We start from the raw sequence: 57,671 nt of genomic DNA, 5'->3' as shown, positions 1-57,671 counted from the left end.
TCATTTACTAACAAGGAAGGCAGGCTTTTATGTTAAAAAAGGAAATCCATTGAATATAAAGCATTGGGAGGATTTAAGAAGAAAAGATATTAAAATCGTGAACCGGGAAAAAGGGTCAGGTGCACGAGTTTTACTAGATGAAAGTTTGAGAAAGTATCGCATACCTATATCTGAAATTAATGGTTATAACAATGAGGTAACCAATCATGTAAGCGTCGCAAGCGCTGTCGCTAAAGGGGATGCCGATGTCGGAGTAGGAATTGAAAAAGCTGCAGACTTAGTAAAAGATGTTGATTTCATTCCGCTAGTTAACGAAAGGTATGATTTGGTGATTTTAAAGAACGATGAGAATAGAGAATTAATTAGTCAAGTCCTGCAAATTTTAAGATCTGATAACTTTAAAAACGATTTAAAAGCACTAGGTGGTTATGATTTATCCCAAACTGGACAGGTGGTTTATGAAAACTGAAACAAAGCTAGCTAGTAGAGTGAAATTGATTAAAAAGCCAGAGGTTTTTCTTAAAAATAGAGAAAAACCTCTGGCTTTTGTTTTTCAACTTCACAAAAGATCTCTTTCGTATGTAAAAAGACTAAGAAATATAAGACACCTAAAATAAAGTAGCTATGCTTTCCTATTGCTTTTTTGATCATTAGTAGCTCACCCAACCTGATCAAGGGATATGCAGGGTGGGGCATAAGCGAAAAAATAATCTTTTATTGAAAAGGCGGTATGATCTGGAGAACGCCAGCTGAAAAAAGCGCCACATAGAGCGCTTTTTTCATTGTGCTGGATCTATCCAAATAACGGCGAGATACTTCATAGTTCTATATAATTATATCTTATATAAATTAATTATAAATAATAGTAATTATATACTGTACAAACTAGTTATAAATAATTATAATAAGTTTGTAATAATTCATATAATTTATAAAATTCAAAAGAAAGGAAGGGGCAGAAAGCATGAAGCATTCTATCCGCATCATCATGAGTGTGTTTTTGTGTGCTTCACTCCTCTTTATTTTCGGTTGTACGAAACAAGAAGAAAAACAGGAATCGAAGGAGGCAGAGGCAAAACAGACAGTAACATTAACCATCTCAGCAGCCGCAAGTTTACAAGATGCCCTAACGGAAATTCAGAAAAAGTATGAAAAAGAACACGAAAATATAAAACTATCATTTAACTTTGGAAGTTCTGGTGCATTACAACAGCAAATCGAGCAAGGGGCGCCAGTAGACCTATTTTTCTCGGCTGCTGAAAATAAATTTCGTCCTCTCGTAGACAAAGGATTGATTAACAAGGAAGAGAGTAAGAACTTGTTAGGAAATGAACTCGTTCTAATTGTTCCAAAAGACAAAGCAGACACAGTAAAAGGATTTCAGTCTTTGGCAGACAACAGCGTAAAGCAATTTGCGATAGGGAATCCTGAAACTACTCCGGCAGGTCAGTACGGGAAACAAACCCTGACCAATCTAAATCTTTGGACAAAAGTAAAAGGGAAAATCGTGTACACAAAGGATGTGCGTCAAGTATTATCGTATGTAGAAGCAAATACCGTGGATGCAGGAATTGTATTCAAAACCGATGCACAAATATCTGATAAGGTAAAAATGGTCGACACAGCAGCCGCTAATATGCATGATCCTATTATTTATCCGGTTGGTATCATTAAGGATACGAAGCATAAAACAGAGGCTAAAGATTTCTATCAATACCTACAGACGAAAGATTCCCTCCAAGTCTTTGAGAAATATGGATTTAAGATTTTGAAATAAGTGATATAACACAAGAACTTTGGAACCCTTACGCCAACTTGTAGTAGATTCGTAAAAAACACTTATATATCTCAGTGCAAATGCTATTTCTGATCCGTGTTGATGGATGGTTGTGTTCTGAAGGAAAACTCAGAAGTGTTGGCTAAATGTTTTTTGAAAAAAGAGAAGGACTTGCGCCAGCCTTCTCTTTTTTGTGTGCTTATCCCTCAAAATAACCTTATATGTGGCTCTTTGCCAAAAGATGCACTTGGCTTTCTGCAAAATATGCTAATTCCTTGGATTACGAATAACAAGTGGCAACCATATGACATCAAATCAATAGTTTGACAAGTACATTAGTGATGAACCACAATTGAAGATACCCATATGTAGAAAGTACGTCTGGTAATTTAGAAATTCCTCTGCCGCTTGTTCAAGCAACAAAGGCTTTGTTCATTATAAGCCGTTTGTTAATTGCTCTAATCTCTCAGCCGACGTAGCAACATTGTTGGTGGCATCATTAATATCCGCAATAACATCGACGTATCGTTTCATCTTTTCGTTAATTTGATTGTTTTGGGTGCGAATTTGCTGGAGCGACTGTGATAATGTTTCAAAAAACTGATAGATTCTCTCCATATCGGTTGTCCCACGATCAATAAATGTATGGACTGAATTCATCGATTCAGAAGTAGCTTCTACTTTTTTATTCAATTCATTTAAAATGTTTGTTACATCAGCGAGAGATTCTTTTGTTTGGAAGGCAAGTTTTCGCACTTCATTAGCAACAACGGCAAACCCTTTTCCGTGTTCTCCCGCACGCGCCGCTTCAATCGAAGCGTTTAACGAAAGCATGTTTGTTTGATCGGCGATCTTTGTCACGATGCTGTTGATTCTTTCGATATCACGGGCTGACTGTTGTAAGCTTTGAATTTCTATTTGGATATTTTTCATCATTGCTTGAATATGGTGAATGTCAGAAAGTTGTTTTTGCAATTTGTCCTGCCCCTCGGCAGAATGATGTTCGCTTTTTTTCGAAATGGAAACAGCTTCTTCAGTAGATCGCAAAATATTCATCGCTTCCGTTGTCAATTCAGAAACCGAAGCATGGACCTCTTCGGATATGTCAGAAAGTTGTTGCGCTGTCTCTTGTAATTGCAATTTGAGATCATTTTTTACTTGATACATCTGCATTCGGACTTCTTCATGCGCTTGCCAGTATTGTTCTAAAACAAGCTGTTGTTCAAAGCTTAATATTTTTGTGACCGATTTTACTGATTCAATTAATAACAAAGGATCGTCTATATGTGAAGCGATTGCTTCCAAAATCGACAACTGAAGCTGCTGAAACGCGCACATATACCATTTTGGCAACAGTTCAATCTTTAAATGTGTGACCGCAATGCGCGTACGCTTTTCGATAAACGCTTCATCAATGCGTCCGTCAAACATTTCAATCACATGAATAGTAAGGGTCTTTTTTAGACGTTCAACGGAACTATGCCGATGAATAATTTCAAATAAAGATGGTTCTTTTTCTAACGTCTCGTAAAAGCGCCCGACAATCCAATCGATTTTTTCTTCCACCCATGGTTTTAACTGTGCTAATATGGCTAAATCGCGATGCGTGAGCTCGATCATTTCCAATTGCCTGTTAATCGATGCGTCTTTCACGCGAACAGGTGTGGGCTCGGTTTGAAGCGCGGTGGCAACCTTATGAGGTGGCTTGGTTTCTTTTTTAATCCAGAAAGAAAGATTCATTAGAAGCCTCTCCTTTTTCTTCTAAATTTCGACAACTTTATTTTAACGAATATTGTAAAAAAGTAGAAGTAGAATAAAAAATTAATTCTATTACAATAACATTTTAACTTTCATCATCTGTGGTGAAGCCCGTTCATAGTTGGCTAAGGGTGCAGAAAAGTTGAAGAAGCAAGGAATCCGTTATCGTTTGAAAATGCTTGAAAATGAAAGGAGACAGCTAATGGACCAAAAACGTATGGAACAGCTAGAACAACGGATTGTTGTTCTCGAAAAAGAAATGAATGTATTAAAGAGGCAAGTTGAAAGTATATTGCAAGGGGGACAAGAAGCGCAAAAAGCACCTCAAGCGCAAGAGCGAAAAGAAATCATAGCTCCTGTGAAGAAAGGAAAAATAGTAGTCTCTCCGCCAGCACAGCAGAAAGGGTCCGATCCGATAGATTGGGAGCATGTCATCGGAAGAGTGTGGCTTCCTAGAATATTTATCTTCGTTCTCTTGCTTGGATTGGTATGGGGATTTACGATTGCTGCTGCAATGGGAATATTAACGGAACCAGTCAGAATTTTGATGGGGTTTGCCGGTTCTGGTTTACTTGTGTGGTTAGGAGAAAAGCAAATCAAAAAACAAAGAGAAAATTTAGGGAAAGTTTTATTATCAGGCGCGATTTCTCTTTTGATTCTTACCACTTCTCAAACGTGCCGTGAATTTTCGCACAGGTGAAACGATCAACTATTCATTTGATGATGTCATAAAGGCAGATTATCTATTTTGGCCTAAAACCTCCTATTTCAAGTGGGAACCCGATTTACTTATCTTATTGACTCGGCAGAATCAACCTCCGATTTCTATCGTCGTAGAGGCTAAATATCGAAGCGGGAAAAGTAATATCAACCGGGAACAAGATTTACAAGAGTTACAAATACTTGATGGCGACCAGCTGGCAGAACAATATTATGAATTGATGAAGGGGAATTTTAATATTGATTATCCATACAAAAAACTGTTAATGAAATGAGAAATCACTTGTATATGAAAGTGGTTTTTTATTTGTTTGATGTTGAAATTATACGTTAACGGAAATGTTTCATCAAAAGTCCGTAGGGAACTCCAGATATAATCGGATAAACTCCGGACCTAATGATAATAACTCCAGACCTAACGCCGCTAGCTCCGGACCTAGCGAAAACGAACAAACAAAGATCGTGAAAAAGTGTTATTGGATATTTCTGAATTGGCAAGGAAAAAAGGAGACTAAATCGTTCCAAATTAAATCTTTGTGCAATTAAGCCGTTAACGCTCAAAGAACGATGCTAACTGCTGTGAGTAAATAGAAATGTAGAAATGGGAAACGGGGATTCCAAAAGGAACCCTGTTTCCCTTTGTTTCTTAAAGGTTTTGTTTAAGCATTGAATAAACTTCTTATTATTGGCCTTCTTTAACGAATTGTTCAATGCGTTTTTTTATGGAGTCGCGAACTTCACGGAACTTCGCCATAATTTCTTCTTCGGTTCCCGTGGCTTTTGCCGGATCGTCAAAGCCCCAATGCCATCTTTCCGCTTTGTCATTACGTACCACCGGGCAGTTGTCGTTGGCGTGACCGCACAAAGTAATAATGTAATCAGCTTTGCTTAAAATTTCTGGGTCAATCACGTCAGAAGTATGGTGACTAATATCTACCCCTGCTTCTTTCATTACTTGAACAGCACGGGGATTTAAACCGTGGGCTTCAAGACCAGCACTTTTGACTTCATATTGATCTCCGCCTAAAGCTTTTAGAAAACCTTCCGCCATTTGAGAGCGGCAGGAGTTACCTGTACATAAGAAGTAAACGAGTTTTTTGTCCATTTTTGATCCCTCTTTCATGTGAGTGGTTTTTGAACTGAAATCTCAGCATCACTTTCCCTCCCAAAGCCGTTTTGTCATCATCCGCTCCCACCACTTCCACGGCAGCACATGTTTCAAGACAATTCCTAATTTCACGCCTTTGCCAACCGGATACCGCAATTTCGGATAGGGAGACTTCGCCACTTGCACAATCTGTCGGATCACTTCATCCGGAGCAGGTGCCGTGTCGGCAACCTGATTGACATATTTCAAAATCGCCTTCATCTCTTTCGCATAAGGAGAATTCGGATGGATCGTTACCGCTCCCAACCCTTTTGACCAGATATCTGTTTTATAGGACCCTGGCTCAATCAAAACTACATGAACGCCATACGGCAGCATCTCTAAACGCAAAGACTCGCTGAATCCTTCCACCGCAAACTTGGATGCCACATAAGGTCCCATAGAAGGGAAGCCGATCCGTCCGCTGATGCTGCTTATATTCACAATCTTGCCGCTTCTGCGTTCCCGCATCGACGGCAAAACAGCTTTCGTTACTGCCACCAAGCCGAAAAAATTAGTTTCAAATTGCCGCCCCCATTCTTCAACAGCAAGTTCCTCCGTGAAGCCGCCCGCTGCATAACCCGCATTGTTCACCAACAGATCAATTCGTCCGTAGCGGCGAATCACATCCTGAATCACCGTTTCCACGGCGGAAAAATCGGTCACATCCAATTGGACAATCTCAATTCGATCTGTTACACCCGCTTCTTTAGCTACCGCTTCCAGCCGTCCTTTGTTATTCAGGTTTCTCATTGAAGCCAGCACGCGATAGCCTTCGCCGGCAAGTACCACACTTGTCAGCAAACCAAAGCCGCTTGAAGCTCCTGTAACAAACGCAACCGGTTGTTTGTCAGAAGTCTGATCCACAAGATTCCCTCCAGCTATTAACTATTTCTAACTATTGGAATTGTATCATAAAAATAATGGAATAAATTTTGCGAAATTTGTTTCAAGAAGGATAATTGTATGCGAATGGTCGAACTGTATCTTCAGTAAGAGAAGCGATGCAAATAGAGAGGTGGTTCGGATGAACAGATCTTGGATTATATTGGTAGTCGTTTATATCCTTGGCTTTTCTTTTTCGGTATACCGCTACACACAACTTCCGCTGATAGTCGAGGATTCGGGAAAATTGCTGCCAACTTCGATTAAACAAATTCGCTCGGCTACTGATGAACGGTCTCTTCAAGAATGGATTCAAGCGGCTGCCAAACAAGGAGAAAAAATTTCTGTGGCTGGCATGCAGCACAGCCAGGGCGGACATACCTATTACCCCGGTGGGATCGTGATTGACATGAAATCGTACGATAAAATCTTAGCATATCACCCAGAAGCAAAAATGATACGCGTTCAAAGCGGAATTACTTGGGAAAAAATCCAACAACACATAAATCCTGATGGTTTGGCGATACGAGTCATGCAATCGCAAAATATTTTCACCGTTGGCGGTTCATTGAGTGTGAATGTCCACGGTCGAGATATTCGCTATGGCTCTTTGTTGGATTCTGTGGAATCATTCCGTTTGCTGCAGGCCGATGGTTCTATTATTGAAGTAAGCCGAACGCAACATCCGGAACTATTTAATCTTGTCATCGGCGGCTATGGGTTATTTGGGATTATTTTAGATGTTACACTGAAATTGACAGATGACGAGCTTTACCAAATGTATACCCATAAAATAGATTACAAAGATTATGCCTCTTATTTTAAAGAGAAAGTACGAGCCAATCCTGCCATTCGGATGCATATGGCTCGCATTTCCGCTGCTCCTGAGTCTTTCTTAAAAGAAATGTATGTGACCAATTATTTATTGTATGAAGACCAATCCCTTCGTGAAAAATATCAACCATTGAAAAAAGAAACGATCATTGCCTTGCCGAAATTTTTGTTAGGATTATCACGATACAGTGATTGGGGGAAGCAAATACTCTGGGATACACAGCTTGCTTATTTCCAAAGCAAAAATGGCGACCTCATTACTAGAAATAACGTGATGCGCTCCGAAAGCCAATTCATGGAGTATGAAAACCCGAACAGAACAGAAATCCTTCAAGAATATTTTGTTCCTGTTGATGAATTCGCTTCTTATATCGATGATTTACGGAAACTTCTGAAAAGAGAGGACTTGAATTTATTGAATATCACCATACGGTATGTGGAAGAAGACAAGCAAGCGGTTCTTTCGTATGCGAAAGAAGATATGTTTGCCTTAGTGCTCTTGATCAATCAGGGGCGAAGCGCAAAAGAAGTAGAAAAGACGCAAAAGGTCTTGAGGAAGATGATTGATGTTACTTTAGATCACCGAGGTTCTTATTATCTCCCTTATTATCCGTATCCAACGAAAGAACAACTGCATAGAGCCTATCCAAGAGCCAAAGAGTTTTTTGAAAAAAAAACGCCAATATGATCCCGACGAGGTTTTCGTCAATCTCTTCTATAAGGAGGGAATTCACATGAACATCTTGAAAGTTATATTTGGCAATTCCAAAGAAAAGCAAGGTTGCTGCGATATTCAAATTGTGGAAGTAAAAGAAAGCGAAGATATTGCAAACAAAGCCACTATGGAACGTGAATGTTGCCCATCTACATCCAATCGTGAGTGTTGCTAATGTGACATGGAAAAGGCATTAGGCGATTCCTAGTGCCTTTTCTGTATGAAAATAAGGAGTAAGGATTAAGAAATGAATGTAGTCGAGGTTCCCCAATGGATCACAATTGCAGGTAATTTTGGATTTCCGATTGCAATCACCGTCTACTTGTTTTTACGCTTTGAAAAGAAACTTGAAAGGTTAGAGACCGTCATTATTCAACTGGGCGAAATAATTAAAGAATCTAGAAAGGAATGAACATTATGACTATTTTCTTATATGAATTAGTTAAAGAATCTAAGAGTAATGAAAAAGCATTGGAAAAAATTATTAATTTGTTTGAGCTAAAATTAAGAAAGTCACTTAACCTTACTAAACATAGTGAACGCGAAGATTTAGCACAAGAACTAAAGTATAAATTAGTTAAGTATATCAAAGAGTACGATGTCGATTCCACGCCAGGATTTTGGGAATTAAAAGACCGAATAAAAGATAGAAAAAATGTATCTTAAAGGTTGCTTTTTCTTTGATGCTTTTCTTCATGTAACGAGCATTTTAGAAAAAAGGGGGGATTTGTAATGGAAATTGTCGTTTATTCAACAAAAAACTGCATATATTGCAAAAAACAAAAAGAATTCTTAATGGGACAAGGAATCGAATTTGAAGAAAGGGATATTCACGAAAATGAGGAATACTTTCGGGAATTCAAAGCTTTAGGTGGGTATGGTACCCCTTTTACTATTAAAAAAGAAAATGGTATTATCGTTTCTAAAATTACGGGATTTAATCGGGAAAAGTTACTAGCAGAATTAATTAATGATGTTAAGTCTAAAAAGGTAACACAGCAAACGGAAAGATTATAACAAATTTCAATAACAAAGTGAAACTCGTTTGGTGTAGGTGGTCAAATACTCATTTATTGGAAAAATTAGGTTATACAACTAACGAGAACGTCCGAAATGCAAGCAGAAAGGACTAAAAAACAATGGATTCACCCAATTCGAAATGAGTATCTAAATTCCCGTAAGATTTATGGCAGTTCCCCTTGTTGGGAACGTTATTTTTGCCGCTTTTTAAAATTAATCGTAACGCAAATTAAAACGTCAGAAACCTTGATTGAACTTGATTTGATCATATACACTTTCCACTTTTTTCGATCCTCGCTATTTTCTTGTCCTTCAACGAAAGTAACCACATGAGCGCTTAATAGACAGATATCCTTTCTTTGGAATGTTTTGGCCAAATCATACCCTCTTAATTAAGCATTTTAACTTGTTTGAAGATATAGAAAAAAGCGTACATTTTAAACATAATGTACGCTGCAGCTTGTCGACAAGCTTTTTTATTATAGTTGAGGAATAGTAAGGTGCATTGAGGTGAGAAATATGCTTCAACGATAAAATACCAACAAACGTCATGCGATGATGGCAGTTACTCTCGATGAGTTAGTACCACAAGATTATCTTGTTCGAAAAATCGATGCAGCAATTGATTTTTCGTTTATTTATGATTTAGTGAAAGATTTGTATTCGGAAGATAAAGGTCGTCCAAGTATTGATCCTGTCGTTCTGATTAAAATTCCATTGATTCAGTAATTATTTGAGATTCGTTCTATGCGACAAACCGTAAAAGAAATGGAAACCAATGTGACGTATCTTTAGAATTTTTTTACTTTTATGTTTACAAATACAACACACCGACATATAATACATAATGTATGGAAATTAACTGAAGAAATGGGAAATTATAATTCTAAAACATTCTTATATTGTGCGGGAGGGGATTTTTTTGAAAGCCGTTATGCCCAAATTATCTTTAACCGTAATTACCGCAGCATTACTCTTTTTCTTTATGTCATTTTTTATGGCAGTGTTTTTAGGCTTAATTATTCCAGCACCAATAATTAGAGTAATCATGATTTTAGGAATTATTGTATCTTTTGTGTTAGGTTTATTGAGCCCAAAGGGAAAATTGAAAAATGCTGCACTAACTGTTGTTATTATTATTGGTTCATTATATCTAATTGGTATTGAGCTTATGGGATTTCTTTTTCGGGGAAACGGATTTTAGTTATATCACAGCTATTAACTATCCAATATTTTAGGCATACTCCTCTCGTAAATGGAATGTGCAATTATAGTTCCGCTAATGTTATTACCCAATAGCATTATATTGTTCGTCCAGAAATTATCCTTATTAACTTAATAAAAACCAAAAGGAGTGGAAAAAATTTTTTCACTCCTTTTTTTATTTTGGTTGTAAAAAATGCTTTTTATTACACTTTATTTATTAGATTCGCGCGGATCAATAAAAAACGAAAGGGGAGTCTAATATGTCAGATTTAGTATTAAAAGGATTTAAAACATTTCATTCTTTTGATGACCTTCAACAATTATTTAACAACGAGAAAATTAAAGCTTTAAAACAAAATCCTAAGTTTAGCCAAGTTGAAAGTATGGATATTATAGATTCTTTCGTATTCCAGGGAAAACGGGAACGCAAAGAAAATTCATTTAAAAAAGGAAAAGGGATCGTTTTAACAAACAAAACTAAAGATGTTGTGGTTAGAGTGATTAGGGATGATACTAACCAAGATGTAAAAGTCTTCTCTCTAAGTCTAGAGACAAATAATGGTCAAACATATTTAAATGCATACGAAGTCAATGAAAACAACGAACTTTATCTAGCTCATTCTAGAGTATTTACACCTGAGGTTAAGGAAGAGTTTGAGACGAACTTTGTTCAGATGTTTGAGGAAGAGAGAAATATCGACAAAGACCAAATTGAAACCCAAGATTGGTTAACCGATGGGTGTTTACCAGGGGGGTATCTGTGGTGCGGTAAGGGATGTTCTAACTACCCTGACAAAGGTGGTGACGGAACATATATTAACGCAACAGATAAATGCTGCAAATCACACGATTACTGTTATCGATATGATTGGGACACGGTCGAAGGCTGTGATGAACAACTATGTGATTGCGTAAGTGGTCATACAACAGCCGCTTCCTACCTTATTCGATTGTATTTCTGCGTGATCTAACTTAACTTGAAAGGAGCATTCCTGTTAGAAGTTTTTTCGGGGACTTGAATAAAAAAAGCCCTCTTGGTATGATTCGGGGGTGTCAATCGGATGAATTGACCCCTAATTTGGATACCAAGGAGGACTATACATGAATTCTATCTCAAACAAGAAGATTAATCAAGTCACCGATCAAACGCTGGTTGTTGGGATGGATATTGCAAAGAAAAAACATTATGCCTGCTTTGTGGATGAGCGAGGGAGGGTGTTAAAAAAGCCGTTTCCCGTTCTGCAATCCAGAGAAGGGTTGGAATGGTTGTACCAGTGCATCGTGGAAGCGATGGAGGAATTTGGAAAAACCGAGGTGATCGTTGGCATCGAGCCAACGGGACATTATTGGCTGAATCTCGCCTATTTTCTTGATGAGAAAGGCATCCCTCTCGTCATGACAAACCCGATGCACGTGAAGCGATCCAAAGAGTTCCGCTGTTAATGAACGCTGCCGCTGAATGAATCCGACTTTCCGTGCCAGACGGGTCAGTTCTTCAGAGGAGAAGAGTTGACGAATCGTTTTTATCCATGCCTTCATCTTTTTTGCCATCAAAAAATAATCCTTTCCAACGATGATTTTCGTTAGAAAGGATACCATGTTTTTGGCGCTGAAAAAAGATCAAATTCTTAACTTGATGGCTATGGGGACTGGCCCTCGTTCTCTCACATCGCCGTATGTACCGTTTGGTATACGGCGGTTTCATTAAGTCTGATGTACAGATTCGTATCGTTGATAAAGACTGCTCAGTCTTTGGTTCTTCCATGGGATTTGCCGAGGGTTTTATAAAAGATAGAGCTAGAGGCCATTCGACAGTGTTTCTTTCGAGGGGTTCCCCATTCATATTCCTCTTGTTTAGGCACTTCTACATTCTGCAGTTTTAGGGGGCAATTTATCGGATTGACACCCCCGAATCATACCAAAAGAGGACTTTTTTTATTCAAGTCACCAAAAATGTTTCTAATCAGAACAGAAAACCACCAATAGCCTTTCTATATCGTTAAAACTTAAAAACTTATAACAATTCGTACCTGACTGAAAAAAGCTTATTGCCAAAACAATATCTAATAAACCAATCACTGCACATAGCGAACAACGGTAAGCATTCCACCCATATCTATAGAATGCATGTTCGTTGTATGATGTGGCTTATGACAGTGAAAAGCCCAATTTCCCGGGTTGTTTGCGAAAAATTCGATATTCCATGTTTCTCCCGGTGCGACATTAATCGTATTTCGTTTCAGTCTTGCTGTAACAGGAATTATATTGCCATCAACTGCGGTTGTAATAAAGTCATGTCCATGAAGATGCATAGGATGAGAATCCATGCTTAAATTACCAAGGCGAATGCGAACGCGTTCACCATATCGAACAAGTAGAGGGGTTGTATCAGGATAAGCTTTGCCGTTAATCGTGAAAAAATTAAACATCATGGCCATTGGGTCAATATTATATATACTTGGAGCCAATTGTCTAGAAGCGTGATCATTCATTTGATGATCATGATTTTGCTGATGCATCTCAGTTTGCACGGCCCATTCCTGAAGTAAAAGAACATAGTCGCGATCCACTGGTTCTTCATATATACCTCGTGAAATAAGCATGCCTCCTAGCCCCATTAATTCTTGCCTTGCGTCATGGACATGACTATGATACATGAAAGTTCCAGCTTGTTGTATACGAAATTCATACGTAAAACTTTCTCCGGGACGTATAGTGGGACTGCCCCCGGGACCAGGCACCCCATCCATTCGGTTAGGAACAATTAATCCATGCCAATGAACAGATGTTGCTTCAGGCAAACGGTTTTCCACTGTAATTTGAACATAGTCTCCCTGATTCACAAGAATGGTTGGACCGGGAATACTTCCGTTGTAACCATACCCGCGAATTTTGATTCCATTTACTAGTTCATGAACAACCGGTTCCGCTCGCAAATGAAATCGTTTGACTCCGTTTTTGAGAATTTGAAACGGCGCATTTTTCACATTGGGAGTCACAATGGGAGTTTGAGGGTTTCTTGTAATGTAATCATACATTTCGACATCCCCCTCTAGAAAAGGTATTACAATTTCAATATATGTTACTAAATGTGCCGATAGTCGTTTTACTCTCTGTAGATGAGCAAATTCCGTTACAATAATTTGGCGGATGCTGTGAAGGCGTTGCCGAGATTTTTATTATATTGCTTTAAAATTTGAAAATAGGGAGTTTATGGATAAAAAAATATACATTTTCAGAATGAAAAAGCCCCCTCACTGATGTTTTAAAGGGGGGCATGGCATCGATAAGTTTGAAATACATCCATAATCATAACTAAATATCAGCTTAAAACAACTCATACACAACTGATAGAAGTGGTGAAACCGAAGAATTTTAAAACTTAAAACGGAGTTTTTGGGGAATTTTCAACTGGTGTTGACATAAAATTTATATTGTATTTCTCACAAGATTTAAATTAGGGATGGGTAAGGGGGATTTTATGTCTACACCAATCGAACAGCAAAAAAATATTTCCATTGTCTTTTTGATTAGTTATATAGTGGGTTTAATCGGATGGTTTTGGGATTGGGGAGAACATATGGGAACTCTGAAATTAGGACTTACTTATGTTCCAGCCCATTTAGTGATGAATGTTTCAATTGTGGTTATGCTTGGAACGATCATTTTAACGGGTGCGTTTAAAAAGAAAGTGTATTGGTTTTCCTATATAGGGATTTTTGTGGGTGCATTACTGTTTTGGATTCAGCCTGAAGTGGGTGTTCCCATACTTTTCATCACTCCATTTGTTTTCATTTGGGCTTATATACAACATAGCAAATATCTCTTACGAACCGCCTTTCTTCTAATGGGATTGGGACTGGTGTTAGTAGGAATTGTCACCGACTGGTTTTGGCATCGTGTTCATCCTGACATTGATGAAGCACATAATATGCTTTTCCTAATTGGCCATCAAATTCAATTAGCAGGATGGCTAGTAGGTGTATTTGTAGGTTTGGTCTTAATCCTTGACCATAAGAAGATATAATAGCTTTAAGGGGAAGCTATGAAAAAAGGCAAACGCATATATCAATGCAATCACGCAATAATGATATACAATGCATCTTGGCTGGTACATCTGGTTCTTTTAAACAAGAATTTAAACACTCTTCACAAGCCTGTATACATTTAACACAGCTATCTATACTATACAAGCTTGATTTGGCTGAAATGAGGAATCCGGTACCCTTGACAAATTTATTTCCTTCCTTTAATTTTTACTTCTTTCTGTATTTTTACCAACCTCAAAATTCCAACTGAGACTCACATTCCTCCGCCAAGTTGCATTGCAAAAGCACGGCATTTTCTAGCGCAATTCAAGCACATACGTCCACACATTTGAGATTCTTGGTCTGGATGCCTTAAACATTCATTCCCACAGACTTCGCAAACATAAGCACAATATTCGCGTAATGACTTAATTAATATACTACAGCGATCCATAAACTTTGCACATATTTCACAAATGGTTGCAGAATCAAGAAGCAGTTTCAGTTGATTCTTTCTAAAATGAACATCTTGGTGACTTAACAATATATCGAACGTCTTTTGACACATAGTTGTACAATCTTGAAGAGTTTTATGTGTGCTTGGCGACACCATCATTTGTGAATCCATTATCATCTCCTTTAATATCCTACGCTGATAAAGTATTCATTGTGCGAATATCCTGTCACCAAGGCATAAGCCTAAAAATTAAGCATAAAAGACTTTACCAAAAGGTACACGCTAAGTTGTGCCTTTTTGGTATGTTATCCTAAAGAATAATTTTGCGGATGTCTAAAGAAAATAATAAAAGCTCTTTTAGGAGTTTTTTATGAAAAACGATGTTATTTCATCGGAACATTTGGTTCTTATGATAACAGCGTTGGTTGTAGGTTTTTTTGCTCGTCTTATAACCATTAAAGAAGATTATCGGCAGTATCCCAGCTACCCCAACGGATATTTAATCCATTTGGTGACTGGATTTGTAGCCGCAGCCATAGGTGCAGTAGCTATTCCGGCGATTATGACGAAAAATTTTGTTGCAGTAACCTTTCTAGCATTAGCCATACAGCAATTTAGGGATGTTCGGAAGGCAGAACGGGACTGTTTAAAGGACTTGGAGAATACCGAATTTACTCCAAGAGGAGATGCTTACATAGACGGGATTGCGAAGACCTTTGAAGCAAGAAATTATTTTGCGTTGGTTGTCGCCTTAGTTACGGGCATAACAATACAATTTGTGTCCTATATGATACAATGGGTGAATATTTTAATCGGTTCATTATCTGGGTTAGCCGTCTTGTTTATATTGAAGCGTTTTTCTAAAGGGAAAACGTTCGGAGATATGCGGATGTTAAATTAGGTAAAGTAGAAGTCAGGGGGGGAACTGTTTGTTGACGGTATTTATGTTACGAACCAGTTAGGAACGGATAATGCAAGAGAACTTTACCGGAAAGAGGGGATCGCAGCGGTTAATTATCCCCGTGAAGAACATTTTCGTATTACATTAGATCACTTTGGTCAAAGACAAGCCATCCTTTTTGAAGCAACAAGAGCTGTTGGTGTGAAACGGTATAAACTTTACACGCAAGGATTATGAACAAGGGCGTGTGGTTGTTACATTAGTTCCGCTTGTTCGAAGGAAAGATGCATTTATTGAAGAAATAAAGAAAACGCCTTTACTTGAAAGTGTAAAAAAGAGCCATTCCGTGATGAAAACCAATTGGTTAGGAGGAAAATAAATGGGCAAAGAAACAAATCCAAAACCAAATTATGAAATACTGGCTTATATTACGTTAAATCAAAATCGTGTTATAAGCGGAAATGTTTTGGCTTTACTCGCAACCGATGAAGAAGAACAAAAGCAAATTACTCAAGACATCGCTAAAAGTATGAAAGCGGATGTGACACAACTAAAATGCGGGGATTATATGGTATACAGAACTTAACAAGGAGGATACTAAAATAAAAGGCAGTGATTTTGAATAGATCGATAAACTGCATTAATACAGAGGTTTCTAGTGAACAGAGATAAAGACAAGAAAGGAAATGGAAAAAAGGGGAATAGTGTCGAAAAATATTTTTTTGATACCCCTGAAACGGCTACAGCCGTTGATATATCAATATTTACATAGGGAGGATTACACATGATCAGTAAATTACTTAGGGGAGTCCTAGTAGCTGTGCTACCTATCTTTATCATTACCGGATGTAACAATCAAAACAATGACCATAATCAGATGGATCATGCAAATATGAATCATGAAGATATGGATATGTCCTCCAATGATAAAGACAAAGATAACAAAACAAATGAAATGGAGTTCGCGAAGCCACCGAGTTCTTTCAACCGTTTAGCGAACCAAAACATCATGATAACAGCAACGAAAAACGTTACCCGTATAAACACAGATGATCCCATCAAATTATCCGTCATGGTTTCACAAACGGTTTGGCCTGCCACTCATAAAGAAAACCAGCCCGGCGGAATTATCTTAGTGCCTGTTGAAAACTGGCAAATGGCATTGGCTAGTGTAGACTTAATTCATCATCCGAACAACGGTCCTGTTTTATTTACAAAAGATCAAAAAATACCGGATGCCGTCTTAAAGGAAATAAACCGTCTTCAACCTTTAGGCACAGCTGACGGTACGCAAATCATAGTGATGGGAAATCTCAAGAAAAGCGAACTAGATAAATTAAAGAATTTTAAGATAAAACAAATTAGTGAAACAGATCCAGCTGCGTTTGCGAAAGAAATTGACCAATTTTACAGCGACATTGCCGGTAAGACTCCACAAAGTGTGATTATTGGTTCTTTGGAAGATAAGGCGAAATTGTACACTCTCACAGCCGCCAATTGGATTGCACACATGGAAGAACCGTTACTGTACGTCTCTTCGAATGAAATTCCACAGCCAACAAAAGAGGCGTTACAGCAAAGAAAAGGAAAAGCAAATATATATCTTTTAGGTCCCGAATCAGTAATCTCTAAAGAAGTGGAAAACGAACTAAAATCATTTGGCACTGTTGTCCGAATAGCGGGCGATACACCGGTGCAACAATCCGTTTCTTTTGCTACCTACAAAGATGAAAAAACGAAGTTTGGTTGGGGGCTAAATGATCCGGGACATGGCGTATCATTTATTTCAACGAAAACCCCTGAACTAGCGATTGCGGCTGCACCGTTTTCCCATCTAGGAAAACACGCACCTTTAATATGGCTAGAGAATGGGACATTAACAAAGGACGTATACGAATTTTTAGCCCGTTTAAAACCAACTTTTACGGATGATCCAACAGTGGGACCGTATAACCACGCATTTTTATCTGGTACATTCCGTTCCATCTCTTATCAAACACAAGGAATCATCGATGAAAAGCTCGAAATTGTTCCCGCAACCGGAGAAGGACATGCAGGGCATTAGAAGCACGTAAATCTATATACGCAAAACAGCTTGCAAGCCGAGCAAGCTGTTTTTTATTTTTGAAACTCGTGGTATTAATATGACGATGCAAACATATGGCATTCAACTAACATCAAAGGTTTTTGAATTATTCGCATATCATCACAGACAACTTCTACAAGTTAATTTGTAATGATTCACGTTGTTTAAGAAACATGTAAGCAACAAAGTATGATTATGATGACAAAACCATTAGAAATTATAATCGATTTTTCAAAATATCTAATTACTAAATGATAATTCGCGACAAAAATTTGTAAATGTTTATGAACACTTTCTCCATACTTTTCCTTTATTCTAAAACCAGAAAAGGATGGAGGTGTTGAAAATGAAAAAACTTATTTCAGGTTTGTTCGTCCTTGTTTCAGCTTTTGTATTAGCTACAGCTGTTTTTGCAGCAAATAAAAATGATAATAATGATTGGAAAGAAATGTTGCCAATGATGAAACAAATGCATCCAAATTTATCAGAGGAACAATTACAAAAAATGTACGAACAGTGTCGAAGTAATGGAAATAAAATGATGAAACATATGATGAATTATGACAGAGTGAATCAACAAATGATGAAACAAGGACATATGAACAATCATATGATGTAGCAAGGTTTAATCAAATATATTTAAGCACTGTAGGCTTAAAACTACGGTGCTTTTTTATGCGTAAATTTCAGTAAATAGAAAAGAAAAACAGCAGGTTTAAAAACTCAACCTGCTGTTTATTTATATTTACGGCATGACGCTGATCCCGTTTGGAATTTCACCTACTTGAACCGTTTTTATTACTTTGTTTTGTTCTTTATCAATGACACTCACCGTGTTGTCAAACATATTGGTGACGAAAACATATTGATGATCCGGACTTGTGACGACTCCGTGCGTCCCTTTGCCTGTTTCAATCGTGGCAACCACTTTTTTTGTTTTTATGTTTATTTTGCTTACGGAATGAGACGGCGCATCTTTCGTACCTTGATTGGCTACATAGGCAAATGTATCGTCGGAATCCATGTACACTTGAGCCGGTCCTTGACCGACAGGAACTTTTTCTACTTTACCGTTTGCTAAGTCAACAATGGCAAGGGCATTCTCCGCATTTAAGGTTACGACTAACGTTTTACCGTCTGAAGTAATGCCTGTTGTAACGGGGGTAGCTCCTACTTTCATTTTCTTTTCTTCTTTCATCGTTTTTAAATTGAGAATACTGACACTATCTTCTCCCATGTTGGCAATATACGCATAGCGGCTATCTTTTGAGATACGGAAACCATGAGGTCCTTTTCCAGTTGGGATTGTTTGGATGACCGAGTAACTTGCCATATCAATCACAGAAACATTATTATCTTCATTATTGGTTACGAGAGCGTACTTTCCATTTTCAGTGAAAACGATATGAGCAGGATGGTTCCCGACTTTCACTTTCTTAATTAATTCGTCTGTTTCTGTATTATAAAATAACGCCATTCCTTTCATCTCCATGGAGTGATCATTCCCGTGCTGCATTTCCGGAACTAAAGTAGCACCGAGAATTTTTCCGTCAGGAGAGACTTGGACATTGTGAACGGCACCGTCTACTTTGATTGTTGAAACAACTTTATTCGTTTCTAAATCAATTTTTGAAATACTTCCGCCTTCGTTAGCGGTAAAATAATATTTTTTCGTTTCTTTTCTTTGCTCTTTTGTGGCGGCTGCGGACTGTTTATTTTTCCCTAAAGTAGTGTTACTTTTTTGAGAATTCGTCCCGCAACCTCCTAGAACAAACATAAACATCGTCAATAAGGTTAACACGGCAATGATAGTTTTACGCATCAAATATTTCCTCCCTTTACTTTATCGAGTCTAAAGACATGATATTAACAAAAATAATTAATCGCTGTGACGAATTTCACAATAAAATTAAAATTATTCCTAACCGTTACAATTTATTGAAATCCATAAATTCTGCAAATTTATCCTGTAAAATAAAAAATATTTTAGTTTTTAAAGGATGTTTTCAATAAGAGGAGGAACTGTTGTGAAAGCGAACTTCGAAAGAATGATTCAAGAGTATCGAGGTGACATGGAATCAGTCTATCAAACTTGGTTTATCGATAATGACCAAAGATTAAAAGCATTCCGTACTATCCGAAACGGTGTTATAGAGGTAATTAAGGATATAGACAACAATACATTTGGAAACGACTTTAAGGGGTCCTCATTAGAAATTGTAGTTACAGCCATTGCAGAACAAAAACAAGTTTTTGAAGGAGCTGCCCACGCGTTTTATTGGAAGCCGAAACTTCGAATACCGGATATTTACGAAAATGAACTTAATAAAAAGGCTTTTGGGAGATTTTTAAAATCATGTCTTCAAGCAACAACGGAAAAGCAACTTATAGAAGAAATTGTTAAACTAGATCAATTACAAATTAAGGGACTTGGACCAGCTGTAGCTAATATTCTCTATTTTCTTCACCCAACTGTTTTTCCACCTTTTAATACAGCTATTGTAAAAGGTTTTAATCTTTTATTTGATCAAAAAATTAAACTTGGTTCGTGGCAAGAATATTTAAAGATGAGAGAAATCATTTTAGATTTTAATGAGAAATATAGAAACTTACTATCAAAGGACCTTGGTGCGGTAGGAGGACTCCTGTTTGAAATTGGAACGGGAAGATTAGTCATTAGTGAAAACTATGAAATCACATTAGAAAATATGGAAAAGCAAACAAAAGCAAAAATGAAACGTCATTCTGAAGTAATAAATGATGCTATCGAGGAAAATGATCATTCGGAAATGCAATATCATTTAGCAAGATTAGGAAAAGCACTTGGTTATAATGTATGGATTGCTCAAAATGATCATTAAGAGAGAGTGGAATAATCAAAAGTTAGGGGAATTTTCCTTAAAACGCTTAAATCTGCCAAATATCTCTCAATCAGTGAAGGAAACCGTTGCTTTGATTGATGTTATTTGGTTGGACAAAGAAGAAAGAATTGTTGGTGCATTTGAGGTTGAAAAAAGTACATCTATCTATTCTGGGATTTTAAGGCTCTATGACTTGGCTTTAACTATGCATGAAAACCAGACTAAGTTTTATTTAGTTGCTCCAGATAAACGCGAAAAAGAAATTAAAGCACAACTTTTAAGGCCTTCCATTCGACATTCGAATGCTTGTCAAATTTCTTACATTTTATTTTCTGAACTCCGATGTGATTGTGATGCGATGTGCAAATTTGGGACTGACATAGGTGTTTTAGACAAAATTTCAAGAAATGTTGGATAAGTATCTAAACGTTTTACTTGGCTGAAACGAAAAATTGGAAAATAATTATGATAAAAAAGTACTCCATGAATAGGGGAAAGGAACTGATAGAAACTAATCGTGAACCGATGAATTTCTTATCAGTTCCTCTTAATTTATAAGGATTCGAAAATGATAAAAATACAGCTAATTTTTTCTGCACATTTTCTCCACATTTGTTGGTTATTATATGGAGGGGAATAAGCTGATAAGGAAGGGACAAAAGTGCGAAAAATTTCATTTAAATTAGGACTATTATTTTTTGTATTCGTATTAGGAATAGAGACGGTTTTATTTGCGTCATTATATGTTACTCTGGTGAATTCTAGAATTAATGAGGAATTTGAGCAGCTGTTGGCAAGAGGGAATAATCATCGCGATGTGTTAGAAAAAAATTATAACCCTTCTACGTTAGAACATGTCACCATGATGGAGTCTGAAGCAGAGACAGATGTCGTTATTACAAATGAAAATGGGAAGATATTGTATTTTTCAGATCATATTTTACCATTTGCTAAAAGAGTAATAAAAAAATCAAATAAAAACATTCCCTATGGCGGAATGATTGTGCAAAAAAATTGGCAAAAAGAGTCGCATATTTCAACGGTAAGCCCGATTCGGATTGACGGCAAGATCAAAGGGTATGTCTATATGTTTCAAAATACGGCTTCCATTCAAAACATGATTTATAAGTTAAAACATCATTTCCTTATGGTTGGAATTCTTTCGGTATTTTTAACGATTATTACGATTGCCTTCTTATCAAGAGTCATTACCATTCCTCTCATTCGCATGAAACAGGCGACCGAAAAATTGAGTAAAGGGGATTTTTCTGTTCGTTTGCAAGTAAAAGGGGAGGACGAATTGGCGGAATTAGGGAAAGCCATTCAAACATTGGCGAGGGATTTAGAATACTTAAAAAAAGAAAGAAACGAATTTCTCGCCAGTATTTCTCATGAACTTCGCACCCCGCTCACTTATGTAAAAGGATACGCGGATATAGCTAGGAGACCAAACATGGAGGAAGAGGAGAGAAATCAATATTTGTCGATTATCTACGAAGAAGCAGAGCATATGCAAAAGTTGGTGAAGGATCTTTTTGAATTAGCGAAGATGGATCAACATTCCTTTCAAATCCATAAGGAACCTACTAATTTATGTTCTTTCTTAAAAAAATTGCATGACAAAATGCATCCTGCGTTTCAAGCGAAAAAAATGTCTCTCGTATATTACTGTGATGGAAACATTACCGTCCATATAGACCAAAAACGTTTTGAACAAGTGATGATAAATTTGTTAGACAATGCTTTAAAATATTCCAATCAAGGCTCTACCGTGTCTATTGATGTAAGAGCGGAGAAAAATAACATTGTGATTATTGTTTCAGACGAAGGCAGAGGGATCCCTGAAGAGGATTTGCCGCATATTTTTGAGCGGTTTTACCGGGTGGATAAATCAAGATCAAGAACCAGCGGCGGAACAGGGTTGGGACTAGCCATCGTCAAGGAAATTGTGGAAGCGCACGGAGGATCGATTTACGCCGCAAGTGAATATGGAAAAGGAACAAACATGGTCATTACATTGCCGGAGGGATGAGCATGTACACGGTTTTACTGGTTGACGATGAAAAACGAATGTTAGATTTACTTGATCTTTATCTTTCGCCTAAAGGATATCATTGCATAAAGTGTGAGTCCAGTTTAACAGCGATACAGTACTTAGAAAATAACAAAGTGGATTTAGTCTTGCTCGATATTATGATGCCAGAGATGGATGGTTGGGAAACTTGCAAACGAATTAGAGAATTTTCCGATGTCCCGATTATCATGGTCACCGCAAGAGATCAGACGTTAGATATCGTCAAAGGTCTCAATATTGGGGCGGATGATTACATCGCAAAACCGTTTGACGAAGCTGAGCTCCTTGCCCGCATCGAGGCGGTGCTGCGCCGCTCCGTAGGAAAACGCTCGAAAATAGAATTTCAAGGATTAGTGTGGGATGAAGACGAACATAAAGTCCACTATCAAAACGAACCGATTTTTCTAACGCCGAAAGAGTTTGCCATATTAGGGCTGTTTTTGAAGCATCCAAACAGAGTGTTCAGCAGAGAACAAATCATCGTGTCATTATGGGGCTATAACGCAAATACAGAAGAGCGTACCATAGACTCTCATGTCAAAAATATTAGAGAAAAGCTTAGACAAGCCGGTTTTCCGATCGATCAATTTCTGCAAACCGTTTGGGGGGTAGGATATAAATGGGAGGCATAAGGCAAGAAGAGGATGAAAGAACAAATCATTACACTGCTTAACACCTATGAAAATGCTGCTTATCTTATCAGCATTGTGATAAATATTATAATTAGTATTTTAGGACTTGTACCAAGCGTTTTTCTCACGGCCGCCAATTTGGCCGTGTTCGGGTTTTGGAAAGGCACCTTTTTATCTTTTGCAGGGGAAGCAATCGGAGCCATTATCTCCTTTCTTTTATATCGTAAAGGATTCAAAAAGTTTTCTGAATCCAAGTTATTTTCCCGCCCAAAAGTCAGACGTTTGCTTGAAGCAAAAGGTTTAGAAGCCTTTTTTCTTGTTCTGTCTTTGCGGCTTCTTCCTTTTGTTCCGTCAGGAGTAGTGACTTTTGTTGCGGCGGTAGGAAAAACCTCCTTACTGATCTTTGTCATTGCCAGCTCGCTTGGCAAGATACCAGCATTATTATTAGAAGCTTATTCCGTTTACCAATTGATGAATTGGACATGGCAAGGGAAAGTGATATCGACATTTTTGTCTATTTTTTTACTCCTATTTACTTGGAAAAAAATCAATCGAAAAAAGGCTCGAGCTAACAAAATTGAAAGGGATTTATGAAGAGTGACAAAGAAGTTGTTAATATCATATCCAGAGAGAAACAAACTCCATAAATTCTGCAAACTTTTCTGCTATAAAATATACTATGTCTACTTAATACACGAAAAGGAGTATCAGCAATGAAAAAAATGACGAAAGCGATAATGATTACATCGGCTATTCTTCTTCTAAGCGCTTGTTCATCATCCAATGAAAAAAAACAGGCCTTTATTACGAGCAAAGAACAAGCAAAATCCAACATATCTGTTACAAATAATCCTTTCTTTAAAGAAAAGAAAGAAGGAAAGTTCGAACATTTACATGGAATCGGTTATGCAGGCAACCAAAATGCGATTTACTTTGCTACACATGAAGGTTTACTTGTTTACCAAAATAATAAGTGGTATGAAACGACTTCGTATAAACATGATTATATGGGCTTTTCTGCCACAGACGATGGATTTTATTCATCGGGGCATCCAGAAGAAGGTTCATCTTTAGGAAATCCTCTTGGTCTTGTAAAAAGTTTGGATAATGGACAAACGTTGATGAATCTAGGATTTTATAAAGAATCTGATTTTCATTATATGGCAGTTGGCTATAAAAGCCATACGATTTATGTCGTGAACCAAGAAGCAAATAAAACGCTTGGACAAGGGTTATTCTACAGTAAAGACGATGGCAAAACGTGGTTACAAAGTCAATTAAACGGCCTGCCGCAAACTGCTGCAGGAACGATTGCTGCCCACCCAACGGACGAAAATATGGTCGGAATTAGTACGCCTGAAGGAATTTTCGTTTCAAAAGATAATGGAAATACGTTTGAACGCTTTACTCGAAAGATCAATACGACGACTTTCGTCTTCCAAGAAAAATCCATTTTATTTGCTGCTGTAGAGAATAATAAGCCTATACTTATAAAACAATCGTTAGATTCAAAACAGGAGGAAGTTCTTTCTGTTCCTAAACTCGATGAAAAAGACCATATCATGTATATGGCCTCTAATCCGACAAATGAGAAGGAAATTGTGATCGCCACCATGAACGGGGATATTTTCATGACAAAAAATAACGGTGAAAGCTGGACAAGACTAGCATCGAAAGGGAAAATTTTTTAATAAAAGACATGCGAGGGCATGTCTTTTTGCTTACTTAAAAATATACCACTCCATAAATTCTGCAAAATTCATTGCTACAATATAGACATCAGATAGAGAAGAAGGTGAGAAGAAGGGTGTATTCGTTCTTGAGCCAAATAAGCAACCTTCTAAGCCAACCGTTTCTCAATATTGCAAATAGCACGACAGCTATTCCCATTTTGTCAGCTTTTGTTCTTGGCATTGTAGGAGCGATGGCTCCATGTCAACTCACTGGCAACTTGGGAGCGATCACGTTGTACAGTAATCAGTCCTTGCAAAAAGGGATTGCGTGGAAAGAGTTGCTCCTATTTATTTTGGGTAAAATCATTGCTTTTTCCGGTTTAGGTTTCATCGTTTGGCTGATGGGGAAAGAGATTCAAAGTACACTGACATTATATTTTCCGTGGTTGAGAAAGCTGATCGGTCCCATTCTCATTCTTGTAGGTTTATACTTGTTAGGGCTTTTTAAAATGTATTGGAACGTAACCTTGTTCAAAATCCCTGAGAGATTTTTAAAGAAAGGAAAAATAGGCTCCTTTTTAATGGGTTTCGGCTTTTCATTAGCTTTTTGTCCAACCATGTTTGTGCTATTTTTTGTTACTCTAATGCCTCTGGTATACTCAACGTCTTATGGAGTGTTATTACCGAGTATCTTTGCCATCGGAACCTCTGTACCTGTTATTTTATTCATCCTCATCCTTTGGTACTTAGGATTTAGCGGCACTCTAATGAAAAAAGGAAAGCAAGCAGGAAGGTTCGTTCAGAAAGCAGCTGGAATCGTGATGATCTTACTTGGCATATTAGACACCATCACTTATTGGTTTTAAAATTAGGAAAAGGAGGAAAGTGAACGGTGATGTTTGGAGATTTGGCCATGATGATTGGGATGATGTTATTCTGGGTTGTATTAATCGCCATTGGTTTTTATCTCTTACATCGTTTTATCAATGACCGCAAAGAAGAGTTATCTCCGATGGAAATATTAAAAGTGCGATTAGCCAAAGGAGAGATCACTTTAGACGAATTTGAACAACTATCCAAAAAGCTATAGTAAAATCTAGCCTCTTTTATTGTATCAAGCATCAGAAATGTGATTTACAATTGTCTCCCCCTATTTCAATTTTATATAGATGAAGGAAGTTGTTGATAAGAGTATTGTCAACAACTTCTTTTGTTTTTTTAGCTTTTCTGAACATAATAATCTCTTATATTTCATGTCTCCTTCGTTAGTTTTTTCTCCTGTTATAAACACTTCTGTAAAAGCGATATTGAACGAACTATGGAGACAAAAGAAGGTTATCTCCTAAATAAATTTTTTCATGGGTCATCATTTTTAAAAATCTTAGTTCTTTATTCTATTTACTAGATTTCATTCATAGATATTAATAATAGAATTTAGAAGGGAGAGTAAGAATGAGAAGACAGTCTTCGCCGAAAAATACAACTGCATTCTTTTACAGTTTTCTAATTACGTTAATAGTCAGTGTGTTTATTTTAAATATGATTATTGCTATTTTTTAAGAAGTTTTTAGTTTCTGAGTATTTAAGGGACCTTTCATGGAAAGTGGAGTCCGTCTCATTTATGTACATATTGGAGATGGAAAATCATTATTTTAATCAGGGAATCAAAGGTGACATAAAAAAGCCTAATTTTTCAAAACTGCTGTTTGAAAATACCATTAATTTAAGCTTGAGTGATCCTCGCTCATTTTTTAGGAATGTCTTACCGGGGTTTTCAAGTTTCGATTCGAAAATAATTGTGGCAGGAGAAGGAACAGACTATACAAATTTACCAATCGAATCATCACCTCCGATTGAGGTTTTATTAAAAGAGAGAGAAATTAGTGAACAAAATCTGAAGAAATTAGAAGAAGAAATAAATCAAACAGAAAATATGGTAAAACCACCACCATTGAAAAATGACACTGGAAACCGGAATGTAATGTTTATTTATCATTCACATAGCCGTGAATCTTTTTTGCCCTATCTAAAGGGTACGGGTAACGAAAAAACATACCATCACTCAAAAATTAATATCACAATGGTAGGTAAACGATTAGGAGAAGCTCTTAGAAATAGGGGGATAGGTGGTATTATGTCAAGAAAATAGACACGTAAAATCGAGAAAAATTTTAAAACCCTACTACCGCACTTCGTTTAGTGGCCTCTTGAGAAGGAGAACGGTTTGGTAAACCCTTCCCCTTCTCAAGAGGAAAGATATGCCCCTTATATCGTGACTTGTGGAGAGAAGCGTTGCTGCTTTTTGCCTTGCTGATGCATCTTCTCATACTCCATCGGGGACATGTACTCATTAGCGGAATGAATTCGCTCGGCATTATAAAAACACTCCATGTATTCAAAAATCCGTTGTTTCGCTTCTTCCCTTGTCGTAAAGGTTTCGTGGAAAATGAGTTCCTTTTTAAGGATGCTGTGAAACGATTCGGCACATGCGTTGTCATAACAGTTTCCCTTTCGACTCATGCTCGTCTGGATTCCGTATTGCCTCAACATGGCTTGGTATTCATTCGATGCATACTGGCTCCCTTGGTCCGAATGGTGAATCAGACCAGGTTGAGGATTTCGCTGATGGATGGCCCGGTTGAATGCTTTGATCACTAACTCCTTTGTCATACGCTCGGAAAGATACCAACCTACAATTTTACGAGAAAACAAATCCATGATGGATGCTAAATACAACCAGCCTTCTTTCGTCCAAATATAAGTGATATCCGCCACCCATACTTGATTCGGCTCATCTGCTTCAAACTGCTGATTCAATAAGTTGGGATACACAGGCAAATGATGCTTTGAGTTCGTGGTTGCCTTATATTTTTTCTTTGTTTTTGAACGAATGTCCCCATCTTTCATGATTCTGGCGACCGTTTTTTGAGATACCTCAACCCCTTGCTTCTGAAGGATTTTTGTGATTTTTGGACTGCCATACGTTTCTCTTGACTCGATATGAATCTTTTTGATTTGCTTTTTCAACGCTTCTTGTCTTTTCTTTTGTTGGCTTTCCGGCCGTTTGGTCCATGCATAGTATCCACTTCTTGAAACACCTAGGACTTCGCACATCTTCGCCACACGAAACTCCTTTCTATGCGTATGAATGAATTCATAGATTACTTCTGGTTTTTGGCGAAGATGCTCATGGCCTTTTTTAAGATCGCGTTTTCCTCTTCAAGGTCACGGATGCGTTTTTGTAGTTCGCGCTTTTCTTGATCTTCTGGTTTAAGGTTTCCGCTTCCGACAAAACTATGTTCGGCATCTTTTTTATAATCTGCGACCCATTTATGAAGAGTTTTTGGCGAAATATCGAGTTGTCTTGCGGTTTGAGCGACCGCCTTTCCTTGCTCGACCACTAATTTTACTGCATGTATTTTGAATTCTTTATCAAAACGTCTAGCCATTATAGACACTCCCTATGATTGATAGATTTACTATACATTTCTCTATTCGTTGTGTCTATAATCTAGACTAACATCAAGGAGTAGAAGTAGATACAACGGACATTGTAGCCATGTTAAAGAAAAGAAATTTAGATTATTCTAACTCTTACGAAATCTCTAGAGAAATTGTTGCGTCTGCGAAAAGATCTAATAGGGATCTTAGCTACTTTTTAGATATCCATCGTGATTCACAGCCAAGAAAAATAACAACAGTAACTATAAACGGAAAAACGTACGCCAGATTATTTTTTATTGTAGGTAAGGAAAATAAAAATTATGAGGAAAATTTAGCTTTTGCACAAAAGATTAACACCGAAATAGAAAAATCTTATCCGGGACTGTCAAGAGGGATTATTGAAAAGGATAGCCATTCAGGAAATGGAGTTTATAACCAAGATTTATCTCCTAATTCTGTAATTATTGAAATAGGGGGCATTGAAAATACGATGGATGAGTTATATAGAACGGCAGATGCATTGGGAGAAGTTTTAAGTCAATATTATTGGGATGCTACGGAGGTATCGAATACTCCTAAATCCTAAATAATATAAAAAATAAAGTGTCGAGGATTCGACACTTTCACTTTGATGACAAAGTTGACAAGCTTCAGTCTTTAGAACAACTAGCTAAGAAATTTTAATATGTTTCTCCATAATAAATTCATATTTTTTATTTATAATAAATAAATCACATGAAATTGGGGAGGGATGCGTATTGCAAATTGGTAGTATTATAGTTCAAGGTGAAAATCTTTTACTAATAAGCGGCTTATTAATTAGCTATGTGATGTTTTATTATGGTATTAGGATATTAAAAATAGAACGAAACATCATGGATTTAATTTTTAATAGTTTTATTAATGGAGTACTAATTTGGAAATTTAGCTATGTCGTTTTACACCCTAATTCAGTTTTACAAAATCCTATGACTATACTTTATTTTAATGGGGGATATGTTGGAATTGGTATAGGGATTATTTTCATCACGATCTATACTTGGTTATCTATCAAAAAACAGAATATTTCTTTGGTTTCTTACACACGAGCGGCCGTTCCTGCGTATTTGGGGTATTTTAGTACGTTTGTATGGATCCGCGTAATGGAAGATCCTCAGAATTATCTCATCATTTTGCAAGCAATAGTAGCTATTTGTTTTTTTATAGCAGCCTCACGAATCAACACCCAAAAAACTTTGTTACAACTTCTCATATGGTTTCATTTAATTCAATTTGAAATAGCCCTATATAAAAACAATTTTGTATATGCTGAGATAATATCAAAAGAAGTATTGTTATATGTCTCTTTAATTATTATCTTTTTATGTATTTTATACTGGTCAGAGAGGCAAGGAAGAGAAGAGGCCACTAAGGACGAGGAAAAGGGATGGAGAAATACAACAAATAATATAATTTTAGGCGGTATATTTTTAAGTCTTGCCATAACCCCTATGCTTACCAATCAACATGAAACAGGGAGAATAGAATCCCCTAAAACACTTATGTCTACCTCATTAGATTCTGGCAAAATCGGGACTAATAAAGGACAATTTGCTCCAGATTTTGAATTACTTTCAATTACAGGAAATAAAGTGAAGTTGTCTGATTTGCGTGGAAAGACGGTTATATTGAATTTTTGGGCTACTTGGTGTCCTCCTTGTAGAGCTGAAATTCCCGAAATGCAAAAGTTCTATGAAAACAATAAAAATAACAATGTAGAGATTTTGGCAGTCAATTTAACGAATAGCGAAAGCAGTCCTGATACAGTGAAGGATTTTGTGAGGGATAAAGGCATGACGTTTAACATTCTGCTTGATAAGCAAGGAAAGATTGGAAATCTATACGGTATAATAACAATTCCCACTTCGTATATCATTGATAAAAATGGAATTATCAGAGAGAAACATGTAGGTCCTATGTCTTATGAAACTATGGACAACTTCATCTCTAGTATTAAATAAAAACTAAAAATCTTTTTCTACACCTGATTATATCAGGTTAATGATATTGTCCCTTCTGAGTATACAGTAAAAGGAATATTCCTTACTGTTAACTCAGGAGGGGTGTTTTTGTTATGGGAAAAATTAATAGAAGTAAGAAAAGTGAGGGCAGTCCAGCCGGATTTAGATGTGCAATGGAGCTTTAAAACTATTATAAAAGAGTTTGAATTTTTTCATAAAAAAATCCCCCTAACAGTCGGCTAATCTAAGTAATAAATGAGGAAATCATACTTTCGAGTATCCAAGTTTACTTAGGGAATAAAAGGAGCTATTATCTGTAGTTGTTGTTCTGTGTTTCTAATAAATTATTTTTGTATCAGAACTGTAATAATTGGGTATTCCTATTTTCGGATGATAAACGCCTAAAAACCTGTGAATCCACCAAACAAACCTGTAAAAAAGGTAACGATTTTTGTCATCAAATCAAAAAACAGCAGAATCCCCGTGACAATCATAAGAAATCCTCCGACTTTTACGATGACAGAATTATACCTTTTTATCCAATTTAGCTTGCCGATAAAAAATGACATAATGAAAAAAGGAACGGCAAAACCTAATACATAGGCGAACATGTATAAAATTGCTGCACTTGGTTTGGTAGCTGCCAACGCTATAACTGATACAAGAATTGGGCCGGTACAAGGAGTCCAGCCTGCGGCAAATCCTATTCCAATTAAAATAGAACCAAAATAACCGGAGGGCTTGTTGCGAAAGAAGAACCGCTTATCCTTCATCATAAAGGAAGGTGAAAATACACCTAAAATTACTAGACCGAAAAAGATAATGAAAGTTCATGGTGTGGCAGAAGCATCGTTCTTTCCCTCCATTTCTCCTTCGTCCTGCCTTCATAATAAAACAGCTTGTCGACTTTGTTGACAAGATGAGCCGACTTAATAAACTGACGTTTTTTGTTATATCTAATTGTACTTTAATTATTTTCTCGTACAACGCTGCTTGTACGTATTCAACTAGTTCATATATTGATATACACTGAACGTTTTCTTGACACTTGAGGTAAACCGATTAAGTAAAATGAGTCATTTTTATTATTTTGTTACTTCTTCTACATAACTTCTGCAAATTTATTTATTAAAATACATTCATCGAATTATTAAGAACTATTGATTCAGGAGGATTGTATGAAAACTGTAAGAGTCAAAAGTCTAACAGAAGAAGTACAGGAATTAAATCAATCATTTAGCCGCTAAACTCAATATATTAGTAAATAACTTTGTCAATGGGGTTAGAATAGAATGAACAAGGAAAAGCAAGTTTTTCAAATCGTAAATCGTCTTAGAGCGAGAGGCATACCAGCAGAAATTACGAAATCAAGATTAGCTATATTAGCTTATATGTTAGAAAATTCAGAGAAAAAGAATGGAAAGGAGACTTTAGTAAGTAAATGGAAACCATTAAACCTCTAAATCCAATTGCACTGGAATTAGGTCCTTTAAGTATTCATTGGTACGGAATTATTATTGGTACAGGGCTCTTGTTAGGATTGTATATTGCTACTAATGAAGCAGTAAAAAGGGGATTACAAAAAGAGGTATTTACCGACCTTGTATTATGGGCTGTCCCTATAGCTTTGATATGTGCCAGAATTTATTATGTCATCTTTAATTGGTCGTATTATTCGCAACACCCCAATGAGATTATAGCTATATGGAAAGGCGGAATCGCCATTCACGGGGCTTTAATAGGTGCTATTGTCACAACTGTCGTTTTTGCAAAGAAAAAGAATTTGAGTTTTTGGAAATTGGCAGATATCGCAGCACCAAGCATTATACTGGGGCAAGCAATTGGACGTTGGGGAAACTTTATGAATCAGGAAGCACATGGAGGACCCGTTTCAAGAGAGTTTTTAGAAAGCCTTCACCTACCCGATTTTATCATTAATCAAATGTACATTGAAGGAAGTTATTATCATCCAACATTTTTGTATGAGTCTCTATGGGACTTGATAGGGTTTCTGATTTTATTGATATTACAACGTTTAAACTTAAAACGTGGAGAAGTATTCTTGACTTATGTTATATGGTATTCGATTGGTAGATTCTTTATTGAAGGGATGAGAACAGATAGTTTAATGCTAACAGACAATTTAAAAATGGCTCAAGTTTTATCTGTTGTTTTAGTGATTACAAGCACAGTTCTTATATTATACAGACGAACTAGAAAAGGTTTGACAGCTAGGTATAAAGATTAGATTAAACTGTTTTTTAGGCTATCGAAAAAAGATCGATAGCCTCTTTTTAATCCTGTGTATCTAATTAATAAAAAACTTGTAGCCAAAAATCCTGTCTGTGATAAGCTAAACAAATACTTGCTCTTGCCGCTAACACACTATGTTTTAATTTATAATTTTAGATTGATGGGTTTAGTGGCGGAGTATAACGAAATAGTGCCGAATAAGGTATCAAAACTTTTATGTTTATGAATTTTTTCGAACCCTGCCCCTTTCATATATCTTTCAATTTGCCCTTGTATATTTCCATTTGTACTCTCAAAGCCATCTAACAATTGAATTGGCAGAAAGGCTGCTCTCATAAAAAGGTTAGAGGGTGGCCCATAATCTGCTATATGAACTTCTCCACCGGGTTTTAAAACCCGAAATATCTCATGGAATGTAGCTTCCTTCTCTGTTGAATCAAGATGGTGGAAGAAAAGAGTTGAAAGTATGCGATCGAATGTATCGGAATCGAAGGGAAGAGCTGTAGAGAAACCTTGAATAAAGGTTATATTGTTTGTACTATCGTTTTTTTGTCTGGCTATTTCTATAATTGAAGGATCTGCATCAAGCCCGTAAAGAGTTGTTTGAGGATATAACTTGCTAATTTGCAAAAGAAGAGTTCCAGTTCCGCAGCCAATATCAAGAATCTCATGGTTAGGTCGAAGCAAAGCCTGCTCAATAAGAGCAGTTTTAAATGTGTTTTCTCTCGTAGTCCATTTTATGATGAAATCATAAAAGGAAGTCAGCCATTCAAAACGCAAAGCTCGTTTAAAAGATTTATCGTTATTCATTAAATTTCACCTCACTTATTTAAATAGATAAACGATAAGCACAATGATACTGATTACTCCAAAACAAGATATTATACGGAACAGAAACGTGATTTTCTTTTTCGTTCTTTCACAATCGGTTGTTTCATCATTCACCTAGATAACTAGATAAAATATGAACAATTGTTATTATAAGAACAAATTATGAAGAAATTATGGAAAATAAAAACAATTCAAGAGAAAGTAATGTTAATCAGTAGTGTGATATCAGTATCTTAATGTATCACAAAGGGAAAGAGAAAATTTAATTGGAATCCAAACAAAGTAAAAGGATAAACGTGGATTTATCTTTCCTTTTTAGGGTAGTACCAACAAAAAACATACGCTAAAGACATATATTGAAAACGAAAAGTCGTTTTTTCTACGCTAAGCAAGAAAGAATCAGCTTTTCAAGAAGGAATTTCAGTTGATTATTTCTGAAATAAACATCTTGGCGATTTAACAATATATCGAATGTCTTTTCACACATAGTTGGACAATCTTGGAGAGTTTTATGTGTGCTTGGCGACATCATCATTGTGAATCCATTATCATCTCTCCTCTAAATATCCTACGCTGATAAAGTATTCATTGTGCGAATATCCTGTCACCAAGGCATTAACCTAAAAATCAAGCATAAAAATACCAGTTCACGAAAGGTTGGTATTAAATAAATTTATTGTTTTATACAGAGAAAGCTGTCAAAATTCTTTTTTGGTCCAATACATTAGATCCAGCCCGTTCAAGATGATCAATCAATTCTTTCTAAGTAAAATTCTCTGGTGGATGGTCAAGTTTGAAATATATCTTAAAAAATAAGGGGCGTCCTTATCTAAATCCTCCACCATATATCACCTGATTTTAAAACGCGGTGAATTTCTGAGTGGTGATTTTTATGCAAAGGTAAATTACTTGCTATTGGGGCTGGTCAAGCTAATTGCTGATTTATGTGGTCATAGATTGTAGAGTTTATTTGCGTACATATATTCAAAGGATATTCATTAAAGCGACATCAAATATTAATAAAATCTAAATCCTTGAAATACAACTGTAGAGCGCTAATAGCCATGAAAATGTTTAGCTGCATCAAATTTGACTTTTTTCATTTTTACACCACAATATGTAGTGAACACCATATGTGTGGTTAATGCGTAGAAAGGATGAGAAACAATGGAAAATCAATGAAGAGGGGATTGAATCGTTTCTTTGGAGCTTAAAGCAAAAATAATGAATTATATCTGGGCATCAGGGGAAAGTTACCATTAGGGAAGTCCCACAGCATATCAACAATGAAAAACCAATTTCTTTTAATGCTGTTATGACTGTGTTGATAAAGGATATTTACATAAAGAAACGAGAAGAGGAATTGCTTACTTTAAATACGTTCAAACCAAAGAGCATTTTTATCTGAGCAAACAAAATCCGTAGCTTATGGATTTTTTGAGGAGTTTGGAGGATTAGCTGTGGTTCAAATGGTTGATGCTATTCAGGATGTGGATCTATACTTGCTTAAACAGCGAAAAGAAAAATTAAGTGCAGTGAAAAGAAGGAATGAACATGACTTCAAGGATGAAATCTGATGTGTCCATTTTTGCAATATGTTTAGAAAGTCAAATCTTGTTTCACAAATTCTTAATCTAGAAAGGGTGAAGTATCAATATGAAAAAAATAATGCTAATAGCTCTGATCTCCGCTTTATTGATTGCAAGTGGATGCGGCAAATCCGACAATACAAATGAAAATCAACATATGAATCACAAAAATATGCAACAAGGTGAAAATCACGAAGGAATGAATAACGAAACGAACCAGTCCCCAGATGTCACTACACAGGTTGTTTGGAAGTTTTCAAAAGAAACTCCAAAAAGCAATGAAACGGTTGATTTAACAATTCAAATTAATGATAAAGAAGGGAAACCTATTGAAAAATTTGATATTCAGCACGAAAAGCTAATGCATCTAATTGTAGTAAGTAAAGATTTATCTTATTTTGATCATTTACACCCTGAATACAAAGGTGACGGACTGTTCACGACTGCCTTAAACTTTCCTGCTGGAGGAGAATATAAATTATATGCCGATTATGTTCCAAAAGGGGCATCAAAAGTTGTAAAAAATCACACTGTTACGGTTATGGGAGAAAAAGCACAAACAACTCCACTCAAACCAGATGAAAATTTAACTAAAGTTGTCGATGGCAAGGAAATTACATTATCTTTTGACGAACTCAAAGCCGGAAAAGATGTTACATTGAATTTTAACATTAAAGACCACAAGACAGGTCGACCGATTACTAATTTACAACCATACTTAGGTGCTATTGGACACGTTGTCATCATCAGTGAGGACACAGAGGAATACTTACACGTACATCCAATGGACGAAAAGACAAAAGGACCAGACGCTAAATTTATGACCAAGTTCCCTAAGAGTGGAATCTATAAAATTTGGGGTCAGTTCCAACACGAAGGTAAGGTTATTACCGTTCCTTTCGTAGTCAAAGTTTCATAAAAACAAAAAATCCTCCCACGGCGGAGGATTTTTTGTTTTGTTAAGGCATGTTTTATTGGTTTGTATATAAAGTAAAGACAACTTAGTACAAGGGGGACGATGGATGAACTCAATTGTCTCAATCAGCCGTTTCTCATCAGCTTAGTATGTTACGAAATATGAGACTGGTTAAGTATCGCCGTGAAGGAAAAACACTGTTTTACTCCTGCGATGACGAACACGTTATTCATTATTAAAACAAGCCATTGACCATGCTGAACATCATTAAGGAGGCGTTTTATCATGCATCATCATCACCACCATCATTCTCACGACCACCATGGTCACCACCATCACCACGGACACCATCACGATCACGGAAGAGAAAGTAATAAAAAAGGGCTTACGATTGCACTTCTCATTACCGCTGGAATTATGTTATTAGAGTTTTTCGGAGGTTTAATCACAAACAGCCTAGCCCTTCTTTCTGACTCTGGTCATATGCTTAGTGATGCCAGTTCACTTGTTCTTAGCTTAGTTATTATTTGGTTTGCCGCCAAACCAGCTTCGCCCAATAAAACGTATGGCTTTTATCGTTTTGAAATCTTAGCCGCTTTGTTTAATGGAGTTACCTTGTTTGTTATCGCTGGGTTTATCGTATGGGAAGCTATTCAGCGTTTTTACAACCCACCAACCGTAGCTAGCGGCTCTATGATGCTGATTGCTTCCATTGGTCTGTTTGCCAATCTTTTAAGTGCCTGGGCGTTAATGAAAAAAGGGGATGTGAAAAATAATGTCAATCTTCGTAGCGCCTATCTTCATGTGATCGGTGACGCTTTGGGTTCCGTAGGCGCTATCGTCGCTGGGCTTGTCATGTGGATCTTTGGTTGGTATGTAGCTGACCCCATTATTTCCGTTTTGGTTGCTTTATTAATTTTGAAAGGTGCCTGGGGAGTGATTAAACATACGGTTCACATTTTGATGGAAGGAACGCCAATTACCATTGACCAAAATGAAGTGAAAAAAGCCTTAGAAAGTATTGAAGGAGTGATTGACGTTCACGACCTCCATATTTGGACGATTACATCAGGGTTGGATTCATTAAGTTGCCATATTTTGATTGAAGATCATCAAGACAGCCAAAAGGTTTTACAAGATGCCATTCACATGATTGAGGAAAAATTTAAGATTCTGCATACAACCATTCAAATTGAAACCTCTCAAATTCATCACGGGGACATGAAAGTCTAACGAAAAATATGACCAATATAGAGCAAGGTCAGTACCTTGTTTAATATTTTAGCGAACTTAAACTAACAAACGATAAAAGTTTCCATTGACTAAAAAAGTTTCTGATGTACAATTTATTTAGGCAACATTTTCTTTGCTCTTACATATATCTAATTCTAAGTGTAGGAGCAATTTTTTACCCAAAAAGTTTCCTTAATGCAAAATATTTAGTGAAAACCAATCATGAGGTGATCATCATGGGTGAAAATATAAAAAAAATGCCGTTAACAGTGGAAGAAGGTTGGAGAAATAAACGGACGCAACCAACGTTACCCGAAGTATATAGAAGTTTATGTATACCAAAGACGGGTTCTTGGATGAAAAAGTTTCTAGCGTTTGCTGGACCAGGATACTTAGTTGCCGTGGGGTATATGGACCCGGGAAACTGGGCGACTGATATCGCGGGAGGTTCCCAGTTCGGATACACGTTACTTTCCGTTATTTTGCTTTCCAATTTAATGGCAATATTGCTTCAAGCATTGGCTGGCAAGTTGGGAATTGTAACGGGAAGGGATTTAGCACAAGCTTGTCGTGACCATTACAGCAAGCCTGTAGCAATGATCTTATGGGTTTTATGCGAGTTGGCAATCGCAGCTTGTGATCTGGCGGAAGTGATCGGTTCGGCAATTGCGTTGAATTTATTATTTGGCATTCCGTTAATATACGGCGTTATTATAACAGCTCTGGATGTACTGGTCGTATTACTCTTACAGAATAAAGGTTTTCGTTATATTGAAACGTTGGTGATTGTTTTAATTCTAACCATTGGTGCTTGCTTTGCGACTGAAATCTTTCTTTCTAAACCAGATGTAGGTGGCATATTGAAGGGATTTGTTCCAAGCAAAGAGATTATTAACAATCCATCCATGCTCTATATTGCAATCGGGATTTTAGGTGCAACCGTAATGCCTCATAATCTTTATCTGCATTCTTCCATTGTGCAGACACGTCAATACGAACAAACCAGCTCGGGTAAACGACAAGCGATCAAATATGCTACTTGGGATTCAACGATTGCCCTATTCTTCGCTTTATTTATTAATGCAGCGATCCTTATTGTTTCTTCTGCTACGTTCCATAAAGCAGGAATGAAAGATGTTGCGGAGATTGAAGATGCTTATCACTTGCTCTCTCCACTGCTTGGAACAACACTTGGAAGTATTTTATTTGGAGTTGCTTTGTTGGCTTCTGGTCAAAACTCCACATTAACGGGAACCTTAGCTGGTCAAATTGTGATGGAAGGTTTTCTAAATATTCGCCTTCCTGCTTGGTTAAGAAGACTGATAACTCGATTGATTGCCATTGTCCCAGCCGTTGTTGTAACTGCTCTTTATGGCGAAAGCGGAACGGCTCAATTACTTATTTTGAGCCAAGTTATTCTTTCTTTACAGCTCTCTTTCGCGGTAGTGCCTCTCGTTCAATTCACTAGCGATAAAAAGAAAATGGGCGAGTTCGCAAATCCATTATGGTTGAAAGTTCTTGCTTGGATGGTAGCGATGGTGATTATCAGCTTAAACGCAATATTTATTGTTCCAAACATTCTTTGGTTAAGAAATAGTAAACCTCATTATCTTTTTGCGGATAATGAGGTTTATTGTTTTTAGCTAATAGAATTTTTTGATGTAGCTAATTAAATGAATCGCACGGTAAATATTGGGTTGATTTTTTTAAATTCCATTCTTTTTTTGTTTTTCATTCAAATAAATACTTGAATAATAAAAGAAATGGGGTATAATATATTCAAACGGAAATTTGAATATGAAAGAGGGATAATGAATGAGTAAGAAAGATATGGGGTATAATATATTCGAACGGAAATTTGAATATGAAAGGGGGATAATGAATGAGTAAGAAAGAGACATGTGAAATTTATTGTTATGACGAAGAAAAAGTCAATCGAATACAAGGGGAATTGCAAAAAGAAGATATATCCAGTGTTGTCCTGTTGTTTAAAGCACTGGCAGATGAAAATAGGGCAAAAATTGCCTATTCACTTTGCCAAGATGAAGAGTTATGTGTATGTGATATTGCCAATATCATCGGGGCTTCTGTTGCAACCACTTCCCATCATTTACGGACCCTTTATAAACAAGGGATTGTAAAGTATCGAAAAGAAGGAAAGCTAGCATTTTATTCGCTGGATGATGACCATATTAAGCAGTTAATCATGATTGCGTTAGCACATGAGAAAGAGGTGAAAGTCCATGTCTGAACAACAAGCAAAATTATCTAAATCAGAAGTGAAAACCTACCGTGTTCAAGGATTTACTTGTGCAAACTGTGCAGCAAAGTTTGAAAATAACGTAAAAGCATTGCCAGGTGTTCAAGATGCTAAAGTAAACTTTGGAGCATCTAAAATTACCGTTTGGGGTACAACAACCATCGAAGAATTAGAAAAAGCAGGGGCTTTTGAAAACTTAAAGATTCGGGAAGATAAAGAAAAAGCAGTCAAGCGTGAACCTTTTTGGAAGCAAAAAGAGAATATTAAAGTGTACATTTCCGCCGTTTTGCTTGTGATCAGTTGGTTTCTAGGGATGCAATACGGAGAAGAGCATATCTTTGCGACAATTGGATATGCTGCATCGATTTTAATCGGTGGATATTCGCTATTTATGAAAGGTTTCAAGAACCTGGTTCGATTACAGTTTGATATGAATACGCTGATGACAGTGGCGATTTTAGGAGCTGCAGCAATTGGTGAATGGGGAGAAGGTGCAACGGTTGTCATCCTTTTTGCTATTAGTGAAGCCTTAGAGCGTTATTCCATGGATAAAGCTCGTCAATCCATTGAATCGTTGATGGATATTGCTCCAAAAGAAGCATTAATTCGTCGAGGAAATGAAGAAATGATGGTCCCTGTTGACGATATTCTCGTTTGTAATTTGTAATCCTTTTTTCCTCATTCTTCTTCCGCTCCTTTGATTTACTCATTTAGGAGCAGTATAGACAAGGATGCAGGTTGATTAAACATGTCGGAATTTCAAACTGGATTTATATATATGGGGAGGTTGACTTTCACGGAATGGGGGTTGGATATTATTCTCATGCCATTTATGTTTTAAACCCAGAACGGAATTCAAGAATGGATGACGCTGGATTGTACTACTCGTTAGACGAAACAAAAACGTGGACGAAAAGCGATATGAAAGGACTAGAAGGGCAACCATCAGCTATTGCTGTTCATCCAGAGAAAGAAAATATGGTTGTGATCAGTACAAATCGAGGGGTTTATTTATCTAAGGATTATGGTAATTCTTTTGATAACATTGCAAAAAATACTCCAGTCACATCCGTTTCCTTTACAAAAGAGGGAAAACTTCTTGCCGGAGTTATTACTGATAAGCCTTCTTTGATGGAAATTAATCTTGAATCCGGAGAGAAAAAAAACATCCCTATTCCAACTTTAAGTGAGGATAATGCTATTGGATACATTGCGGTAAATCCAAACAATGAAAAGCAAATCGTTTTCACAACGTTTGAAAAAGACATTTATTTAACGGATAATCATGGTGGAAATTGGATACAAATAGCAAAACAGGGAAAAGGGATGAATAGTCAAACAACTACTAATGAGGGGAAGTCATGATGATGAACATGGGTATGATGTTAAATATGTTATTTTGGATCATCATTATTGGATTTGTAATATATTGTATGATCTTGTTAATCATGAAACCATTTGAAAATAAATCAAATCATGCATTGAATATTCTCAAAGAGCGACTTGCTCGTGGAGAATTGATGCAAATGAATATGAAGAGAAAAAACGGCTATTGAAAGATTGATGAGTCGTCTTTATATTTTCTCCCAAAAGTTCCAAGTACATTTGTAAGATAGCATGAGACATGTTAGAGAATAGACAAATCTCCATATTTTCATCAAATTTATTGTCTATAATGGTTTTAAAACGAAGGGAGGGGATCATAAATGAAAAAGAAAATTGCATTTGTTTCTTCATTTGCGCTGGCAGCATTGTTAGTAGTCGGACAGTTTTCTTATGCGGAAAAGTCAGATAGTATGACGAACATGATGAATGGAAACGGTATGATGAAGATGATGGAAGCGATGAATTCTCCTCAAGGACAAAAAATGATGAAGGCATGCGGAGAATTCATGGAATCTTATAATAAAGCTGAATAAAACCATCGTGTAAAAATTGATAAAAGTTCTTCTTTTTTGAAGGGCTTTTTACCGAAGTTGCCCTGTTCTAATGGGCGGTAGGACAGCCTCAAGCATCTTCGAACGAGGAATTACCGACCGAAAGAACCTCATTCGTGGACGAACTTGTAATATAAAGGAAGGAGATCTCCTACTGAAAGAGGTTTCAATTTATATGAAAGGGGATCAGGAAATATGGAATGGTTGATATACTTATTATGTCCTTTAATGATGTTATTCTGTATGAAAGGGATGTTTACACGAGGGAAAAAGGACTGTCACACAACTCAATCAACAAATCAATTGAATGAACTGAAATCATTGAAGATGCAAGTGAAAAATTTACAAGAACAAAATATGAAATTAATGGAAGAAATCGAACTCCTTAAACAAACTGATGATTCCAATGTCATTATATTGTCTAAGACAAAACATACTACATAATGCGAAAAAGGCAACCAAATTTGGTTGCTTTTTTTTATTTTATAAAATACTAGTAAATTTATAATTTTTTGGTCTTCTTCATATTTTCTTCAAATTTTTCTTCTATAATTCCATAAGGCAATGGAAAAGTATTTATAGAAAGGTGAGGAAATTGCAATTGATAGAATGTGAATGTGGGCATAAAAACCCTATTGGAACGGAATTATGCGAATCGTGCGGCAAACCGTTTCATGAAGAAACAGAACAGAAACTTCTGGATATGCGATATGAAGGGGTTGCAAGGAGATCGAAAACATATCAAACAACAATAATTGATAAAATTTGGAACTTCTTCTCGTCTGTAAAAGTTGGAATTTGGATTATCGTGTTAACTCTTATTGCGTCAGCTATTGGTACAATATTGCCACAGGAAATGTATATTCCACCTAATGTATATCCAGCACAATATTATAAAGAACAGTATGGGGTAGTTGGATATATTTTCTACACATTAGGATTCCATAATCTGTATGGCTCTTGGTGGTATATGCTTTTGCTTGCATCAATGGGTTTATCCTTAATTATTGCAAGTTTAGATCGGGTTGTTCCCCTATATCGGGCTTTAAAAAAACAGAGTGTTACAAGGCATACAAGCTTTTTAAAACGTCAAAGAATCTTTGGAATATCACGAGTTCCAAATCCTCACGAAACGATAAAACAAGTTGAGCAGAAATTAAAAGAAAAACATTATCAGATACGTAAAGAAAACGGAAATATTCTCGCGGAAAAAGGACGTTTTTCCAGATGGGGACCGTATGTTAATCATCTTGGTCTGGTGATTGTATTAATTGGCGCGATGTTAAGATTTTTCCCAGGAATGTACGTGGATGAAGTTCTCTGGATTCGTGATGGAGAAACAGAAGCAATCCCTGGTACAGACAGAAAATACTATTTAAAAAGTGAAAGATTCATATTAGAGACTTATGATCAAGATGATAAAAAGTTTCAAGAAATAATAAAAAAAGTCGGTAATGGAATTCCAAAAAACTATCAGACTGATGCTATCCTTTATGAAAACAAAAATGTAGGAATTGCTGGTGCTGAACCTAAACTAGTTAAACTTAAACAACAATCGATTAAGGTTAATCATCCTTTAAAATTCGATGGATTTGCTCTTTATCAAACAAGTTACAAGTTGAATGAGTTTCATAAAATGTATTTTAAGTTGGAGGAAAAAGAGACCGGAAAAACCTTTGGAGAAATAGAAGTTGATTTATTGAATCCAAAATCTACTTACAATTTAGGAAATGGGTATAAAGTGGAAATTCTCGAATATTTTCCTGATTTTGAATTTGGCGATAAAGGTCCAACAACAAAATCCAAAATTCCAAATAACCCTGCATTTGTATTTAAAATGTACACCCCTAAAACAAAGGATGGAGAAATCAGTTTTGTTGCTATTCGACAAAATTTGGAGCCATTCGGTGAAAACAAATTTAAAATGACGTTTACAAAATTGGATGTACGTAATGTTACTGCTTTAACTGTAAGAAAAGACCGCACCTTAGGAGTCATAGCATTCGGCGGCTTAATTTTTATGATTGGTCTTGTTCAAGGTATGTATTGGAACCATCGAAGAATCTGGGTGCAAATCGTCGGAAATGAAATTTGGATGGCAGCACATACAAACAAAAACTGGTATGGACTTAAAAAAGAGATTGATTATGTAATTAAAGATACAGATTTAACCAAGCCTCAGGATCAAAAAGAGCATAAAGGAGAGGTAGCATGATTAATGTGAGCAGTAATCTTTTAGCTAGTTCATTTTTTGCTTATTTTATAGCAACCATTCTAGCATGGGGATCTTTCGCGTCAAAACAAAAGAAAGCTTCTTTGAAAATCAAAAAATGGGAACGTATTTCAATCATTGTTGCTGCTTTAGGTTTTTTATTGCAAATCGGTTATTTTATTACTCGCTGGATTGCCATTTCTCATGTACCAGTAAGCAATATGTTTGAGTTTACTACATTTTTAGGCATGATGATCGTTTTGGGGTATTTAATAATCTATTTAATTTATAAAACAAACATCATTGGACTATTTGCACTTCCTACTGCGATGACGGTTATTGCCTATGCCAGTGTATTTCCAAAAGAGGCATCGCCATTAGTGCCAGCTTTACAAAGTTATTGGCTGAAAATTCATGTGACAACAGCAGCATTAGGAGAAGGAATTTTGACCATTAGTTTTGTAGCAGGTTTTATTTACTTATTGCGAGTTGTTGACCAAACGAAGAGCAGCAAAAAAACCTTTTGGATTGAATTTGTGATTTATTCTATATTAAGTACATTAGCTTTCGCCATTGTTTCTTATATTTTTAATGCCATGAATTTTGAAACAACATTTTCATGGGTAAATGAAACACAACAAGAACAAGAGCTTGTTTATCATATGCCAGCCATAGTAGGGCCTCCTGACGGGGAAATCGTGAAGAGTTCTCATTCTTTTAAACCAATTGTAGAAGCTCCTTCATGGATGAATGGGGTCAATGCACCAAGAAAACTAAATTCATTGATTTGGTCATTATTAATGGGACTCGTGTTATATATAATGTTGCGACTTTTATTCCAAAAAAGAATTGGGGCAAAGATTCAACCATACTTAAAAAATATTCGTCCGGAATTAGTAGATGAAATCAGTTATCGTTCAGTAATTATTGGTTTTCCGGTATTTACATTAGGTGCGTTAATATTTGCAATGATATGGGCACAAGAAGCATGGACAAGGTTTTGGGGATGGGATCCAAAAGAAGTCTGGGCATTAATCACTTTTCTTTTCTATGCAGCATATCTCCATCTCCGATTATCAAAAGGTTGGGAAGGAGAAAAGTCTGCTTGGCTGTCTGTGATAGGTTTTGTCATCATAATGTTTAATTTAATTGTCGTAAATCTTGTCATTGCTGGATTGCATTCATATGCTTAAAAGAATTTGTAAAGGAGTGTTTTTCGTTTTGGCTAAAAAAAGAAGACTTATCGTGCGAATTGGGATTTTAATTGGATTTGTTGCTACGATCATTTATGTACTATATTCAAGTATTTTTAACAATGACAATGGAATGGTCTCTCGTGGCGACCAAGCCCCGGATTTTCAATTACAAACTCTTGATGGAAAAACGGTAAGATTAAGTGATTATCGAGGACAAGGTGTGTTTTTAAATTTTTGGGCCACCTATTGTCCGCCTTGTAAAGAAGAGATGCCTTATATGCAAAATCAGTATGAGAAATTTAAAGACAAAGGAGTTACGATTTTAGCAGTTGATGTAGGTGAACCAAAATTAACAGTAGAAAAGTTTGTAAAACGTTATGGTCTGACTTTTCCAATTTTGCTAGATGAGAAAGAAGAAGTCATTGATTTATATGGTGTGGGGCCAATCCCAGTTACATTTCTAATTGACAAAAATGGAAAAGTAGTTGATCGAATCACAGCCAGTCTAACTGAAGAAGATATAGAGAAATATATGACTCAAATTATGCCATGATAGGGAGGGAGCTCCCTTTTTGTTATTAAAGGAGCTGATATCATGACAGAGGTTAATGCGATTTTATCATTTGGTGCAGGAGTTTTATCGTTTATTTCACCATGTTGTCTTCCGCTTTATCCCGCATTTTTATCTTATATTACGGGTATTTCGGTTGAAGAAATAAAAGAAAATAATGGATTATTGCAGAAGAGGGCACTTTTACATACAGCTTTCTTCTTGCTTGGTTTTACAGTGATTTTTATCGTGATTGGTTTTTCTACGTCCGTTATAGGATCCTTCTTTTTAAAATACGATGATTTAATAAGGCAAATAGGTTCCATTTTAATCATTTTCTTCGGCCTGATGACCATCGGTGTATTTAAACCATCTGTTCTTATGAAAGATAGGAAGATGTTTTCGTTTCGGAATCGCCCAACAGGTTACTTTGGATCAAGTCTCATTGGAATTGGATTTGCTGCCGGTTGGACACCATGCACAGGCCCGATTTTGGCTTCCGTAATCGCTTTAGCTGTAACAAATCCCAATCAAGCACTGTTTTATATGATAATGTATTCACTTGGTTTTTCAATTCCTTTTTTTACTATGGCGTTTTTTATTGGAAAATTACATTGGATTAAAAAATATAACCGGACGATTTTAAAAGTCAGTGGTTACATTATGGTTTTTATGGGAATATTCTTGTTTTTTGATTGGATGACAAAGTTAACATCATTTCTTATCAACAGATTTTATGGGGGTTTCACCGGTTTTTAGTAATATTAAGTTTTCAGGAGGGGAAAAGCTAAAACACTTTTTTCTAATGATGGGTATGGTTGGTTATTTATTGTGAATAACATGTTGCTTACAAATTTAAAGACGTGTTTAATGCAAAATAAAACTTTAGGAAAATGCAAGATAAAAAATTAAGCACTAAATTGGAAACAAAACAGGTCAGTTTTCTCACAAAATATAATTCAGAGACACGGCTTTACATGGAGTGGCGTGCATGGTAGGCTGGTTGTCTCTGCGAACTCCTTTTGTGCTGCAGCCTTCGCAAAAGAATCCATGCACGCAGAGACTCCATGTCAAGCCTTATAGAGTAAGATAATTATATTGGTATATGGATTATATTTACTTTTATGGAACTATAGTGCTAAACTTTTTCATTGCATTTCGCTTAAATTTTTAGTTGCAGAAAACAAAGATGTGGACAATAGGCAACATAAAGTGAATATTATCAAAGGAAAAATTTGAAACACATTAATTTTGTGAGGAGTATTATATGGAATTATACAACCAATTTGTAGATGTATTCTTATTAAATATTCACGAGTTTTTTTGGAGTCATTATCATGAAAGCCAAACGAGGATATTAAAAACAATATACTTAGGTCTATTGGCTTTATTTACACCAAGCCAAATTTATATAAACATTTTGTTTATTTGTTACCTTTTTAAACAATTTCATCAAAATTGGATAAAAGAACTATGTTATCTCGTTCTGGGGAAAACAATTGGGTTATTCGTGATGATATTTTGGGCGACAAAATTTGGAGATCTCTGGTTACTGTCATTTATCCAAATCATAGGTAAGGTTGTCAGTGCTATAGTCATGGTGTATATTTTATTTTTGTTATTTTCATTTAAATTTAAGATGATGAGTTTGAGTCTCGGATTTTTGACGTCATTCCTCTTCGATCCAATAATCTCTGCAGTGTCAAAATTCTTACCATTTTATTTTTATAAAAGTGTAAATAGCTTTTTAATGCCAATTTTATTCTCAGTAACAATAGTAACTCCAATTTTAATCATGAGTCTGCTAGTATACGGATTTGAAATAGACCAACAATTAAAAGACCAAAGATGTTTCAACTATGTAAGAAATTGGGTATCTATTGTTTTGGTTTTTCTAGTAAGTTTGAATTTATTCTTTATTTTTTTCGTGTAAAAACTATTGTTTGGAAGGAGGAAATTAAATGTCAAAAACGTAATATCATTTACAAGTTGAAGGTATGACATGTACTGGTTAAGAAGGAGGAGTTGAAACAGCACTTGGCTTACTGGCGAGGTAACTATTCTTAAGGAGACTCTATGTCAAGCCACTAAGTGACAAGCAAAAATAAACACTAAAGAAAAAGAAAAGGGAGTTATTTCCTTCTATAGGAAATAACTCCAGGGATTTTTTAAACATCCACTTTTTGGGGTTAGTTCACATTGTTATTCAGGTTTATTTGTTGTGTCATTAGAGTTTGGTATATAGTCAGATTTGTAATCTTTATATTTTACTTCTGTGACCATTCCGGCCGAAGCGTGGTGCAAGTCATGGCAATGGAACATCCAATTTCCCGGATTATCCGCTTTAAATGCGACTACATATTCTTCCCCCGGTTTTAAATTCAAGGTATCCTTAATCAATGGAGAACCTGTAATTGGCTTACCATTTTTACTTAATACTTGGAAGAAGTGTCCGTGTAAATGCATAGGATGTAAATCTTTCGGTGAATTGTTCACCAATTTTACTTTTACTAGATCTCCTTTCTTAACATTTACAGGTGCTGTTTCAGGATACGTTTTCCCATTAATCGTGAAGATCATGCCATCTTTGCCCATCGCTGTTCCTAAATCCATTGTGTACTCTACATCATATTTCTGGTCTAAAGTAAATTGACCTAATTCATGTTTTCCGTATTTTGTCATATCAACGATAGGGAGGTCTTCTTTTGCATTTGCTTTGTCCGTATTGTTTGTCTGGCCTTCGTATTGAATTTTCACTTTCATGCCATCGGTACCTTCCATATCACCATGGCATTCTAATAACCATTCACCCGGATTATTGGCGATAAATTCAATATCATAACGTTCACCCGGAGCAATATTTAAAAGTTCGTCTTTGATTGGCTGCGGATCTTTTAACGGCTGCCCGTCTGTTGCGACAATTTTAAACTCATGACCATGCAGGTGGAGTTTGTGGGACATGTATCCTGCGTTTATAAGGCGAAGCCGCACCTTTTCGCCTTTCTTCACTTTTAAAGGTTTGACAGCGGAACCGCTTTTCCCGTTAATCGTGAAAATATCATACATACTCATATCATGGCCCATGCTGCTCATATCCATATGTTGGTTATCCGAGCTATTTCCATGTCCCATATTACTATGATCCATTCCACTCATATCCATATTTCCTTCATCTGGATTGCTCATCCACTCATCTAACACAAGTGTATAATCTCGATCTACTTTTTCCTCATTCTTAGGTTCTACGATTAATGTGCCGTATAACCCTTTGTCCAATTGCTTCGCGCTTTCTTGATGGGAATGATAAAAATACGTTCCCGGTACTGTTGCAGTAAATTCATACGTAAAGGTTTCCCCCGGTTTAATTGCGTTCATCGTGACGCCCGGAACTCCATCTTGACTATTTGGAACAGGGTAGCCGTGCCAATGAATGGTAGTCGGTTCCGGTAATTCATTTTTGAAATGGATTCTAACTCTGTCCCCTTGTTTAATACGGATTTGCGCTCCGGGAACAGATCCGTTGTACGTGTAGACCGGAAGTTTTACTTTATCATTTATTTGTAATAATGCTTCCTTAGCAGTAAGATTAATCTCTTTACCGGATAAAACTTCTGTGTTTGTTGCCAAAGGCAGCTGCTCACTGACCTCAGAAGTTTTTGCTGTTTTTTCCTTATTCATTTTTGACATATCGTGTCCCTGCATAGAATTATTTGAGCAGGCTGCACCAACAGCAACAACTCCCGCTAAAACGGTTCCAAGCAATAATTTCTTCATGCATATATCCCTCCGTAAACATGTAATCTGAATCACTACTAATATCATCATAAAGAATAAATGTGCAAAATTTATGGAGAAAAATTATATTTTTTTCACACGAAGTAGTTCGAAGATTAAATTATTGTTTGACATTAATAGGAGTCAAATTACATTTTGAAATAAAAAAGACAAGCCACTACCTATAACCGGTTAATTGCGGTTATAGGTAATAGCTTGTTTGCCCATTTGTATCCAAGCTTGAATAAATTCAGACTTAGGTGCTTTTTTATTTTTCGTACCTGTCAATGGGTCATTAAAATAAATATATTTCTCATCATATACAGTGATTAACACGGAATGCTCCCGGTATGTTATTTTTATAGGGCCTTGCGGGGTCTGCCATTCCATAAATTCAGACGGAGGGAGTACACGAAAGGTTGTGTTGGTAATAACCCAAACTGGGGTACCTTTAGACAAATATTTATATATTTCTTCAAATGATTGTCCTGTTAAATCAACGATTTGGTTAGGTAAATAAATCTCGGCTAATTCTTTTATAGGTTTATGATAGACACCGTATCCCGGTTTCTTTTTTGTATACATGTCACCAACAAATCCTTCATTTGGATGTCCATAAAATACCTTTCCATTATGTATTCGATAAGGGGTTGGATTTTTCTTTATTTGCTTCGCTAGTGGCATCTTGTCTACATTGATTCCCGCGTGATTCAAAAGCATTGCCAGACTTGTTACCTCGCACCCCCTTGGTAGTTCTGGAAGTTGTGAGAGAAGGGGAGCATCAATGAGAGCTGATTTAACCGGGACTTGTTCTTTTGAATGTCTAGATGACGGATTTCTCTCTTCAACTTTATTTTTATATGATGTTTTCTGTACTAGATTTTTTATAGCATCGACCATGTTTTCAGAATTTACATAATAGACAAATAGAGTTGAAAACAATAGGAAAAAAGCGATATAGGATCCTAGTGCTAGTTTATATAACTTCTTATTGGTTGGGTTTCGCAAAAGAAAAATAGAAAGTGAAACAATCATAAAATCTAAAAAAATATAATCCCTAACATGGCAACTGCAACCCCTTTGTTAAACTTGCTGTTTTTATATTATCAACTAAATTTGCAGAAACAATGGAGATGATTCTTATCATGTAATTATTGTAACAATCTCTAAAAAATCCATAATTTCTCCACATTTTATTGTTTTAATATGTTTGTGTTTGAGGAATGAGAATATCATTGAGTGAAAAGCTACTAATTTTTGTGTTGATATGTTTCTAGTATGAGAATATCGTAACAGGTTTCAGGAGGAATAATTTATGTTAAAAGTTCATTACAGGAACCTATAGATGGTATAAAAATAGAGTTTGTTAAATTTAAATAAGATCAAAATATTATACTGTAGATGAGCAAATTCACTGACATAAATTGACAACTAAACAAAAAAGGAGACATGAACCCGATTCCTTGGTTAGAATAGATGTACCACCAACTATCCACAAGGAGGTTCATGTCTCATGAATAGTTCCGCTGTTAATGAACGCTGCCGCTGAATGAATCCGACTTTCCGTGCCAGACGGGTCAGTTCTTCAGAGGAGAAGAGTTGACGAATCGTTTTTATCCATGCCTTCATCTTTTTTGCCATCAAAAAACAATCCTTTCCAACGATGATTTTCGTTAGAAAGGATACCATGTTTTTGGCGCTGAAAAAAGATCAAATTCTTAACTTGATGGCTATGGGGCGACTCCCCCTTGTCTTCTCACACCACCTAGCACGCGGTCCCGAACTAAGCGGTTCACTAACCTTGATGAAGTTCAACATATCTCTGCATAATGTTCTTGAGTCCTCGGATTGCCAATATGCAATTCCGAGGGCTTTGTTTTGTGTAAATGAGAAATGTGTGTCGTGAGCCATGCTTTTTAGGTAAAATTGTCATCTTTCCGTTCATGTGTCCACCCAAGCTTACTGAAATAGCCCTTGGCGGCTTTGGACTTTACCTTGTCTGGCAGGCTCGTCCGGCTGTCCCAGCTTCTAATTTGGTTCGTGTAATCTAGTGTCTACAAGCTTCCTCCAGATTCTACCTCACGAAAGACACCTTCGCATTTGGTTAGCCGTAGACGCTCGACGCTCGCTTATATAATAGTAAAATTTCATTGAATGATGTTTAAACATAAGAGGAAGAAACATGAGGCTGCGATGTTTTATTATGAAAGGGCTAATTCAAGTAAAAGAAATCCTTTTTTAATTCAAAATTCCTATTATTATTTTTTTACACAATTATTAAACTCGATTAAACAAGACTTAACATTTCCCCAATACAATTGTTCTTGAAAATTTTTGAGGAGGGTTTAAAATTGTTCAGAAAAAAAATCTTACCCTTGGCAGTTGTTTCTACCATAGCTTTAGGAAGTTTATTAGGAAGCGTCACAGAAACAGATGCAAAAGAAAAGAAAGGTCATGATCATGAAAAAGTAAAAAATATCATTTTTATGATTGGTGACGGAATGGGTGTATCTTATACTTCCGCATATCGTTACTTAAAAGACGACCCAAACACGAAATTCGTTGAGCAAACAGAGTTTGACAAATATCTTGTCGGTCAACAGATGACTTATCCTGAAGACCCTGCAGAAAATATAACTGATTCTGCTTCCGCTGCGACAGCGATGGCAGCTGGAATCAAAACATATAATGCAGCCATTGCTGTGGATAATGATGGTTCAGAAGTAAAAACCGTACTCGAAGCTGCAAAAGCAGCAGGTAAAGCAACTGGTCTTGTAGCCACTTCTGAAATTACACACGCAACTCCTGCATCATTCGGTGCTCATGATGAACACCGTAAAAATATGAATGCTATTGCCAATGACTACTATGATGAATTAATCAATGGCGAGCATAAAGTCGATGTTTTGCTGGGCGGAGGAACCGATCTATTTATCCGTGAGGATCGTAATCTTGTCGAAGAATTCAAAAAAGACGGATACAGCTATGTGACAAATCGCAACGAATTATTAAAAGATCAAAACGAACAAGTTCTTGGTTTGTTTGCGCCAAGAGGACTTCCGAAAATGATCGACCGAACGGAAGACATTCCTTCCCTTGAAGAAATGACAAAATCTGCGATTAAGCGTTTAAGCAAAGATAAAGATGGTTTCTTCTTGATGGTGGAAGGAAGCCAGATTGACTGGGCTGGACACGATAATGATATTGTTTCTGCGATGAGTGAAATGGAGGATTTTGAAAAAGCATTCAAAGCGGCTATAGAGTTTGCAAAAAAGGACAAGCATACGCTTGTTATCGCTACAGCTGACCACTCTACCGGTGGTTACTCCATTGGAGCAGACGGCATTTATAATTGGTTCGGTGCACCAATTAAAGCGGCAAAACGCACGCCTGACTTTATGGCCCAAGAGATTGCCAATGGCGCCGATGTTGAAGAGACGTTGAAAAAGTATATCGATTTGGAATTGACGGCTGAAGAAATACAATCTGTGAAAGATGCCGCTGAACAAGGGAAAGCGGACAAGGATAAAGGTGTAAAAAGAGTGGATGATGCGATCGAACATATTTTTGACAAGCGTTCACATACTGGCTGGACAACAAGCGCCCATACCGGGGAAGACGTTCCTGTTTATGCATACGGTCCGGGAAGTGAACGTTTCGTTGGGCAAATAGAGAACACGGATCATGCCAAAATCATCTTTGATATTTTTAGAAAAGGAAAACAAAAAATTGTCATTGAAGATAAGTAGTGATCAAAAAAACATGGAAAAAGAACAAACATCCCGTTGCTCGCTCAAGCAACGGGAAATTTTTTGACGTGCATATGGAGGTTCAAATGATGAAAAAACTATTTTTTCTTATAAGTATGATGACTTTGTTTGTCGGATGCCGCCAACATATATATAACGAAAACAAGGCTCCTGATTCAGGTACTCAACAGCAAACAAAAAACGAACTAAATGATAAGTCGACCAAAGATACAAAACAAGATAAGCTGACAAAAAAGACAAACGAATATATTTCAAACCCGCAGGTAACAGATGACCGGGATTTACAAAAATCAGGTGATTATTATGCAGATGAAAAGGGAGAAGCTACTTTAAAGAAAATGAAAGTCGTAAACAAGACATACAATGTTGGGCCAATTCAACTTACAGTTAAAGACGTGAAAGTGATCCATTTAGTTCCTGATTACAGCCTTATTGATTATTTTCACGCCTTAACACATGAGGAACAGTTCGACTTTATCAAAGTATTCGTGGAGATTAAAAATACATCTTCACAGAAAGTAAATTTCGCGCCGGTAGCTTTATTTGAATCAAGCACAGGTGAGAAATTTGATTGGGAAAAAGATATTTATCTTGAGAACTTACATGGGGAAATTGAAGGAAACGGCAAGAAACAAGGTAATCTAGGGTTTATTCTCAAAGAGCCGAACGGGGAGGATGTACAATGGGTGAAAATTATTACGAGCGACGTTGTTGACCCAAACAAGAAAATCATCAGTAAAGCAAAAGAAATAAGATTGGAATTTTAAATGAGTTCTGCTCTACCAGCTACAACGATATGACATGCTATTTATCGTTTTTAGGGCTTTCGTGCTGAAGCCAACCTTGCTGGCGTATTCTATCTAAAGGTATGGGTCAAATAAATGGATGAGGAAAGTTTGCAACTGTCCCTTTTTGAAGACAGAACTAAAGTTGGTATTATGTTAAGAAAATAGACACATAAAATGGAGAAACATTTTAACCCCTACTACCACACTTCGTTTGGTGACCTCTTGATAAGGAGAACGGTTGGTAAACCCTTCCCCTTATCAAGAGGATTAAGAAACCACCAATCGCGACTTCATTCAGAGAAGGATTGTTTTTTGCCGTGTTGATGCAGCTTCTCAGATGCCATCGGAGACATGTACTCGTTAGCGGAATGAATTCGCTGAGAGTTATAAAAACACTCAATATATTCAAAAATCCGATGTTTGGCCTCTTCCCTTGTTGTAAAGGTCTCGTGGAAAATCAGTTCCTTTTTGATGATGCTGTGAAACGATTCCGCACATGCGTTATCATAATAGTTTCCTTTTCGACTCATGCTGGTTTGCATTCCATGCTGTCGTAAAATGGCTTGATACTCGTTCGATGCATATTGGCTCCCTTGATCGGAATGGTGAATCAGACCTGGTTGAGGCTTTCTCTGGTTGATGGCTCGGTTTAATGCTTTGATCACTAACTCCTTTGTCATTCGCTCGGAAAGATACCAGCCAACGATTTTACGAGAAAACGAATCCATGACCGAAGCTAAATACAGCCAGCCTTCTTTCGTCCAAATATAGGTGATATCCGCCACCCATACTTTGTTCGGCTTATCCACTTCAAACTGCTGATGTAATAAGTTGGGATACACAGGCAAATGATGCTTCGAATTCGTGGTGGCCTTATATTTTTTCTTCGTTTTGGAACGAATGTCATCGTCTTTCATGATTCTTGCGACGGTTTTCTGAGAGACCTTCACTCCTTGTTTCTGAAGGATTTTTGTGATTTTTGGACTGCCATACGTTTCTCTTGACTCGATATGAATCTTTTTGATTTGTTTTTTCAACGTTTCACGTCTTTGCTTTTGTTGGCTTTCTGGTCGTTTGATCCATGCATAGTACCCACTTCTTGAAACGCCTAGGACTTCACACATCTTCGCCACACGAAACTCCTTTCGATGCGTATGAATGAATTCATCAATGACTTCTGGTTTTTGGCGAAGATGCTCATGGCCTTTTTTAAGATGGCGTTTTCCTCCTCTAAGTCACGAATGCGTTTTTGCAGTTCACGCTTTTCGCGATCTTCTGGTTTGAGGTTCCCGCTTCCGATAAAGCTATGTTCCGCATCATTTTTATAATCCGCCACCCATTTATGAAGGGTTTTTGGTGAAATATCCAGTTGTCTAGCTGTTTCAGCGACTGCTTTCCCTTCCTCTAGCACTAATTTAACTGCGTGTACTTTGAATTCTTTATCAAAACGTCTTGTCATTATAGACACTCCTCATGTTTGATAGATTTACTATACATTTTCTTTATTCGTCGTGTCTATAATCTAGACTAACATCACAAGGGCACTACAAGATATTTTAAAGAAACACGGTAAAGAAGGAGTTTGTCTTTATTCTGCAAACCACAGATCGGTTGGAGATTATTAATGGTATTCGGGTAGCAATGGATAAGAAAGTGGCTTCTATCATCGAAGGAGTTACATTCGATGCGGAAGAAACGGGAGAAGGCGTTCAATTCGTCTTATTAGGCTTAAATCAATGTTGTTAAATCTGCAAGTTGAATATGCTAATAGACAAAAGTAATGAGTGACAAAAAAGTTCTTTAAACTTCTTCATAAATTAACAAGAGTAGATTTTAATAAGCTATAAAAACTTCGAAATTCATTTGACCCTGTACTATGGTACAGGGTTTATACTTTATCTAGGGGTGATAAGGTGAAATATCGTATTGGTGAACTTGCTGACAAATGTAACGTTAATAAAGAAACCATTAGATATTACGAGAGAAAAGGCTTGATCAAAGAACCTTCACGAACAAAATCGGGATATCGATTGTACTCGGAAGAGACTGTGAAGCGTATAGGTTTTATTAAACGTATGCAGGAACTAGGGTTTTCTCTAAGTGAAATTCATAAATTACTTGGTGTTGTTGATAAGGATGAGGTTCGATGTGCGGATATGTATAGCTTTGTTTCTCAAAAAATAGGTGAGGTTCAACAACGAATTAAAGATTTAAAGCGTATCGAAAATATGTTGAATAAATTAAAAGAAAGCTGTCCGAATGAAGAGCAACTACATGAATGTCCAATTATTGAATCTCTGATTGATGATTAAAGAAATGAGATATCAATGAAAAATAAGACATTTATAGTGATCGGAACACTTGTTACATTATTACGACTTGTAGTAACGAAAATAATGTAGAAACTACAGCGAATGGAAATAATACTAAAAGTGCTACCTTTACCATTACTGAAATGGATTGTTCAAGTTGTCCTGTGTTGTCAAAAGTGCTCTTGAACGTGTAGAAGGTGTAAAAACAGTGGAAGTAACCATTACAGAAGGTTCCCAAGGAACAGCTAAAGTTGTGTTTGATGCTTCAAAAACAGATGTAAAAACTTAAAAAAATACCGTCTTAGAATTAGGATATGGTGTTAAACAATAGGAGGTGTTTCATTTGTCAATTCGTAAATATCGTTTACAAGTGGAAGGTATGACATGTACTGGGTGTGAAAGGCACGTTGAAACAGCTCTAAACAGCATAGGAGCTAAAAATGTAGATGTAAATTTTCGCCGTGGAGAAGCTGTTTTCGAATTGCCAGAACATATAGGTATCGAGAAAGCCAAAGAAGCTGTGAATAAGGTTAATTATAAGGCAGGTGAAGCTGAAGTTATTCATCAACAAAAAAGCTCCGTTGTTGGTGATGATGAAGGTGATTATGATTATGACTTTATTGTCATTGGTTCTGGGGGAGGAGCTTTTTCTGCTGCTATTAAAGCAGTGGAATATGGGGCAAAAGTGGCGATGATTGAGCGTGGTACCATCGGTGGGACTTGTGTAAACATTGGATGTGTTCCATCAAAAACACTGCTACGTTCTGGAGAAATCAATCATTTAGCAAAAAACAATCCATTCCTTGGTTTAAATACTTCAGCTGGTTCGGTAGATTTGAAAAAACTAATGGAACAAAAAGATGAACTGGTGAGAGAATTACGTCAGCAAAAGTATGTTGATTTAATTGATGAATATGGGTTTGAACTAATACAGGGAGAAGCAAAATTTGTCAATGAAAAAACAATAGAAGTAAACGGGAATAAAATAACAGCTAAACGCTTTTTAATCGCAACAGGAGCTTCCCCATTGATTCCTAATATTCCGGGATTAAAAGATGTTGACTACTTAACAAGCACTTCTTTGTTAGAGCTTAAAGAACTGCCAAAAAGTCTTGCTGTTATTGGTTCAGGATACATCGGATTGGAGTTAGGTCAGCTCTTTCACCATTTAGGAGTGGAAGTAACGTTAATGCAGCGTAGCCAAAGAATTCTTAAAGAATATGATCCTGAAATTTCAGAAGCTGTAGAAAAAGCATTAACAGAACAAGGCATTCATGTTATTACCGGTGCTACATTTGAGCGTGTAGAACAGAATGGAGATATGAAACAAATTCATGTTACTGTTCATGGTGAAAAGAAAATCATTGAAGCTGAGCAGCTACTTGTAGCTACGGGGCGCAAGTCAAATACGGAAGCACTAAATCTTCAAGCTGCAAACGTAGAAGTGGGTTCTCGCGGTGAAGTTAAAGTTGATGACTATTTACGAACCTCCAATCCTAGAATTTATGCTGCCGGAGATGTAACAATGGGACCGCAATTTGTTTATGTTGCTGCATACCAAGGTGGAATTGCTGCCGATAATGCAATCGGTGGCTTGGAGAGAAAAGTAAATCTTGATACTGTTCCGGCTGTTATATTTACTAGTCCATCGATTGCTACGGTAGGATTAACTGAGGAGCAAGCTAAAGAAAGAGGATACGAGGTGAGAACTTCTGTTTTACCACTTGATGCAGTTCCAAGAGCGCTTGTGAATCGCGAAACGACAGGTGTATTTAAACTTGTTGCTGATGCAAAAACATTAAAAGTGCTAGGTGTTCATATTGTTGCCGAAA

At 36.6% G+C, this 57,671-nt stretch carries 56 protein-coding genes and 10 pseudogenes (2 of these 66 only partly in view); 51 read left to right on the top strand and 15 right to left on the bottom strand.

The window, feature by feature from the left end; translation table 11 throughout:
- Both B9L23_RS11040 and modA read left to right on the top strand, forming a co-directional pair.
- A protein-coding gene (locus B9L23_RS11040; RefSeq protein WP_089097661.1) for a helix-turn-helix transcriptional regulator crosses the window boundary here: on the top strand, positions 1-469 show its final stretch. It extends 479 nt beyond the left edge of the window; the window shows 469 of its 948 coding nt (coding positions 480-948); its start codon lies off the left edge, out of view; the stop codon is at positions 467-469.
- 495 nt (positions 470-964) lie between these two features.
- A complete protein-coding gene (gene modA / locus B9L23_RS11035) occupies positions 965-1,777 on the top strand; it encodes a molybdate ABC transporter substrate-binding protein (RefSeq protein WP_062754595.1) in 813 nt (270 codons plus the stop codon).
- 435 nt (positions 1,778-2,212) lie between these two features.
- Here the strand turns inward: modA and B9L23_RS21745 are convergent, their stop codons facing one another.
- Both B9L23_RS21745 and B9L23_RS21740 read right to left on the bottom strand, forming a co-directional pair.
- Positions 2,213-2,833, bottom strand: coding sequence for a methyl-accepting chemotaxis protein (locus B9L23_RS21745; protein ID WP_425439792.1), 621 nt, complete (start codon positions 2,831-2,833; stop codon positions 2,213-2,215).
- Between the two features lie 135 nt (positions 2,834-2,968).
- Positions 2,969-3,517 (bottom strand): annotated as a pseudogene (locus B9L23_RS21740) (protoglobin domain-containing protein); the annotation flags it as partial.
- Positions 3,518-3,677: 160 nt separating this feature from the next.
- On the opposite strand from B9L23_RS21740, the gene B9L23_RS11020 reads away from it, so the two are divergent.
- Together B9L23_RS11020 and B9L23_RS21735 are read left to right on the top strand one after the other, a co-directional pair.
- On the top strand, positions 3,678-4,235 hold the full coding sequence (locus B9L23_RS11020; RefSeq protein ID WP_169712563.1) for a hypothetical protein: 558 nt from the start codon (positions 3,678-3,680) through the stop codon (positions 4,233-4,235).
- The gene (locus B9L23_RS21735; RefSeq protein ID WP_141103867.1) at positions 4,216-4,530 is read left to right on the top strand and encodes a nuclease domain-containing protein; all 315 of its coding nucleotides are present in this window, start codon (positions 4,216-4,218) and stop codon (positions 4,528-4,530) included. Before B9L23_RS11020 ends, B9L23_RS21735 begins: the two co-directional genes overlap by 20 nt.
- A gap of 407 nt (positions 4,531-4,937) precedes the next feature.
- Here the strand turns inward: B9L23_RS21735 and arsC are convergent, their stop codons facing one another.
- Complete coding sequence (gene arsC / locus B9L23_RS11005) at positions 4,938-5,360, bottom strand: arsenate reductase (thioredoxin) (protein ID WP_062754587.1); 423 nt, start codon at positions 5,358-5,360, stop codon at positions 4,938-4,940.
- Positions 5,361-5,408: 48 nt separating this feature from the next.
- Complete coding sequence (locus tag B9L23_RS11000) at positions 5,409-6,269, bottom strand: oxidoreductase (protein WP_089097657.1); 861 nt, start codon at positions 6,267-6,269, stop codon at positions 5,409-5,411.
- A gap of 160 nt (positions 6,270-6,429) precedes the next feature.
- On the opposite strand from B9L23_RS11000, the pseudogene B9L23_RS10995 reads away from it, so the two are divergent.
- The 9 genes and pseudogenes from B9L23_RS10995 to B9L23_RS10960 all read left to right on the top strand — a co-directional run.
- Positions 6,430-7,846 (top strand): annotated as a pseudogene (locus B9L23_RS10995) (FAD-binding protein); the annotation flags it as partial.
- Between the two features lie 9 nt (positions 7,847-7,855).
- Positions 7,856-8,011: a hypothetical protein gene (locus tag B9L23_RS20455; RefSeq protein WP_161939248.1), complete on the top strand. Its 156-nt coding sequence runs from the start codon at positions 7,856-7,858 to the stop codon at positions 8,009-8,011.
- Positions 8,012-8,083: 72 nt separating this feature from the next.
- Positions 8,084-8,248, top strand: coding sequence for a YvrJ family protein (locus B9L23_RS10990; RefSeq protein ID WP_089097656.1), 165 nt, complete (start codon positions 8,084-8,086; stop codon positions 8,246-8,248).
- Positions 8,249-8,253: 5 nt separating this feature from the next.
- The gene (locus B9L23_RS10985; RefSeq protein ID WP_089097655.1) at positions 8,254-8,502 is read left to right on the top strand and encodes a hypothetical protein; all 249 of its coding nucleotides are present in this window, start codon (positions 8,254-8,256) and stop codon (positions 8,500-8,502) included.
- A gap of 66 nt (positions 8,503-8,568) precedes the next feature.
- Entirely contained in the window at positions 8,569-8,853 is a 285-nt protein-coding gene (locus B9L23_RS10980; RefSeq protein ID WP_089097654.1) for a glutaredoxin family protein, read from the top strand.
- A 558-nt stretch (positions 8,854-9,411) separates the two neighbouring features.
- Positions 9,412-9,645: pseudogene (locus B9L23_RS20065) on the top strand (transposase); the annotation flags it as partial.
- A 133-nt stretch (positions 9,646-9,778) separates the two neighbouring features.
- Positions 9,779-10,060, top strand: a complete 282-nt coding sequence (locus tag B9L23_RS10970; protein ID WP_062678850.1) for a hypothetical protein — start codon at positions 9,779-9,781, stop codon at positions 10,058-10,060.
- Between the two features lie 262 nt (positions 10,061-10,322).
- The gene (locus B9L23_RS10965) at positions 10,323-11,033 is read left to right on the top strand and encodes a phospholipase A2 family protein (protein WP_089097652.1); all 711 of its coding nucleotides are present in this window, start codon (positions 10,323-10,325) and stop codon (positions 11,031-11,033) included.
- A gap of 130 nt (positions 11,034-11,163) precedes the next feature.
- Positions 11,164-11,493 (top strand): annotated as a pseudogene (locus B9L23_RS10960) (IS110 family transposase); the annotation flags it as partial.
- A gap of 644 nt (positions 11,494-12,137) precedes the next feature.
- On the opposite strand, the gene B9L23_RS10950 reads toward B9L23_RS10960, so the two are convergent.
- Positions 12,138-13,100 carry a multicopper oxidase family protein gene (locus B9L23_RS10950; protein WP_089097650.1) on the bottom strand — a complete coding sequence of 321 codons (963 nt, stop codon included), beginning with the start codon at positions 13,098-13,100 and terminating at the stop codon, positions 12,138-12,140.
- A gap of 443 nt (positions 13,101-13,543) precedes the next feature.
- On the opposite strand from B9L23_RS10950, the gene B9L23_RS10945 reads away from it, so the two are divergent.
- Positions 13,544-14,089: a hypothetical protein gene (locus B9L23_RS10945; RefSeq protein WP_089097649.1), complete on the top strand. Its 546-nt coding sequence runs from the start codon at positions 13,544-13,546 to the stop codon at positions 14,087-14,089.
- Between the two features lie 16 nt (positions 14,090-14,105).
- On the opposite strand, the gene B9L23_RS21840 is transcribed toward B9L23_RS10945, so the two are convergent.
- Complete coding sequence (locus B9L23_RS21840) at positions 14,106-14,255, bottom strand: four-helix bundle copper-binding protein (RefSeq protein WP_473965190.1); 150 nt, start codon at positions 14,253-14,255, stop codon at positions 14,106-14,108.
- 109 nt (positions 14,256-14,364) lie between these two features.
- Entirely contained in the window at positions 14,365-14,703 is a 339-nt protein-coding gene (locus B9L23_RS21835; protein ID WP_483874399.1) for a four-helix bundle copper-binding protein, read from the bottom strand.
- Positions 14,704-14,917: 214 nt separating this feature from the next.
- Between B9L23_RS21835 and B9L23_RS10935 the strand changes: the two are divergent.
- The 5 genes and pseudogenes from B9L23_RS10935 (at position 14,918) to B9L23_RS10920 (ending at position 18,153) form a co-directional block, all read left to right on the top strand.
- Positions 14,918-15,685, top strand: a pseudogene (locus B9L23_RS10935) (YIEGIA domain-containing protein).
- Between the two features lie 10 nt (positions 15,686-15,695).
- Positions 15,696-15,827, top strand: a complete 132-nt coding sequence (locus tag B9L23_RS21385) for a hypothetical protein (RefSeq protein ID WP_281255488.1) — start codon at positions 15,696-15,698, stop codon at positions 15,825-15,827.
- Complete coding sequence (locus tag B9L23_RS10930) at positions 15,828-16,034, top strand: capping complex subunit for YIEGIA (protein ID WP_089097647.1); 207 nt, start codon at positions 15,828-15,830, stop codon at positions 16,032-16,034.
- A gap of 201 nt (positions 16,035-16,235) precedes the next feature.
- Positions 16,236-17,513 (top strand): cell wall-binding repeat-containing protein, encoded by a 1,278-nt coding sequence (locus B9L23_RS10925; protein ID WP_425439791.1) that lies wholly within the window; start codon positions 16,236-16,238, stop codon positions 17,511-17,513.
- Between the two features lie 367 nt (positions 17,514-17,880).
- Positions 17,881-18,153, top strand: coding sequence for a hypothetical protein (locus B9L23_RS10920; protein ID WP_042536259.1), 273 nt, complete (start codon positions 17,881-17,883; stop codon positions 18,151-18,153).
- A gap of 126 nt (positions 18,154-18,279) precedes the next feature.
- Here B9L23_RS10920 and B9L23_RS10915 read toward each other — a convergent pair whose 3' ends face one another.
- Positions 18,280-19,356, bottom strand: coding sequence for a YVTN family beta-propeller repeat protein (locus B9L23_RS10915; protein WP_089097646.1), 1,077 nt, complete (start codon positions 19,354-19,356; stop codon positions 18,280-18,282).
- A 205-nt stretch (positions 19,357-19,561) separates the two neighbouring features.
- Between B9L23_RS10915 and B9L23_RS21060 the strand changes: the two genes are divergently transcribed.
- The 9 genes from B9L23_RS21060 to B9L23_RS10875 all read left to right on the top strand — a co-directional run bounded on the left by B9L23_RS21060 (position 19,562) and on the right by B9L23_RS10875 (position 26,923).
- Positions 19,562-20,395 carry a hypothetical protein gene (locus B9L23_RS21060; RefSeq protein ID WP_245842401.1) on the top strand — a complete coding sequence of 278 codons (834 nt, stop codon included), beginning with the start codon at positions 19,562-19,564 and terminating at the stop codon, positions 20,393-20,395.
- Complete coding sequence (locus tag B9L23_RS21055; RefSeq protein ID WP_245842399.1) at positions 20,385-20,813, top strand: hypothetical protein; 429 nt, start codon at positions 20,385-20,387, stop codon at positions 20,811-20,813. The genes B9L23_RS21060 and B9L23_RS21055 overlap by 11 nt, the downstream gene beginning before the upstream one ends.
- A 243-nt stretch (positions 20,814-21,056) precedes the next feature.
- Positions 21,057-22,427, top strand: a complete 1,371-nt coding sequence (locus tag B9L23_RS10905; RefSeq protein ID WP_089097645.1) for a sensor histidine kinase — start codon at positions 21,057-21,059, stop codon at positions 22,425-22,427.
- A gap of 2 nt (positions 22,428-22,429) precedes the next feature.
- Complete coding sequence (locus B9L23_RS10900) at positions 22,430-23,101, top strand: response regulator transcription factor (protein ID WP_089097644.1); 672 nt, start codon at positions 22,430-22,432, stop codon at positions 23,099-23,101.
- Between the two features lie 12 nt (positions 23,102-23,113).
- Positions 23,114-23,695: a TVP38/TMEM64 family protein gene (locus tag B9L23_RS10895; protein WP_089097643.1), complete on the top strand. Its 582-nt coding sequence runs from the start codon at positions 23,114-23,116 to the stop codon at positions 23,693-23,695.
- Between the two features lie 119 nt (positions 23,696-23,814).
- Positions 23,815-24,792, top strand: a complete 978-nt coding sequence (locus tag B9L23_RS10890; RefSeq protein ID WP_089097642.1) for a F510_1955 family glycosylhydrolase — start codon at positions 23,815-23,817, stop codon at positions 24,790-24,792.
- 116 nt (positions 24,793-24,908) lie between these two features.
- The gene (locus tag B9L23_RS10885) at positions 24,909-25,640 is read left to right on the top strand and encodes an urease accessory protein UreH domain-containing protein (RefSeq protein ID WP_042411700.1); all 732 of its coding nucleotides are present in this window, start codon (positions 24,909-24,911) and stop codon (positions 25,638-25,640) included.
- Between the two features lie 29 nt (positions 25,641-25,669).
- The gene (locus tag B9L23_RS10880) at positions 25,670-25,864 is read left to right on the top strand and encodes an SHOCT domain-containing protein (RefSeq protein ID WP_141103885.1); all 195 of its coding nucleotides are present in this window, start codon (positions 25,670-25,672) and stop codon (positions 25,862-25,864) included.
- Between the two features lie 531 nt (positions 25,865-26,395).
- The gene (locus tag B9L23_RS10875) at positions 26,396-26,923 is read left to right on the top strand and encodes a stage II sporulation protein P (RefSeq protein ID WP_089097641.1); all 528 of its coding nucleotides are present in this window, start codon (positions 26,396-26,398) and stop codon (positions 26,921-26,923) included.
- Positions 26,924-27,039: 116 nt separating this feature from the next.
- On the opposite strand, the gene B9L23_RS10870 is transcribed toward B9L23_RS10875, so the two are convergent.
- A protein-coding gene (locus B9L23_RS10870) for an IS3 family transposase (RefSeq protein WP_211278811.1) occupies positions 27,040-28,223 on the bottom strand; the annotation gives its coding sequence in 2 pieces (ribosomal slippage) (positions 27,040-27,968 and positions 27,968-28,223; 1,185 coding nt in all).
- Between the two features lie 89 nt (positions 28,224-28,312).
- On the opposite strand from B9L23_RS10870, the pseudogene spoIIP reads away from it, so the two are divergent.
- The 3 genes and pseudogenes from spoIIP to B9L23_RS21380 all read left to right on the top strand — a co-directional run.
- Positions 28,313-28,804: pseudogene (gene spoIIP, locus B9L23_RS10865) on the top strand (stage II sporulation protein P); the annotation flags it as partial.
- Between the two features lie 172 nt (positions 28,805-28,976).
- Positions 28,977-30,218 carry a peroxiredoxin family protein gene (locus B9L23_RS10860; protein ID WP_245842397.1) on the top strand — a complete coding sequence of 414 codons (1,242 nt, stop codon included), beginning with the start codon at positions 28,977-28,979 and terminating at the stop codon, positions 30,216-30,218.
- A gap of 108 nt (positions 30,219-30,326) precedes the next feature.
- Positions 30,327-30,461 (top strand): hypothetical protein, encoded by a 135-nt coding sequence (locus B9L23_RS21380; RefSeq protein ID WP_255212297.1) that lies wholly within the window; start codon positions 30,327-30,329, stop codon positions 30,459-30,461.
- A 158-nt stretch (positions 30,462-30,619) separates the two neighbouring features.
- On the opposite strand, the pseudogene B9L23_RS10855 reads toward B9L23_RS21380, so the two are convergent.
- Positions 30,620-31,045: pseudogene (locus B9L23_RS10855) on the bottom strand (urease accessory protein UreH domain-containing protein); the annotation flags it as partial.
- 465 nt (positions 31,046-31,510) lie between these two features.
- Between B9L23_RS10855 and B9L23_RS21730 the strand changes: the two are divergent.
- Together B9L23_RS21730 and lgt are read left to right on the top strand one after the other, a co-directional pair.
- Positions 31,511-31,681: an Lmo0850 family protein gene (locus tag B9L23_RS21730; RefSeq protein ID WP_369492354.1), complete on the top strand. Its 171-nt coding sequence runs from the start codon at positions 31,511-31,513 to the stop codon at positions 31,679-31,681.
- On the top strand, positions 31,660-32,466 hold the full coding sequence (lgt, locus tag B9L23_RS10850) for a prolipoprotein diacylglyceryl transferase (protein WP_042411707.1): 807 nt from the start codon (positions 31,660-31,662) through the stop codon (positions 32,464-32,466). The genes B9L23_RS21730 and lgt overlap by 22 nt, the downstream gene beginning before the upstream one ends.
- A 149-nt stretch (positions 32,467-32,615) precedes the next feature.
- Here lgt and B9L23_RS10845 read toward each other — a convergent pair whose 3' ends face one another.
- Positions 32,616-33,281 carry a class I SAM-dependent methyltransferase gene (locus B9L23_RS10845; protein WP_089097638.1) on the bottom strand — a complete coding sequence of 222 codons (666 nt, stop codon included), beginning with the start codon at positions 33,279-33,281 and terminating at the stop codon, positions 32,616-32,618.
- A gap of 1,677 nt (positions 33,282-34,958) precedes the next feature.
- Between B9L23_RS10845 and B9L23_RS10835 the strand changes: the two genes are divergently transcribed.
- The 14 genes and pseudogenes from B9L23_RS10835 (at position 34,959) to B9L23_RS10770 (ending at position 45,954) form a co-directional block, all read left to right on the top strand.
- Positions 34,959-35,810 carry a hypothetical protein gene (locus B9L23_RS10835; protein ID WP_089097637.1) on the top strand — a complete coding sequence of 284 codons (852 nt, stop codon included), beginning with the start codon at positions 34,959-34,961 and terminating at the stop codon, positions 35,808-35,810.
- A 113-nt stretch (positions 35,811-35,923) separates the two neighbouring features.
- Positions 35,924-36,078: pseudogene (locus B9L23_RS10830) on the top strand (ArsR/SmtB family transcription factor); the annotation flags it as partial.
- Between the two features lie 14 nt (positions 36,079-36,092).
- Positions 36,093-37,040 carry a cation diffusion facilitator family transporter gene (locus B9L23_RS10825; RefSeq protein WP_089097636.1) on the top strand — a complete coding sequence of 316 codons (948 nt, stop codon included), beginning with the start codon at positions 36,093-36,095 and terminating at the stop codon, positions 37,038-37,040.
- Between the two features lie 236 nt (positions 37,041-37,276).
- Positions 37,277-38,630: pseudogene (locus B9L23_RS10820) on the top strand (Nramp family divalent metal transporter).
- 292 nt (positions 38,631-38,922) lie between these two features.
- A complete protein-coding gene (locus B9L23_RS10815) occupies positions 38,923-39,291 on the top strand; it encodes an ArsR/SmtB family transcription factor (protein ID WP_089097635.1) in 369 nt (122 codons plus the stop codon).
- Positions 39,284-39,955 (top strand): annotated as a pseudogene (locus tag B9L23_RS10810) (cation transporter); the annotation flags it as partial. The gene B9L23_RS10815 and the pseudogene B9L23_RS10810, both read left to right, overlap by 8 nt.
- Positions 39,956-40,038: 83 nt before the next feature.
- A complete protein-coding gene (locus B9L23_RS10805) occupies positions 40,039-40,665 on the top strand; it encodes a WD40/YVTN/BNR-like repeat-containing protein (RefSeq protein ID WP_089097634.1) in 627 nt (208 codons plus the stop codon).
- The gene (locus B9L23_RS10800; RefSeq protein WP_089097633.1) at positions 40,665-40,856 is read left to right on the top strand and encodes an SHOCT domain-containing protein; all 192 of its coding nucleotides are present in this window, start codon (positions 40,665-40,667) and stop codon (positions 40,854-40,856) included. Before B9L23_RS10805 ends, B9L23_RS10800 begins: the two co-directional genes overlap by 1 nt.
- 150 nt (positions 40,857-41,006) lie before the next feature.
- The gene (locus B9L23_RS10795; protein ID WP_042411632.1) at positions 41,007-41,219 is read left to right on the top strand and encodes a hypothetical protein; all 213 of its coding nucleotides are present in this window, start codon (positions 41,007-41,009) and stop codon (positions 41,217-41,219) included.
- Positions 41,220-41,432: 213 nt separating this feature from the next.
- On the top strand, positions 41,433-41,681 hold the full coding sequence (locus B9L23_RS10790; RefSeq protein WP_042411630.1) for a DUF2933 domain-containing protein: 249 nt from the start codon (positions 41,433-41,435) through the stop codon (positions 41,679-41,681).
- Positions 41,682-41,832: 151 nt separating this feature from the next.
- Positions 41,833-43,452, top strand: coding sequence for a cytochrome c biogenesis protein ResB (gene resB, locus B9L23_RS10785; RefSeq protein ID WP_042411627.1), 1,620 nt, complete (start codon positions 41,833-41,835; stop codon positions 43,450-43,452).
- A complete protein-coding gene (ccsB, locus tag B9L23_RS10780) occupies positions 43,449-44,642 on the top strand; it encodes a c-type cytochrome biogenesis protein CcsB (RefSeq protein ID WP_042411624.1) in 1,194 nt (397 codons plus the stop codon). Before resB ends, ccsB begins: the two co-directional genes overlap by 4 nt.
- Positions 44,643-44,670: 28 nt before the next feature.
- Positions 44,671-45,198: a thiol-disulfide oxidoreductase ResA gene (gene resA / locus B9L23_RS10775; RefSeq protein ID WP_231883423.1), complete on the top strand. Its 528-nt coding sequence runs from the start codon at positions 44,671-44,673 to the stop codon at positions 45,196-45,198.
- A 42-nt stretch (positions 45,199-45,240) separates the two neighbouring features.
- A complete protein-coding gene (locus B9L23_RS10770) occupies positions 45,241-45,954 on the top strand; it encodes a cytochrome c biogenesis CcdA family protein (RefSeq protein WP_042411620.1) in 714 nt (237 codons plus the stop codon).
- A 1,443-nt stretch (positions 45,955-47,397) separates the two neighbouring features.
- On the opposite strand, the gene B9L23_RS10760 is transcribed toward B9L23_RS10770, so the two are convergent.
- The 3 genes from B9L23_RS10760 to B9L23_RS20055 all read right to left on the bottom strand — a co-directional run bounded on the left by B9L23_RS10760 (position 47,398) and on the right by B9L23_RS20055 (position 50,610).
- On the bottom strand, positions 47,398-48,969 hold the full coding sequence (locus B9L23_RS10760; protein ID WP_089097631.1) for a multicopper oxidase family protein: 1,572 nt from the start codon (positions 48,967-48,969) through the stop codon (positions 47,398-47,400).
- Positions 48,970-49,161: 192 nt separating this feature from the next.
- On the bottom strand, positions 49,162-50,004 hold the full coding sequence (locus tag B9L23_RS10755) for a C39 family peptidase (RefSeq protein WP_089097630.1): 843 nt from the start codon (positions 50,002-50,004) through the stop codon (positions 49,162-49,164).
- 453 nt (positions 50,005-50,457) lie between these two features.
- Positions 50,458-50,610, bottom strand: a complete 153-nt coding sequence (locus B9L23_RS20055; protein ID WP_245842394.1) for a hypothetical protein — start codon at positions 50,608-50,610, stop codon at positions 50,458-50,460.
- A gap of 710 nt (positions 50,611-51,320) precedes the next feature.
- On the opposite strand from B9L23_RS20055, the gene B9L23_RS10750 reads away from it, so the two are divergent.
- A complete protein-coding gene (locus B9L23_RS10750) occupies positions 51,321-52,718 on the top strand; it encodes an alkaline phosphatase (protein WP_089097629.1) in 1,398 nt (465 codons plus the stop codon).
- A gap of 89 nt (positions 52,719-52,807) precedes the next feature.
- Positions 52,808-53,506, top strand: a complete 699-nt coding sequence (locus tag B9L23_RS10745; protein WP_089098307.1) for a hypothetical protein — start codon at positions 52,808-52,810, stop codon at positions 53,504-53,506.
- A 311-nt stretch (positions 53,507-53,817) separates the two neighbouring features.
- Here the strand turns inward: B9L23_RS10745 and B9L23_RS10740 are convergent.
- Positions 53,818-54,986 (bottom strand): IS3 family transposase gene (locus B9L23_RS10740; protein ID WP_281255487.1). Its coding sequence is split into 2 segments (ribosomal slippage): positions 53,818-54,731 and positions 54,731-54,986, totalling 1,170 coding nucleotides; the frame shifts between segments, so codons are not numbered across the junction.
- A gap of 454 nt (positions 54,987-55,440) precedes the next feature.
- Between B9L23_RS10740 and merR the strand changes: the two genes are divergently transcribed.
- Both merR and merA read left to right on the top strand, forming a co-directional pair.
- On the top strand, positions 55,441-55,839 hold the full coding sequence (gene merR / locus B9L23_RS10730; RefSeq protein ID WP_089097628.1) for a mercury resistance transcriptional regulator MerR: 399 nt from the start codon (positions 55,441-55,443) through the stop codon (positions 55,837-55,839).
- Positions 55,840-56,188: 349 nt separating this feature from the next.
- On the top strand, positions 56,189-57,671 hold the 5' portion of the coding sequence (gene merA / locus B9L23_RS10725; protein ID WP_089098306.1) for a mercury(II) reductase. Its footprint extends 167 nt past the window's final position; the window shows 1,483 of its 1,650 coding nt (coding positions 1-1,483); its start codon is at positions 56,189-56,191; its stop codon lies beyond the right edge, outside the window.

Source organism: Parageobacillus galactosidasius (assembly GCF_002217735.1).
In the GTDB taxonomy this organism is placed as follows: Bacteria; Bacillota; Bacilli; order Bacillales; family Anoxybacillaceae; genus Parageobacillus_B; species Parageobacillus_B toebii.
This window is presented reverse-complemented; position numbering and strand designations above follow the sequence as displayed.

Bases quoted from the DNA above. Each gene is read 5' to 3' on its own strand.
- modA (WP_062754595.1), top strand. From the start codon at position 965: ATGAAGCATTCTATCCGCATCATCATGAGTGTGTTTTTGTGTGCTTCA.
- B9L23_RS21745 (WP_425439792.1), bottom strand. From the start codon at position 2,833: ATGAATATTTTGCGATCTACTGAAGAAGCTGTTTCCATTTCGAAAAAA.
- arsC (WP_062754587.1), bottom strand. From the start codon at position 5,360: ATGGACAAAAAACTCGTTTACTTCTTATGTACAGGTAACTCCTGCCGC.
- B9L23_RS20455 (WP_161939248.1), top strand. From the start codon at position 7,856: ATGAACATCTTGAAAGTTATATTTGGCAATTCCAAAGAAAAGCAAGGT.
- B9L23_RS10990 (WP_089097656.1), top strand. From the start codon at position 8,084: ATGAATGTAGTCGAGGTTCCCCAATGGATCACAATTGCAGGTAATTTT.
- B9L23_RS10985 (WP_089097655.1), top strand. From the start codon at position 8,254: ATGACTATTTTCTTATATGAATTAGTTAAAGAATCTAAGAGTAATGAA.
- B9L23_RS10980 (WP_089097654.1), top strand. From the start codon at position 8,569: ATGGAAATTGTCGTTTATTCAACAAAAAACTGCATATATTGCAAAAAA.
- B9L23_RS10965 (WP_089097652.1), top strand. From the start codon at position 10,323: ATGTCAGATTTAGTATTAAAAGGATTTAAAACATTTCATTCTTTTGAT.
- B9L23_RS10950 (WP_089097650.1), bottom strand. From the start codon at position 13,100: ATGTATGATTACATTACAAGAAACCCTCAAACTCCCATTGTGACTCCC.
- B9L23_RS10945 (WP_089097649.1), top strand. From the start codon at position 13,544: ATGTCTACACCAATCGAACAGCAAAAAAATATTTCCATTGTCTTTTTG.
- B9L23_RS21835 (WP_483874399.1), bottom strand. From the start codon at position 14,703: ATGGTGTCGCCAAGCACACATAAAACTCTTCAAGATTGTACAACTATG.
- B9L23_RS10930 (WP_089097647.1), top strand. From the start codon at position 15,828: ATGGGCAAAGAAACAAATCCAAAACCAAATTATGAAATACTGGCTTAT.
- B9L23_RS10920 (WP_042536259.1), top strand. From the start codon at position 17,881: ATGAAAAAACTTATTTCAGGTTTGTTCGTCCTTGTTTCAGCTTTTGTA.
- B9L23_RS10915 (WP_089097646.1), bottom strand. From the start codon at position 19,356: ATGCGTAAAACTATCATTGCCGTGTTAACCTTATTGACGATGTTTATG.
- B9L23_RS21055 (WP_245842399.1), top strand. From the start codon at position 20,385: ATGATCATTAAGAGAGAGTGGAATAATCAAAAGTTAGGGGAATTTTCC.
- B9L23_RS10900 (WP_089097644.1), top strand. From the start codon at position 22,430: ATGTACACGGTTTTACTGGTTGACGATGAAAAACGAATGTTAGATTTA.
- B9L23_RS10895 (WP_089097643.1), top strand. From the start codon at position 23,114: ATGAAAGAACAAATCATTACACTGCTTAACACCTATGAAAATGCTGCT.
- B9L23_RS10890 (WP_089097642.1), top strand. From the start codon at position 23,815: ATGAAAAAAATGACGAAAGCGATAATGATTACATCGGCTATTCTTCTT.
- B9L23_RS10880 (WP_141103885.1), top strand. From the start codon at position 25,670: ATGTTTGGAGATTTGGCCATGATGATTGGGATGATGTTATTCTGGGTT.
- B9L23_RS10875 (WP_089097641.1), top strand. From the start codon at position 26,396: ATGTACATATTGGAGATGGAAAATCATTATTTTAATCAGGGAATCAAA.
- B9L23_RS21730 (WP_369492354.1), top strand. From the start codon at position 31,511: ATGAACAAGGAAAAGCAAGTTTTTCAAATCGTAAATCGTCTTAGAGCG.
- lgt (WP_042411707.1), top strand. From the start codon at position 31,660: ATGGAAACCATTAAACCTCTAAATCCAATTGCACTGGAATTAGGTCCT.
- B9L23_RS10845 (WP_089097638.1), bottom strand. From the start codon at position 33,281: ATGAATAACGATAAATCTTTTAAACGAGCTTTGCGTTTTGAATGGCTG.
- B9L23_RS10835 (WP_089097637.1), top strand. From the start codon at position 34,959: ATGAAAAAAATAATGCTAATAGCTCTGATCTCCGCTTTATTGATTGCA.
- B9L23_RS10825 (WP_089097636.1), top strand. From the start codon at position 36,093: ATGCATCATCATCACCACCATCATTCTCACGACCACCATGGTCACCAC.
- B9L23_RS10815 (WP_089097635.1), top strand. From the start codon at position 38,923: ATGAGTAAGAAAGAGACATGTGAAATTTATTGTTATGACGAAGAAAAA.
- B9L23_RS10800 (WP_089097633.1), top strand. From the start codon at position 40,665: ATGATGAACATGGGTATGATGTTAAATATGTTATTTTGGATCATCATT.
- B9L23_RS10795 (WP_042411632.1), top strand. From the start codon at position 41,007: ATGAAAAAGAAAATTGCATTTGTTTCTTCATTTGCGCTGGCAGCATTG.
- B9L23_RS10790 (WP_042411630.1), top strand. From the start codon at position 41,433: ATGGAATGGTTGATATACTTATTATGTCCTTTAATGATGTTATTCTGT.
- ccsB (WP_042411624.1), top strand. From the start codon at position 43,449: ATGATTAATGTGAGCAGTAATCTTTTAGCTAGTTCATTTTTTGCTTAT.
- B9L23_RS10770 (WP_042411620.1), top strand. From the start codon at position 45,241: ATGACAGAGGTTAATGCGATTTTATCATTTGGTGCAGGAGTTTTATCG.
- B9L23_RS10760 (WP_089097631.1), bottom strand. From the start codon at position 48,969: ATGAAGAAATTATTGCTTGGAACCGTTTTAGCGGGAGTTGTTGCTGTT.
- B9L23_RS10755 (WP_089097630.1), bottom strand. From the start codon at position 50,004: ATGATTGTTTCACTTTCTATTTTTCTTTTGCGAAACCCAACCAATAAG.
- B9L23_RS20055 (WP_245842394.1), bottom strand. From the start codon at position 50,610: ATGGCAAAAAAGATGAAGGCATGGATAAAAACGATTCGTCAACTCTTC.
- B9L23_RS10745 (WP_089098307.1), top strand. From the start codon at position 52,808: ATGAAAAAACTATTTTTTCTTATAAGTATGATGACTTTGTTTGTCGGA.